General features: G+C 69.8%; 42 protein-coding genes and 1 pseudogene. 16 read left to right on the top strand and 27 right to left on the bottom strand.

The window, feature by feature from the left end; all coding sequences use genetic code 11:
- Positions 1-212: 212 nt before the first annotated feature.
- Genes AC1DTW_RS24705 through AC1DTW_RS24720 form a run of 4 tightly spaced genes read right to left on the bottom strand, consistent with a single transcriptional unit; the run spans position 213 to position 3307 of the window.
- Positions 213-1004 carry an SDR family oxidoreductase gene (locus AC1DTW_RS24705; protein ID WP_477984119.1) on the bottom strand — a complete coding sequence of 264 codons (792 nt, stop codon included), beginning with the start codon at positions 1002-1004 and terminating at the stop codon, positions 213-215.
- A 17-nt stretch (positions 1005-1021) separates the two neighbouring features.
- Positions 1022-1696 carry an LPS export ABC transporter periplasmic protein LptC gene (lptC, locus tag AC1DTW_RS24710; protein ID WP_477984055.1) on the bottom strand — a complete coding sequence of 225 codons (675 nt, stop codon included), beginning with the start codon at positions 1694-1696 and terminating at the stop codon, positions 1022-1024.
- A 10-nt stretch (positions 1697-1706) separates the two neighbouring features.
- Positions 1707-2306, bottom strand: coding sequence for a KdsC family phosphatase (locus tag AC1DTW_RS24715; RefSeq protein ID WP_477984056.1), 600 nt, complete (start codon positions 2304-2306; stop codon positions 1707-1709).
- A 2-nt stretch (positions 2307-2308) separates the two neighbouring features.
- Complete coding sequence (locus tag AC1DTW_RS24720; protein WP_477984057.1) at positions 2309-3307, bottom strand: KpsF/GutQ family sugar-phosphate isomerase; 999 nt, start codon at positions 3305-3307, stop codon at positions 2309-2311.
- Between the two features lie 108 nt (positions 3308-3415).
- Between AC1DTW_RS24720 and AC1DTW_RS24725 the strand changes: the two genes are divergently transcribed.
- Positions 3416-5419, top strand: a complete 2004-nt coding sequence (locus AC1DTW_RS24725; protein ID WP_477984058.1) for a monovalent cation:proton antiporter family protein — start codon at positions 3416-3418, stop codon at positions 5417-5419.
- A gap of 16 nt (positions 5420-5435) precedes the next feature.
- Here AC1DTW_RS24725 and AC1DTW_RS24730 read toward each other — a convergent pair whose 3' ends face one another.
- From AC1DTW_RS24730 to rpmH, 6 genes are all read right to left on the bottom strand, one after another.
- Complete coding sequence (locus AC1DTW_RS24730) at positions 5436-5903, bottom strand: cyclic nucleotide-binding domain-containing protein (RefSeq protein WP_477984059.1); 468 nt, start codon at positions 5901-5903, stop codon at positions 5436-5438.
- A 152-nt stretch (positions 5904-6055) separates the two neighbouring features.
- Positions 6056-7438, bottom strand: coding sequence for a tRNA uridine-5-carboxymethylaminomethyl(34) synthesis GTPase MnmE (gene mnmE, locus AC1DTW_RS24735; protein WP_477984060.1), 1383 nt, complete (start codon positions 7436-7438; stop codon positions 6056-6058).
- Positions 7439-7560: 122 nt separating this feature from the next.
- Positions 7561-9333, bottom strand: coding sequence for a membrane protein insertase YidC (gene yidC, locus AC1DTW_RS24740; protein WP_477984061.1), 1773 nt, complete (start codon positions 9331-9333; stop codon positions 7561-7563).
- Complete coding sequence (gene yidD / locus AC1DTW_RS24745) at positions 9330-9656, bottom strand: membrane protein insertion efficiency factor YidD (protein ID WP_477984062.1); 327 nt, start codon at positions 9654-9656, stop codon at positions 9330-9332. The genes yidC and yidD overlap by 4 nt, the downstream gene beginning before the upstream one ends.
- Positions 9657-9673: 17 nt before the next feature.
- Entirely contained in the window at positions 9674-10162 is a 489-nt protein-coding gene (locus tag AC1DTW_RS24750; RefSeq protein WP_477984063.1) for a ribonuclease P protein component, read from the bottom strand.
- 26 nt (positions 10163-10188) lie between these two features.
- Complete coding sequence (gene rpmH, locus AC1DTW_RS24755) at positions 10189-10323, bottom strand: 50S ribosomal protein L34 (RefSeq protein WP_327490524.1); 135 nt, start codon at positions 10321-10323, stop codon at positions 10189-10191.
- A 264-nt stretch (positions 10324-10587) separates the two neighbouring features.
- Between rpmH and dnaA the strand changes: the two genes are divergently transcribed.
- The 4 genes from dnaA to AC1DTW_RS24775 all read left to right on the top strand — a co-directional run bounded on the left by dnaA (position 10588) and on the right by AC1DTW_RS24775 (position 16859).
- Positions 10588-11997 (top strand): chromosomal replication initiator protein DnaA, encoded by a 1410-nt coding sequence (dnaA, locus tag AC1DTW_RS24760; RefSeq protein WP_477984064.1) that lies wholly within the window; start codon positions 10588-10590, stop codon positions 11995-11997.
- Positions 11998-12226: 229 nt separating this feature from the next.
- A complete protein-coding gene (gene dnaN, locus AC1DTW_RS24765) occupies positions 12227-13357 on the top strand; it encodes a DNA polymerase III subunit beta (protein WP_477984065.1) in 1131 nt (376 codons plus the stop codon).
- Between the two features lie 107 nt (positions 13358-13464).
- A complete protein-coding gene (gene gyrB / locus AC1DTW_RS24770) occupies positions 13465-16032 on the top strand; it encodes a DNA topoisomerase (ATP-hydrolyzing) subunit B (protein WP_477984066.1) in 2568 nt (855 codons plus the stop codon).
- 2 nt (positions 16033-16034) lie between these two features.
- Positions 16035-16859 carry an IclR family transcriptional regulator gene (locus AC1DTW_RS24775; RefSeq protein ID WP_477984067.1) on the top strand — a complete coding sequence of 275 codons (825 nt, stop codon included), beginning with the start codon at positions 16035-16037 and terminating at the stop codon, positions 16857-16859.
- A gap of 22 nt (positions 16860-16881) precedes the next feature.
- Here AC1DTW_RS24775 and AC1DTW_RS24780 read toward each other — a convergent pair whose 3' ends face one another.
- From AC1DTW_RS24780 to AC1DTW_RS24805, 6 genes are read right to left on the bottom strand one after another with little or no spacing between them, the layout of a single operon-like run.
- Positions 16882-18042, bottom strand: a complete 1161-nt coding sequence (locus tag AC1DTW_RS24780; RefSeq protein ID WP_477984068.1) for an alpha-hydroxy acid oxidase — start codon at positions 18040-18042, stop codon at positions 16882-16884.
- An 8-nt stretch (positions 18043-18050) separates the two neighbouring features.
- Positions 18051-18953 carry a 4-hydroxy-tetrahydrodipicolinate synthase gene (dapA, locus tag AC1DTW_RS24785; RefSeq protein ID WP_477984069.1) on the bottom strand — a complete coding sequence of 301 codons (903 nt, stop codon included), beginning with the start codon at positions 18951-18953 and terminating at the stop codon, positions 18051-18053.
- A 44-nt stretch (positions 18954-18997) separates the two neighbouring features.
- Complete coding sequence (locus AC1DTW_RS24790; RefSeq protein WP_477984070.1) at positions 18998-20764, bottom strand: ABC transporter permease subunit; 1767 nt, start codon at positions 20762-20764, stop codon at positions 18998-19000.
- 4 nt (positions 20765-20768) lie between these two features.
- Positions 20769-21863, bottom strand: a complete 1095-nt coding sequence (locus AC1DTW_RS24795; protein WP_477984071.1) for an ABC transporter ATP-binding protein — start codon at positions 21861-21863, stop codon at positions 20769-20771.
- 45 nt (positions 21864-21908) lie between these two features.
- Positions 21909-22994 carry an ABC transporter substrate-binding protein gene (locus AC1DTW_RS24800; RefSeq protein ID WP_477984073.1) on the bottom strand — a complete coding sequence of 362 codons (1086 nt, stop codon included), beginning with the start codon at positions 22992-22994 and terminating at the stop codon, positions 21909-21911.
- A 49-nt stretch (positions 22995-23043) separates the two neighbouring features.
- Complete coding sequence (locus AC1DTW_RS24805; protein WP_477984075.1) at positions 23044-24495, bottom strand: FAD-binding oxidoreductase; 1452 nt, start codon at positions 24493-24495, stop codon at positions 23044-23046.
- A gap of 238 nt (positions 24496-24733) precedes the next feature.
- On the opposite strand from AC1DTW_RS24805, the gene AC1DTW_RS24810 reads away from it, so the two are divergent.
- The 4 genes from AC1DTW_RS24810 to AC1DTW_RS24825 are packed head-to-tail and all read left to right on the top strand — an operon-like array spanning position 24734 to position 28494.
- Positions 24734-25525 carry a paraquat-inducible protein A gene (locus AC1DTW_RS24810; protein WP_477984077.1) on the top strand — a complete coding sequence of 264 codons (792 nt, stop codon included), beginning with the start codon at positions 24734-24736 and terminating at the stop codon, positions 25523-25525.
- Complete coding sequence (locus AC1DTW_RS24815; RefSeq protein ID WP_477984079.1) at positions 25522-26163, top strand: paraquat-inducible protein A; 642 nt, start codon at positions 25522-25524, stop codon at positions 26161-26163. Before AC1DTW_RS24810 ends, AC1DTW_RS24815 begins: the two co-directional genes overlap by 4 nt.
- Positions 26156-27853 (top strand): PqiB family protein, encoded by a 1698-nt coding sequence (locus tag AC1DTW_RS24820; protein ID WP_477984081.1) that lies wholly within the window; start codon positions 26156-26158, stop codon positions 27851-27853. The genes AC1DTW_RS24815 and AC1DTW_RS24820 overlap by 8 nt, the downstream gene beginning before the upstream one ends.
- A complete protein-coding gene (locus AC1DTW_RS24825) occupies positions 27850-28494 on the top strand; it encodes a PqiC family protein (RefSeq protein WP_477984083.1) in 645 nt (214 codons plus the stop codon). Before AC1DTW_RS24820 ends, AC1DTW_RS24825 begins: the two co-directional genes overlap by 4 nt.
- 38 nt (positions 28495-28532) lie before the next feature.
- Here AC1DTW_RS24825 and AC1DTW_RS24830 read toward each other — a convergent pair whose 3' ends face one another.
- Positions 28533-29600, bottom strand: coding sequence for a hypothetical protein (locus AC1DTW_RS24830; protein WP_477984085.1), 1068 nt, complete (start codon positions 29598-29600; stop codon positions 28533-28535).
- Between the two features lie 95 nt (positions 29601-29695).
- On the opposite strand from AC1DTW_RS24830, the gene AC1DTW_RS24835 reads away from it, so the two are divergent.
- A complete protein-coding gene (locus AC1DTW_RS24835; RefSeq protein ID WP_477984087.1) occupies positions 29696-30484 on the top strand; it encodes a pentapeptide repeat-containing protein in 789 nt (262 codons plus the stop codon).
- Between the two features lie 26 nt (positions 30485-30510).
- On the opposite strand, the gene AC1DTW_RS24840 is transcribed toward AC1DTW_RS24835, so the two are convergent.
- The gene (locus tag AC1DTW_RS24840) at positions 30511-31359 is read right to left on the bottom strand and encodes a tetratricopeptide repeat protein (RefSeq protein ID WP_477984089.1); all 849 of its coding nucleotides are present in this window, start codon (positions 31357-31359) and stop codon (positions 30511-30513) included.
- A 25-nt stretch (positions 31360-31384) separates the two neighbouring features.
- Positions 31385-32302 (bottom strand): non-homologous end joining protein Ku, encoded by a 918-nt coding sequence (gene ku / locus AC1DTW_RS24845; protein ID WP_477984091.1) that lies wholly within the window; start codon positions 32300-32302, stop codon positions 31385-31387.
- Positions 32303-32409: 107 nt separating this feature from the next.
- Here ku and ligD point away from each other — a divergent pair, with 107 nt between their 5' ends.
- Positions 32410-34971: a DNA ligase D gene (ligD, locus tag AC1DTW_RS24850; RefSeq protein WP_477984093.1), complete on the top strand. Its 2562-nt coding sequence runs from the start codon at positions 32410-32412 to the stop codon at positions 34969-34971.
- A 12-nt stretch (positions 34972-34983) separates the two neighbouring features.
- Here the strand turns inward: ligD and AC1DTW_RS24855 are convergent, their stop codons facing one another.
- Positions 34984-37923 (bottom strand): adenosylcobalamin-dependent ribonucleoside-diphosphate reductase, encoded by a 2940-nt coding sequence (locus AC1DTW_RS24855; protein WP_477984095.1) that lies wholly within the window; start codon positions 37921-37923, stop codon positions 34984-34986.
- A 326-nt stretch (positions 37924-38249) separates the two neighbouring features.
- On the opposite strand from AC1DTW_RS24855, the pseudogene nirK reads away from it, so the two are divergent.
- The 3 genes and pseudogenes from nirK to AC1DTW_RS24870 form a co-directional block, all read left to right on the top strand.
- Positions 38250-39641, top strand: a pseudogene (nirK, locus tag AC1DTW_RS24860) (copper-containing nitrite reductase); the annotation flags it as partial.
- A 1-nt stretch (position 39642) separates the two neighbouring features.
- Positions 39643-40425 (top strand): formylglycine-generating enzyme family protein, encoded by a 783-nt coding sequence (locus AC1DTW_RS24865; protein WP_477984097.1) that lies wholly within the window; start codon positions 39643-39645, stop codon positions 40423-40425.
- Positions 40422-41027: an SCO family protein gene (locus AC1DTW_RS24870; RefSeq protein WP_477984099.1), complete on the top strand. Its 606-nt coding sequence runs from the start codon at positions 40422-40424 to the stop codon at positions 41025-41027. The genes AC1DTW_RS24865 and AC1DTW_RS24870 overlap by 4 nt, the downstream gene beginning before the upstream one ends.
- 48 nt (positions 41028-41075) lie before the next feature.
- Here AC1DTW_RS24870 and AC1DTW_RS24875 read toward each other — a convergent pair whose 3' ends face one another.
- Genes AC1DTW_RS24875 through AC1DTW_RS24900 form a run of 6 tightly spaced genes read right to left on the bottom strand, consistent with a single transcriptional unit; the run spans position 41076 to position 46870 of the window.
- Positions 41076-41465: a SirB2 family protein gene (locus tag AC1DTW_RS24875; protein ID WP_477984101.1), complete on the bottom strand. Its 390-nt coding sequence runs from the start codon at positions 41463-41465 to the stop codon at positions 41076-41078.
- A 7-nt stretch (positions 41466-41472) separates the two neighbouring features.
- On the bottom strand, positions 41473-42663 hold the full coding sequence (locus AC1DTW_RS24880; RefSeq protein WP_477984103.1) for an NnrS family protein: 1191 nt from the start codon (positions 42661-42663) through the stop codon (positions 41473-41475).
- Complete coding sequence (locus AC1DTW_RS24885) at positions 42660-43757, bottom strand: DUF8744 domain-containing protein (protein WP_477984105.1); 1098 nt, start codon at positions 43755-43757, stop codon at positions 42660-42662. Before AC1DTW_RS24885 ends, AC1DTW_RS24880 begins: the two co-directional genes overlap by 4 nt.
- Positions 43751-44080, bottom strand: a complete 330-nt coding sequence (locus AC1DTW_RS24890; protein ID WP_477984107.1) for a metal-sulfur cluster assembly factor — start codon at positions 44078-44080, stop codon at positions 43751-43753. The genes AC1DTW_RS24885 and AC1DTW_RS24890 overlap by 7 nt, the downstream gene beginning before the upstream one ends.
- A complete protein-coding gene (locus AC1DTW_RS24895; protein WP_477984109.1) occupies positions 44077-44550 on the bottom strand; it encodes an Rrf2 family transcriptional regulator in 474 nt (157 codons plus the stop codon). Before AC1DTW_RS24895 ends, AC1DTW_RS24890 begins: the two co-directional genes overlap by 4 nt.
- 46 nt (positions 44551-44596) lie before the next feature.
- Positions 44597-46870 (bottom strand): nitric-oxide reductase large subunit, encoded by a 2274-nt coding sequence (locus tag AC1DTW_RS24900; protein ID WP_477984111.1) that lies wholly within the window; start codon positions 46868-46870, stop codon positions 44597-44599.
- A 287-nt stretch (positions 46871-47157) separates the two neighbouring features.
- Here AC1DTW_RS24900 and AC1DTW_RS24905 point away from each other — a divergent pair, with 287 nt between their 5' ends.
- Together AC1DTW_RS24905 and AC1DTW_RS24910 are read left to right on the top strand one after the other, a co-directional pair.
- Complete coding sequence (locus tag AC1DTW_RS24905) at positions 47158-47295, top strand: hypothetical protein (RefSeq protein ID WP_477984113.1); 138 nt, start codon at positions 47158-47160, stop codon at positions 47293-47295.
- A gap of 84 nt (positions 47296-47379) precedes the next feature.
- Complete coding sequence (locus AC1DTW_RS24910; protein ID WP_477984115.1) at positions 47380-48054, top strand: LuxR C-terminal-related transcriptional regulator; 675 nt, start codon at positions 47380-47382, stop codon at positions 48052-48054.
- A gap of 3 nt (positions 48055-48057) precedes the next feature.
- Here AC1DTW_RS24910 and AC1DTW_RS24915 read toward each other — a convergent pair.
- A partial coding sequence (locus AC1DTW_RS24915; protein WP_477984117.1) for a response regulator occupies positions 48058-48492 on the bottom strand: 435 nt, incomplete at its 5' end.

A 48492-nucleotide genomic window follows, 5' to 3' on the forward strand; every position in this document is an offset into this window, starting at 1 on the left:
GCGGCGGCTTTGGCGGCGGCGGTGGTGGCGGCTACGGCGGCGGTGGCGGTGGCCGCTCCGGCGGTGGCGGCGGCTACGGCGGCGGTGGCGGCGGCCGCTCCGGTGGCGGCGGTGGCGGTGGCCGCGGCGGCTACTGAGCACCTCACGAGCACTGAGCCGGCTGCGGCCGGCTCGGGCGAATGAAGCGGTGGCGCGAAAGCCCACCGCTTTTTCTATTCCGGCGACCCGGCGGCCTTCTGGCGCGGCTTGCGCCCGCGGCCCGCGACCAGCTTATCGAACAGCGCGTTCGGCAGCAGGCGCATCAGCTTCGCGACCACGCCCATCTGCCACGGGATCACGCGGTAGCTGACGCCAGCGACGATCGCATCGAAGGCGCGGTCGGCGAACGCGTCGGCCGGCATCAGGAACGGCATGCTGTACGGGTTGCCGCTCGTCAATGGCGTATCGACATAGCCCGGGACGATCGTCACGACCTTGACGCCGCCGGCACGCAGCTCGCCGCGCAGGCTCTCGCAGTAGCCGATCACCCCGGCCTTGCTCGCGCAATAGGCGCCGTGCCCCGGCAGCCCGCGGATGCCGGCGACGCTGCCGATGCCGACCAGCGCGCCGGCGCGGCGCGCGCTCATCGCGGCGACGAACGGGTGGAAGGTCGCGGCCAGCCCGAGGTTGTTGGTCTCGAAGGTCGCGCGCATCACCTCGAGGTCGTCGAACTCGGCCGTGTCGATGCCGACGCTGATGCCGGCGTTCGCGATCACGACATCCGGCAACCCTTGTGCGGCGATGCAGGCGTGGCCCGCATCGACGATCGCCTGCACGTTGCGCACGTCGGCGGCGTAGACCGCGACGCGGTCCGCGTCGAAGCCCTGCGCCCGCGTCCAGGCCTGCACCTCGGCCGCGCGCCGGGCAACCAGCGCGAGCCGGTAGCCGGCGCGATGAAAGCGCGCCGCGAGCGCCTGGCCGATGCCGCTCGAAGCGCCGGTGATGAAGACCAGCGGCGCGGGCATCGGCGGCCGGGCGGTGCTCATGGCTTGGCGCCGGGGGCCGAATCGAGCGTGCCGCGCACGTGGCCCTTCAGGTCGAGCACGCGGGCGAGGTTGTCGTAGGCCATCGCGTCGGCGTGGATCTCGGTGCCGCCCTGCGTCACGACCACCGGCAGGTGCGAGCGCAGGCGTTCGGAGTACTGGAAGTAGTGCAGGAAGTTGCCGCGGAAATCGATCGCCGCTTCGCTGGCCGTCGCCTCGCGCACGATGTGCGCGCCGCCGGTCAGCTGCACCTCGCTGCCATCGCGATTCGACAGCGCCTGGCGCGCCGTCGCGGTCGTGAGCCGGCCGTCGTCGCCGATCGCGCGGATGCGCGGGTTGTCGATCTCGAAGCTGTCGTTGTCGGGGTAGTGGCGCATCAGGTCGCCTTCGATCTGCACCCGCATCGCACCATTGGCGCCGAAGCGCTGCACGAGGAACTGCGTCATCGTGTAGTCGGGCTCGTGACGCGGCGGCGCGGTCACCCGATCGGTCTCGAACAGCGGCGTGTTCTTCACGAGCCACCAGGTGCCGAGCGCGAGCACCGCCATCAGCAGCAGCGGCAGGTAGGTCGAGACCGTGTCGAGCACCCGCAGGTACCAGGGCGCCGGCCGATGCCATGGCGCGCGCGGCGGGCCGCCCGACTCGGCCGGCGCATCGGTCGCCAGCCCGTTCACGCGGCGTTCCTCACCCGGTGCCGCCATCCAGCGTGACGAGGTGGCCGTGCAGCGCGCTCGCGTAGCGGCCGGCGGCGCACAGCAGCAGGTCGCAGCACTCGCGCGCCGCGCCGTGGCCGCCGCGCGCCGCGGTGACGTGATGCGCAACCGCCTTGACTTCGATGTGCGCGTTCGCCGGCGCGCAGGCGAACGCGGCGCGCGCGAGCAGCGGCAGGTCGGGCCAGTCGTCGCCCATTGCGGCGAGCGTGCCCCAGCTCGCGCCGATATCGGCGAGCGATGCCATCAGCGCCGTCGCTGCGGCGAGCTTGTCGCTCGCGCCGTAGACCGCGTGCGCCAGGCCGAGGTCGGCAACGCGCCGGCGCACCGCCGGCGAATCGCGCCCGGTGATCACGACCGGCGTGATGCCGTGCTGCGCGAGCAGCTTCAGGCCGTGGCCGTCGAGCGTCGAGAAGGCCTTGAATTCCTCGCCGCGCTCGCTGAGGTAGATGCGGCCGTCGGTCAGCACGCCGTCGACATCGAAGATCGCCCAGCGGATGCCCTGCGCCTTCAGCAGCAGCTCGGGCGGATGCCGCAACACGGGTTCGGGCACCGGATCACCTTGGCTCGTCATCGTCAGATGACCTTCGCTCGCATCAGGTCGTTCGAGTTCAGCGCGCCGGTCAGCAGCCCGTGCGCATCGACGACGAGCACGCTGGTGATGCGGTGCGTTTCCATCACGTCGGCGGCATCAACCGCGAGCGCGTCGGCGCTGACGAGCTTCGGCTGCGGGTGCATCACGTCGGCCGCGCGCAGCGCGCGCAGGTCGGCACCGCGTTCGATCAGGCGGCGCAGGTCACCGTCGGTGAAGATGCCGAGCACGCGGCCCTCGGCATCGGCGATCGCGGTGAAGCCCAGGCCCTTGCCGGTCATCTCGCGCAGCATCTCGGTGAACGCCGTGTCGGGCGCGACGCGCGGCACGTCGGCGCCGCTGCGCATCAGGTCGCGCACATGCATCAGCAGCTTGCGGCCGAGGCTGCCGCCGGGGTGCGAACGCGCGAAGTCTTCCTCGCGGAAGCCGCGTGCGTCGAGCAGCGCGACCGCCAGCGCATCGCCCAGCACCATCTGCGCGGTCGTGCTCGTCGTCGGCGCGAGGTTCAGCGGGCAGGCCTCCTGATCGACCGCGCTGCTGATCGCGATGTCGGCATGCTGCGCGAGCGTCGACTCGGCGCGCCCGGTCATCGCGACCAGCGTGACGCCCAGGCGCTTCAGCGCCGGGATGATCGCGCCGAGCTCTTCGCTCTCGCCGGAGTTGGAGATCGCGAGCACGACATCGCCGGGCGCGACCATGCCGAGGTCGCCATGGCTCGCCTCGGCCGGGTGCACGAACAACGCCGGGGTGCCGGTCGACGCCAGCGTCGCGGCGATCTTGCGCCCGACGTGGCCGCTCTTGCCCATGCCCATCACGACGACGCGGCCGCGGCACTCGAGCATCGCGCGGCAGGTGTGCGTGAAGCCGTCGCCCTGGCGCGCCTTCAGCGCGATCAGCGCCTGGGCCGCGATGTCGAAGGTCTCGCGCCCGAGGCGCAGCGCGCGCTCGGCGTCGAAGTCGGGAAATGAGGGTTTTGCAGGCACTGTGTGGCGCAACGCGTCCAGTAGGATCGGTCGATTCTATGAGCCCGGCCCCGATGCCCGTCGTCGGCGTCGCCCGGCCCGCGGCACAGTGCTTGCAATTCCAATCTGATGATCTCGTCCCCGCTCGGTCTGGTGCTGCTCTACCTCGTCGCCGCGGTGGCCGGGGTGGTGATCTGCCGCATGGCCAAGTTGCCGCCGATGCTGGGCTACCTCGCGGTGGGTGTGCTGATCGGCCCGAACGCGACCGCGCTCGCGAAGGACACCGCGCAGGTCAGTCACCTGGCCGAGTTCGGCGTCGTGTTCCTGATGTTCGTGATCGGGCTCGAGTTCAACCTGCCGAAGCTGAAGAGCATGCGCAAGCTGGTGTTCGGGCTCGGGCTGAGCCAGGTCGCACTGACGATCCTGATGGCGGTCGCCGGCAACCTCGCACTCGCGTGGGGCGTCTCGCTGGCCGGCCGGTCGTGGGGGCTGACCTGGCAGAGCTCGGTCGCGCTCGGCGGCGCACTCGCGATGAGCAGCACCGCGATCGTCGTGAAGCTGATGGCCGAGCGGCTCGAGCTCGAGAGCGAGCACGGCCGGCGCGTGATGGGGGTGCTGCTGTTCCAGGATCTGGCGGTGGTGCCGCTGCTGGTGCTGATCCCGGCGCTCGGCTCGCCGCCGGCCGAACTGATCGGGGCGCTCGCGATCGCCGCGCTGAAGGCGGCGGCGCTGCTGACGGTGCTGCTGGTCGGCGGGCAGCGCGTGATGCGCTGGTGGCTGACGATCGTCGCGCGGCTGAAGAGCGAAGAGCTGTTCGTGCTGAACCTGCTGCTCGTGACGCTGGCGCTGGCCTACCTGACCGAACGCGCCGGGCTGTCGCTCGCGCTCGGCGCGTTCGTCGCCGGGATGCTGATCGCCGAGACCGAATACAAGCACCAGGTCGAGACCGACATCCGCCCGTTCCACGACGTGCTGCTCGGCCTGTTCTTCATCACGATCGGCATGAAGCTCGACGCCGAGGCGGTGTGGCTGCAGTGGCCGCTCGTGCTCGGGCTGACGATCGCGCCGGTGTTGTTCAAGTTCATCGTCGTGACGCTGCTCGCGCGCATCTTCGGCGCCGCGCCGGGCGTGGCGCTGCGCACCGGGTTGTACCTCGCGCAGGCGGGCGAATTCGGCTTCGTGCTGCTCGCGCTCGCGACCGACGGCGGCCTGCTGCCGGCCGAGCTGCAAAGCCCGGTGCTCGCGAGCATGGTGCTGTCGATGCTCGCGACGCCGTTCCTGATCCTCTACAGCAACCGCATCGTGATGCGGCTGAGCTCGAGCGACTGGCTGATGCAGTCGGTCGCGATGACGACGATCGCGAAGCGCGCGATCAATACCGAGGCCCACATCATCATCGCCGGCTACGGCCGCAGCGGCCAGAACCTGGCGCGGCTGCTCGACGGCGAGAAGATCCCGTACATGGCGCTCGACCTCGACCCGGACCGCGTGCGCCAGGCCGCGGCGGCCGGGCAGAGCGTCGTGTTCGGCGACGCCGCACGGCTGCAGAGCCTGATGGCGGCGGGCCTGGCGCGGGCCAGTGCGGTCGTCGTAAGTTACCACGACACGCCGTCGGCGCTGAAGATCCTGCGCCTGGTGCAGGAGCACGCGCCGCGGGTCCCGGTGATCGTGCGCACGATCGACGACAGCGACATCGAGCGTCTGCAGGCCGCCGGCGCGACCGAAGTCGTGCCCGAGGCGATCGAGGGTTCGCTGATGCTCGCGAGCCACGCGCTCGCCCTCGTCGGCGTGCCGATGCGGCGCGTGATCCGCGTCGTGCAGGACCAGCGCGACGCGCGTTATGGCCTGCTGCGCGGGTACTTCCACGGTGCCGACGACGACACCGCCGACGAGCGGCAGACCGCGCGGCTGCTGAGTGTCACGCTGCCGGCCGCCGGCAGCCACCTCGGCCAGACGCTCGCGGCCCAGGCGCTGCATGCGGTCGGCGTCGCGGTGGTCTCGGTGCGGCGCGCGAACGGCGCGGTCATCAAGCCCGATGAATCGCTGGTGCTCGCGGCCGGCGACACGCTGGTGCTGGCCGGCAAGCCCGAGCCGCTCGCGCTCGCCGAAGGGCGGCTGCTGGGGAAGAAGTGAGGGAGGGTGTCCGGGCTTAGCTGAACGGCGTCTGTTTGGCCAGGTTCGCACGCATGCGCGTCGCCATCACGCCGCCGGCAGCGCGCAGCAGTTCGAGTGCGAGCGCCGGAAGGCGCTGCGCCAGCTCTTCGATGCGCGGGCCGCGCAGCGCGAAGACGATGCACGGCGTCATCGCCTCGACGTTGGCCATGCGCGGGCTGTCGCCGAACAGACCCGGCTCGCCGACCACCGAGCCGGTGCGCAGGATCGCGATGCGGTTGCTGCCCGGCGGCCCGCCGGTCACGAAGATCTGCAGGCTGCCCTGGGCGAGAAAGTACATCGTGCGATCGGTGTCGCCCTGCTTGATCAGCAGGTCGCCGGCGCGGATCTCGTGGCGCGTCAGGTAGGGCGCGATGCTGCGCCACTGCTCGAGGCTCAGCCGGGCGCGAAACGCATCCTCGGCATTGAGGGTCTGAATCGCCTGCACCAGATCGTCGATTTCCATCTTCCTGCTCCGCGGAGCGCTCCATGCAGGGCGCCCGAGCGCCGATTATCGGCGCGGCCCGCGTCAGCCCACAACAGGTGGCGTTCCCGCAACGCGCCCTTCGTCGCCGCCACGCGGCCGCTCGTCGCCCTGCGAACGCGCCGGGCACCGCGTCACTTGCCGATGCAGAAGCGGCTGAAGATCTCGCCGAGCAGGTCGTCGGAGCTGAATGCGCCGGTGATCGCACCGAGCGCATCGTGCGCGAGGCGCAGTTCCTCGGCGAGGAGGTCGAGCGCGGTGTCGGCGCGCGCGGCCAGCGCGAGCGCAGTGGCCAGGTGCCCGCGGGTCTCGCGCAGCGCCTGCACATGGCGCGTGCGGGCGATGAACAGGCCCTCGGGCTGCGCATGCCAGCCGGCCAGCGCGAGCAGCTTCGAGCGCAGCGCGGCGATGCCCGCGCCGGTGCGCGCCGACAGGGCGATACCCGGCGCGTGCTGCACCGCCGGCGCCGCGTCGGCCTTGTTGAAGACCTGCAGCAGCCGCTCGGCATCGGGCAGCGCGGCGCGCAGGCGCGCTTCGATCTGCGCCTCGCCGGCGTCGTAGGCAGGTTCGCCGAGGCGCGTCAGATCGTGCATGAACAGCACCGCGTCGGCGCGCTCGATCTCGCTCCAGCTGCGCGCGACGCCGATGCGTTCGACCTCGTCGGTCGAGTCGCGCAGGCCGGCGGTGTCGATCACGTGGACCGGCACGCCCTCGATCTGGATCGTGCCGCTGACCTTGTCGCGCGTCGTGCCAGCGATCGGCGTGACGATCGCGAGCTCGGCGCCGGCGAGCGCGTTCAGCAGCGAGCTCTTGCCGACGTTCGGCTGCCCCGCGAGCACGACCGTGATCCCCTCGCGCAGCAGTGCGCCCTGGCGCGCGCGGTCCAGCACCGCGTCAAGCTGCTGGGCGATCGCCTGCAACCGGCCGCGCGCGTTGGCCTTCTCGAGAAAATCGATTTCTTCCTCGGGGAAGTCGAGCGTCGCCTCGACCAGCATGCGCAACTCGATCAGCCGGTCGCGCAGCGCGTTGACCTCGCCGGAGAACGCGCCGGTCAGCGAGCGACTCGCCGAGCGCGCCGCGGCCTCGGTGCTGGCCTCGATCAGGTCGCTGACGGCCTCGGCTTGCGCGAGGTCGAGCTTGTCGTTCAGGAACGCGCGCTCGGTGAACTCGCCCGGCTGCGCGAGCCGCAGCCCGGGCAGGTGCGGGTCGGCGAGTTCGATGCAGCGCGCGAGCAGCAGCTGCAGCACGACCGGGCCACCATGCGCCTGCAGTTCGAGCACGTCTTCGCCGGTGTACGAATGGGGTGCCGGGAAGTGGATCGCCAGACCGCGGTCGATCGGCGCGCCGGCCGCGTCAGCGAACGGCAGGTAGGTCGCGACGCGCGGCTGCAGCGTCCGGCCCAGCAGCGCAGCGACGAACGGCGCCAGGTTCGCGCCCGAGAGCCGCACGATCCCGACCGCGCCACGCCCGCTCGCCGTCGCGACGGCGACGATCGGCTCGTGGTGGCGCGGCAGCATCGCTGGCCCTCAAGCGAGCGCCGGGCCGCCATGGGCCACGAAGAGGCCCACCCCGTGGCCCTCGGCCGCTTGAGCTCCCCTCGGGGGATCGTGCCGAAGGCGCGCAGGGGCTGTCATCTCTGTTACTTGTTCAGCACGCCCAGGCGCTTGTTGATCACGTACTGCTGCGCGATCGACAGGATGTTGTTGGTCAGCCAGTACAGCACCAGGCCGGACGGGAACACGAAGAACATCACCGAGAAGATCAGCGGCATGAACCACATCATCTTCGCCTGGACCGGATCCGGCGGCGTCGGGTTCAGCCAGGTCTGCAGCAGGCTGGTCAGCGTCATCAGGATCGGCAGGATGAAGTACGGGTCCTTCGCCGACAGGTCGGTGATCCAGCCGAGCCACGGCGCGCCGCGCATCTCGACGGTCGACAGCAGCACCCAGTACAGCGAGATGAAGAACGGCATCTGCACGAAGATCGGCAGGCAGCCGCCGAGCGGGTTGATCTTCTCCTCGCGGTAGATGCGCATCATCTCCTGCTGCATCTGCTGCGGCTTGTCTTTCAGGCGCTCGCGCATCTCGGTGATCTTCGGGTTGATCGCCTTCATCTTCGCCATCGAGCCGTAGGCCTTGGCGTTGAGCCAGTAGAACGCGATCTTCAGCAGCACGACCAGCCCGACGATCGACCAGCCCCAGTTGCCGAGAATCTTGTGCAGCTGCGTCAGCAGCCAGAACAGCGGCTCGGCGAGGATCTTGAAGATGCCGTAGTCCTTGACGAGCTCGAGGCGCGGCGCGAGCTTCGCGAGCTTCTCTTCTTCCTGCGGGCCGACGAACAGCTTCGCGTCGAAGGCCTTGGTCGCGCCGGGCGCGAGCTCGCCCAGCGGCACGAACATGCCGACCGAGTAGACATGCGCCAGTTGGCCGGTAGCCGGGTTCGTGACCTCGGACTTGCCGGTGAAGTACTCGCGCGGCAGCTTGCTGGCGTCGCCTTTGTCGACCAGCCAGGCGGAGGCGAAATAGTGCTGCACCATCGCGACCCAGCCGCTGTCGGCGTCGATCGTGTGGCTGGGCTTGTCGGACGGGCCGCGCTTGTCGATGTCCTTGAAATCGACCTTCTGGAACTTGTTGCCGTCGTCGATCGCCGGCCCAGTGAAGGTCGAGTAGACACTCGACCCGCCCGGCGGCGGCACGCCGTCGCGCACCAGCTGCAGGTACAGCCGCGGCGAGACCGGCACGCCCGATTCGTTGACGACCTCGTTCTTCACGTCGATCACGTAGTCGCCGCGCTTGAAGGTGTAGGTCTTCACGAGCTTCACGCCGCCGACGGCTGGCGACTCGAACTTCACCTGCAGCGCGCTCTGGCCGGTGGCCAGCGTGCGCTCGCCGGGGACGAGCGTCATCACCGTGTGGTGGTTCGGCAGGCCGGAGCCGCCGGCCGCGGGGATCAGCCCGGATTCGGCGACATACAGGCGGCCAGACGTCTCGTCCATCAGCACGACGTCTTGCGGCGCCGTCGCGGCGGCCTTGCGACCGAACAGCTCGAGGAGCGGCTCGTACCACTCCTGCAGCACCGGGTCGGGGTACTTCAGCAGCTGCAGGCGAACCAGCGTTCCGCCGGCGCCGCTGAGCGTCGCCTTGACCACGTCGGTCGTGATCGTCGTCTGTTCGGCGACCGGCGGCGCGACGGCGCCGGGCGCCGCGCTCGGCGCCGCGCCCGCGACCGTGGCCGTACCGTTGTTGGCCGGCTTCGGCAAGCCACTCGCCGCCGACGCGGCCGGTGCAGCGACCTTGGTCGGCGCCGGAGCGAAGAACGAAGGCTGACCGTTGTGCTTGTTCCACGCGTCGTAGATCAAGAACAGGGACATCGAAAACACCACCCACAGCAGGGTGCGACGCATATCGGTCATGGATTGGGCTCGGGCTTCGAGGAGGGAGACGGTTCGCCGGCAGCGCGTGGCGCATCGGCAAGAAAATGGCGGAACAGCGCCGGCGCCTGCCGGGGCACCGGATCGTGGCCACCGCGGCAGAAGGGCTGGCAACGTGCCAGCCGACTCAGTGTCAAGTAAGTGCCCGCTGCGGCGCCGTGCTGCTCGAGCGCTTGGATCGCGTAGGCCGAGCAGGTGGGTTCAAAGCGGCAGGCGCTGCCCAGCCACGGGCTCAGCAGCAGCCGGTAGCCGCGCACGAGTGCCAGCAGCGCGCGCTGCGGCAGCGTGAACAGGAGGTGAGCCATCGCCTGCGACCGGCCGCTCAGGCGCCGGCCGAGACCACGCGCAGCGCAACGCTGCCGAACAGGCCTTCGAGCTCTTCGCGTGCGGCGCACTTGAGCTCATCCGATGCCGCGCTGACGAAGCGTGCGCGATCGAACGGCGCACGCAGCCGGACGACCCACAGGCCCTGCGCGAGCGACGCCGCATGGCCGGTCACAACCGCGCGGATCTGGCGCTTCAGCAAGGTTCGGGTCACCGAGCGGCGGGCATGCCGCTTCGGCACGACCGCTCCGAGCCAGACCGCGCCGGGCGCCGGCCGGGGCGAGTCATCCACAGGGCCAGCCTGCATCGGGAGCTCCCCTGTTGACAACTCGCCGGCGACGGCGCTGATGGCCGCCTTCGCGGGCGGCTTGGCGGGCGCGCTCGGGCGATCCGCCAGATGGTGCAGCGCAAAGTGCACGCTGCTGACCCGGGTGCGCGTGCGCAGCACGCGTTCGAAATCTGCGGACCGCAGCAGGCGCGCGATCACGGTGCAAACGCCGTGGGCGCCGTACCTCAGACGGCCAGGCGCTTGCGGCCCTTGGCGCGGCGCGCATTGATCACGGCGCGGCCGCCGCGGCTCTTCATGCGGACGAGGAAGCCGTGGGTGCGGGCGCGGCGAACTTTGGAGGCTTGGTAGGTGCGTTTCATGATCTGTCCAGCTGGCGTGTGCCAAAGGAGGCGGCGGCCAAGATAGAGGCAGTTGCCAAATAAGGCGATGCCAAAGAAGTGCCCGCGCCAAGTCGGCTTCGGGAAACCCACTATTACACCAAAAACACCCTGCCCGGTCAATGACTTACACCGCCAGCCCTGCGCGGGCGGGGCTATTGACCTGGCTATCGGAACTGTGGATAACCGTCGCTTCGCATGCCGCACGCCGTACAATTCGCCCGCTCCCGAGAACAGTTTTCCACAATGAGCGCTGACCTATGGCAACGCGGCTGCGAGCGACTCGCGGTCGAGCTGCCCGAACAACAATTCAACACCTGGATCCGCCCGCTGGCGGCCGCCGAGGTCACCGACCAGGGTGAGGCCGGCGCCGTCGTGACGCTGCGCGTGCCGAACCGGTTCAAGCTCGACTGGATTCGCAATCAGTACGCCGGGCGGATCGAGGCCGTGCTCGCCGAACTGGCCGGCAAGCCGGTGCGGCTCGACATCGCGCTGGCCGCGCGCGATACCGCGACGGCTCGCGCGCCCGGCCCCGCGATGAACGGTTCGGCGGCTCCGACATCGGCCTCGTTCGCGATCGTGCAGGCGCTGAGCCTGCAGCGCACGACAGGCCCGGCCGCGCCGCCGGTGCCTTCGCGCAGCCGGCTGAACCCGGCACTGACCTTCGACACGCTGGTGCCGGGCCGCGCGAACCAGATGGCGCGCACCGCGGCGCTGCATGTCGCCGGCGCGCCGGGCGCGATGTACAACCCGCTGTTCATCTACGGCGGCGTCGGCCTGGGCAAGACGCACCTGATTCACGCGGTCGGCAACGCGCTGCTCGCCGACAAGCCGGACGCGCGCATCCTGTACCTGCACGCCGAGCAGTTCATCACCGACGTCGTCAAGAACTACCAGCGCAAGACCTTCGACGAGCTGAAGGCCAAATACCACCAGCTCGACCTGCTGCTCATCGACGACGTGCAGTTCTTCGCCGGCAAGGAGCGCACCCAGGAGGAGTTCTTCAACGCGTTCGAAGCGCTGCTCGCGAAACGCGCGCACATCATCATGACCAGCGACACCTACCCGAAAGGGCTGGTCGACATCGACGAGCGCTTGACCTCGCGCTTCGATGCCGGGCTGACAGTCGCGATCGAACCGCCCGAACTCGAGATGCGCGTCGCGATCCTGATGCGCAAGGCCGAGCTGGAGGCGACGCCGATGCCGGAAGACGTCGCGTTCTTCGTCGCGAAGAACGTGCGCGCCAACGTGCGCGAGCTCGAGGGCGCGCTGCGCAAGATCCTTGCTTACTCCAGGTTTTCACACAAGGAGATCAACATCGGTCTCGCGCGCGAGGCGCTGAAAGACCTGCTGTCGATCCAGAACCGCCAGGTCGGCGTCGAGAACATCCAGAAGACCGTGGCCGACTTCTACAAGATCAAGGTCGCCGACATGTACAGCAAGAAGCGCCCGGCCTCGATCGCCCGGCCGCGCCAGATCGCGATGTACCTGGCCAAGGACATGACGCAGAAGAGCCTCCCCGAGATCGGCGAGCTCTTCGGCGGGCGCGACCACACGACCGTGCTGCACGCGGTGCGCAAGATCGCCGCCGAGCGCCAGAAGAACACCGAACTGAACCAGCAGCTGCACGTGCTCGAGCAGACGCTGAAAGGCTGACGAAGTCCGACGATGTCAAGCAACAAGCCTGGGGACAAGTTTCGGACAAGCACCCACCTGTCCACAGGCATGGGCCGATCGGCGAAGTTGTTGTGTTCGGTGCAGACCGCAACCGGCGCGTCCGACCCCAAGCTTTGCGGTGCTCTAAGTGCTTGATGGAACAGGCGAAAATGGCGTTGTCCACAGAATCCGACGTTCTCTACTATTACGACCAGTTTGAGAGGTTCAAATGATTGTCTTGAAGACAGCACAAGAAAAAGTTTTGAGCGCACTGCAGGCGGTGGCCGGCATCGTCGAGCGCCGCCACACGCTGCCGATCCTCGCGAACGTGCTGATCCGCAAGACCGGTGCGAACCTCGAACTGACGACGAGCGATCTCGAGATCCAGGTGCGCACGAACGCCGAGCTCGGCGGTGATGGTGGCAACTTCGCGACGACCGTCGGCGCACGCAAGCTGATCGACATCCTGCGTTCGATGCCGGCCGACCAGATCGTCACGCTGAGCGCAAACCAGAACAAGCTGACCTTGCAGGGCGGCAAGAGCCGCTTCACGCTGCAGACCCTGCCGAGCGACGACTTCCCGCTGGTCCAGGAAGCAGCCGATTTCGGGCCGTCGTTCAGCGTGCCGCAGAAGGCGCTGAAGGGCTTGATCAACCAGGTCCACTTCGCGATGGCGGTGCACGACATCCGCTACTACCTGAACGGCATCCTGTTCGTCGCCGAGGGCAAGAACCTGACGCTGGTCGCGACCGACGGCCACCGCCTGGCGCTGGCGCAGGCGACGCTCGACGTCGACATCCCGAAGCAGGAGGTGATCCTGCCGCGCAAGACCGTGCTCGAACTGCAGCGCCTTTTGAAAGACGAAAAGGACGGCAAGGAAGGCGAAGAAGGCGGCCTGATCGAGATGCGCTTCGCCGGCAACCAGGCCAAGTTCAGCTTCAGCGGCATGGAGTTCGTCACCAAGCTCGTCGAAGGCAAGTTCCCCGACTACAACCGCGTGATCCCGAAGAACCACAAGAACTCCGTCACGCTGGGCCGTGCGCCGTTCCTCGCGAGCCTGCAGCGCGCGGCGATCCTGACGAGCGAGAAGTTCAAGGGCGTGCGCGTCAACATCGAACCCGGCACCTTGCGCATCGCATCGAGCAACGCCGAGCAGGAAGAGGCCAAGGAAGAGCTCGAGATCGACTACGGCGGCGATGCGATCGAGATCGGCTTCAACGTCACCTACCTGATCGACGCGCTGTCGAACATGAGCGTCGAGATGATCAAGATGGAGCTGCAGGACACCAATTCGAGTGCGCTGATCACGGTGCCCGAGCAGGCCGGCTTCAAGTACGTCGTCATGCCGATGCGAATCTAGCGCCGCGTCGCGACGACCCTATCCAAGCGGGCTTCGGCCCGCTTGAGTACTTTTCAAGCGGCTGGCATTCGACGATTGCGGCCCCAGATGCGAGTGTGAAATCCCCGATGAGCGACATCCAGAACCTCCCCGAAGACGACGCCGCGAGCCGCAAGGCCGCGAAGGACGCGACGGCCTCCGTGCACGCTGCCGACAGCGCGGCCTATGGCGAAGGCAGCATCCAGATCCTCGAGGGACTGGAGGCGGTGCGCAAGCGCCCCGGCATGTACATCGGCGACACCTCCGACGGCACCGGGCTGCACCACCTCGTGTTCGAGGTCGTCGACAACTCGATCGACGAATCGCTCGCCGGCTACTGCGACGACATCGTCGTGACGATCCACTCCGACAACTCGATCAGCGTGACCGACAACGGCCGCGGCATCCCGACCGGCGTGAAGATGGACGACAAGCACGAGCCCAAGCGCTCGGCTGCCGAGATCGCGCTGACCGAGCTGCACGCCGGCGGCAAGTTCAACCAGAACAGCTACAAGGTCTCGGGCGGGCTGCACGGCGTCGGCGTCAGCTGCGTCAACGGCCTGTCGAAGTGGCTGCGCCTGACGGTACGCCGCGACGGCGAAGCGCACTTCATGGAGTTCAAGCAGGGCATCCCGCAGGACCGCCTGATCGAGCGCCGCAACGGTGTCGACGTGTCGCCGATGAAGATCATCGCCGAGACCGAACTGCGCGGCACCGAGGTGCACTTCCTGCCCGACCTCGAGATCTTCTCGAACATCGATTTTCACTACGACATCATCGCGAAGAAGCTGCGCGAGCTGAGCTTCCTGAACAACGGCGTGAAGATCCGCCTGAAGGACGAGCGCAACAACAAGGAAGACACCTTCGCGTTCGCCGGCGGCGTCAAGGGCTTCGTCGAGTTCATCAACACCGGCAAGAAGGTGCTGCACCCGACCGTGTTCGGCGCGACCGGCGAGAAGCTCAGCGAACAGGGCACGACGATCACGACCGACGTCGCGATGCAGTGGAACGACGGCTACAGCGAGAACGTTCTCTGCTTCACGAACAACATCCCGCAGCGCGACGGCGGCACGCACCTGACCGGCCTGCGCGCGGCGATGACGCGCGTGATCAACAAGTACATCGAAGACAACGAGCTCGCGAAGAAGGCCAAGGTCGAGGTCACCGGCGACGACATGCGCGAGGGCCTGTGCTGCGTGCTGTCGGTCAAGGTGCCCGAGCCGAAGTTCAGCAGCCAGACGAAGGACAAGCTCGTCAGCAGCGAGGTGCGCGCGCCGGTCGAAGACGTGGTGAGCCGCGCGCTTGCCGACTACCTGCAAGAAAACCCGAACGACGCGAAGATCATCTGCAGCAAGATCGTCGATGCCGCGCGCGCCCGCGAGGCCGCTCGCAAGGCGCGCGAGATGACGCGCCGCAAGGGTGTGCTCGATGGCATGGGCCTGCCGGGCAAGCTGGCCGACTGCCAGGAGAAGGACCCGGCGCTGTGCGAGATCTACATCGTCGAGGGCGACTCGGCGGGCGGCTCGGCCAAGCAGGGCCGCGATCGCAAGTTCCAGGCGATCCTGCCGCTGCGCGGCAAGATCCTCAACGTCGAGAAGGCGCGCTACGAGAAGCTCCTGACCAGCAATGAAATCCTGACGCTGATCACCGCGTTGGGCACCGGCATCGGCAAGGGCATGGGCGGCGACGACTTCAACCCCGACAAGCTGCGCTACCACCGCATCATCATCATGACCGACGCGGACGTCGACGGCGCGCACATCCGCACGCTGCTGCTGACCTTCCTGTTCCGCCAGATGCCCGAGCTGGTCGAGCGCGGCCACATCTACATCGCACAGCCACCTCTGTACAAGGTCAAGCTGGGCAAGGAAGAGCAGTACCTGAAGGACGGCCACGAGCTCGACGCCTACCTGCTCAAGGTCGCGCTGAAGGACGCGAAGCTCGATACCGCGCGCTCGTTGGAAAGCGGCGGCGCGGGGGTGCTGCAGGGCGAAGCCCTCGAGGCGCTGGCGCGCCAGTACGTGCTGGCGAAGAACGTCGTCGAGCGGCTGTCGAACTGGATGGACATCGAGGCGCTGCGCGCGATGGCCAACGGCCTCGCGCTCGATGTCGACACGCTCGAAGCGGCCGAAGCGTCGGCCGCGGCATTGAAGGCCGCGCTGCACGACGCCGAGGTCACGGCCGAGTTCGACGCGCGCACCGACAAGCACATCCTGCGCATCAGCCGCATGCACCACGGCAACGTCAAGAGCAGCGTGATCACCGCCGACTTCGTCCACGGCGCCGACTACGAGGCCCTGAGCACCGCCGGCAAGACCTTCCGCGGCCTCGTCGGCGAAGACGCGGTGGTCAAGCGCGGCGACGGCGACAAGCAGAAGGAAATGCGCGTCGGCGACTTCCGCGAAGCGATGGCCTGGCTCATCGGCCAGGCCGAGAACGCGGTCGCACGCCAGCGCTACAAGGGCCTGGGCGAAATGAACCCGGCGCAGCTCTGGGAAACAACGATGGACCCGACCGTGCGCCGCCTGCTGCGCGTGCAGATCGACGACGCGATCGAGGCCGACCGCGTCTTCACGATGCTGATGGGCGACGAGGTCGAACCGCGCCGCAACTTCATCGAGAGCAACGCGCTGCGAGCGGCAAACATCGACGTGTGAGCATGATGCCCGCCAAGCATCCTCGCAGCGAACCCCCGCTCGAGACGACGTCGCGCTCTTCCCTGTTCGTGGCCTCGACCGAAAAGGCCTTCCAGGTCCTGGCCGCGTTCAACGGCCCCGACCGCCACATGACGCTGGCCGACATCGCGCGCGCCGCGCAACTCGACCGCAGCGCGACGCAGCGGCTCGTGCACACGCTCGAGGCCCTGGGCTACCTGCGCCGCATCCCGGACAGCCGCAACTACGCGCTCACGGCCAAGGTGTTGCAGCTTTCGTACAACTACCTGCGCGCCAACGAGCTGATCGACAAGGCCTCGCCGTACCTGCTGGACATCAGCCGCACGCTGGGCGAGACCACCAACCTGCAGGAGCTCGAGGGTTCGAACATCGTGTTCGTGGCCCGGTTTCACGGCCGTCATCTGGTGAATGTCGACTTCACCGTGGGCGCGCGGCTGCCCGCGTTCTTCACGGCCTCGGGCAACGCGATCCTGTCGCGCCTTTCGCTGGCGCAACGTGTCGAGATCCTGAACGCGACGCGGCTCGTGCCGATCACGCCGCTGACCGAAATCAACCCGGAACGCTTGCTGGCGCGGGTTCAGGCCGTGGCCGACCGGGGCTACGCGATCGTCGCGAACGAAACCGTGCTGGGCGACATCTCGGTGGCGGCGCCGATCATCGACCAGCGCGGCATGGCGGTCGCGGCGATCAACATCTCGGTGCCGACGACGCGCTGGACGGTCGAGCGGGCCGAGAAGGAACTCGTCCCGCACGTGCAGGTGGCGGCGACCTCGATCTCCAAGGCGAAGTTCGCCGACTACCCGGGCTGACGCGTTCGCGCCCCGGGGCGCTTCAAAGCCGCGCCAGGCGCTGGCGGTGATCGTCCGACAGCGCGGCCGCGCCGAGCTGCTCGGCCGCCGGCGTGCCGAGCAGGCGCAGCGCGATCTCGAACTCCTCGCGAAGCAGCGTCAGCACCTCGGTCACGCCCTGGCCGCCGGCCGCCGCCAGCCCGTACAGCGGCGCCCGCCCGAGCAGCACGGCCTTCGCGCCCAGCGCGCGTGCCTTGGCGATGTCGCTGCCGCGCCGCACGCCGCTGTCGACCAGGACGTGCAGGTCCGCGCCGACCGCGTCGACGACCTCGGGCAGCAGCTCGAGCGGGCTCGGCGCGCTGCCCAGCTGGCGCCCGCCATGGTTGGACAGCACGATGCCATCCGCGCCGTGTGCGCGCGCCAGCCGCGCATCCTCGACCGACAGCAGGCCCTTGATGACGACCGGGCCGCGCCAGTGCGACCGCAGCCACGCGATCGCGTTCCAGTCCAGGCCCATGTCCATCTGGCGGCTGATCGTGGCGGCCTGCACGTTGATGTCGGCGCGCGTGCCGGCGCTCCGGGCCAGGTTGACGAGTTGCGGCGAGCCGCCCTGGCGCAGCATGCGCGCGCACCAGCGCGGGTGGGCGGCCAGGTCCAGCAGCAGCCTCGGCGTGACGCGCAACGGCATCTTGAAGCGATTGCGCAGGTCGTGATCGCGCTTGCCGTGGACCGTGGTGTCCACCGTCAGCATCAAGGTGCTGAAGTCCAGGGCCTGGGCCCGGCGCATCGTCTCCTGGGCGATGCGCCGGTCCTGCTGGACGTAGAGCTGCAACCAGAGATCGCCCGGACTGGCCGCGCGCACGTCCTCGAACAGCGAGGTCGACGCGGTCGACATCGCGAACGGCAGGCCCGCCGCGTGGGCCGCGCGCGCCAGCACCTCTTCGGCGCGCGGCCAGTACAGGCCGTTCAGGCCCGTCGGACCGACGACCGCCGGCAGGTTCTGCTGGCGCCCGAACAGCGTGACCCGGCTGTCGACGCGCGTGACATCGCGCAGGATGCGCGGCTGGAACAGCAGCTGATCGAAGGCGCGGCGGTTGCGCGCCAGCGCCTGGCCGTCTTCGGCGCCGCCTTCGAGGTAGTCGAAGGCGAAGCGGGACAGCCTGCGTCGGGCCAGCTCGCGGTAGTCCTTGACGGCGGGCAGCACGATGCCGGTCAGCCCAGGGCTTCGGACGCGGCGAGCTGAATCTCGACCTCCGCGCGCAGCCGCGCCTGCAGCTCGGCCGCCGGTGCCACGAGCGGGGCGAGCATCGCCGGGGCGTCGACGCCGATCAGGTCCATCACCGACTTCATCGGACCGGGATTGGTCTCGGCGAAGGCCATGTCCATCAGCGGCATCAGCCGGCGATGGGCCAGCAGCGCCTGGGTCGTGTGGCCGCCGGCCGCGAGTTCGTAGATGCGCTGCCACGCCCGCGGCAGCAGGCTCGCCGTGACGACGATGCCGCCGCGCGCCCCCGCGGCCAGGTGCAGCGGGAACAGCGTGTCCTCGCCGCTCAGCACCGCGAACGACGGGTCCACGCCCGCGACCGTGCGCAGGAAGTGGTACATGTCGGTGTTGCAGGCCTTCATGCCGATGATGCGCTCGTGGCGCGACAGTTCGTGCAGCAGCTCGGGCGCAATCGCGACGCGCGTGCGGTACGGGATCTCGTAGATCAGGATCGGCAGCGGCGACGCGTCGGCGTAGCGCAGGAAGTAGTCGCGCACGCCCGCCTGGGTCGGGTTGGTGTAGTACGGCGTGACGACCATCAGCGCATCGACGCCGACATCGGCGAAGGCCTGGCCCGCCTGCAGCGCATCGTGAAAGCCCGGGTCGAGCACGCCCGGAATGACCGGCACGCGGCCGGCGACGGCCTCGACGCACACGCCCGCCATCTTCACCCGTTCGGCGCGCGGCAGCGCGCCGTACTCACCGGTGCCGCCGAGCGGCACGATGCCGTTCACGCCGCGCGCGAGCAGATAGGAGAGCAGGGTCTGCGTGGCGGCCACGTCGATGCAATCGTCGGCAGTCACGGGCGTCGGGATCGCGGGCAGGATGCCGCGCAGACGGGTTGCGTCCATGGGAGAAGTCCTTCGGAAAGAGGTGGTGGGAACGGGGCGCATCGTCAGCCCGGCGCGACGCTTCGACGCAGGCGGTCGGCGGTCCAGATGAGCGCGGCGATGAACACGAACAGGCAGGTCGAAACGGCGGCGATGACGGGCGAGATCTGCAGCACGACCTCGTCCCAGAACTGCTTGGGCAAGGTGGCGTTCAGGCCGCCCGAGGCGAACAGCGCGATCGTCAACTCGTCGAACGAGGTCGCGAACGCGAACAGGAACGACGACATCAGGCCCGCCTTCAGGATCGGCAGGGTCACGTAGCGCAAGGTCTGCCACGGGCGTGCGCCGAGGCTCTGCGCGGCGAGGTCGAGGCGCGTGTCGTAGTTGCGCAGCACGGCCATCATCGTCATCACCACATACGGCACGGTGATCAGCGTGTGGCCGAGGATCAGGCCGAGCGAGGTGCCGACGAGATTCACGCGCGCGAACAGGTAGAACAGCCCGACCGCGATGATCATGCGCGGCACGATGATCGGCGACAGCACGAACCCGAGCATCAGCGACTTGCCGCGCATCTGCGTGCGCGCCAGCAGGAAGGCCGCCGGGGTTCCGATCAGCATCGCGAGCGTCGATGCGCCGAGCCCGACGACCAGCGAGCGCGTCAGCGCCTGCATCCACAGCGGCGAGTCGAACATCTGCTGGTACCACTGCAGCGAGACGCCGCGCGGCGGCCAGTTGAGGCCCGAACTGCCGGCGAACGACAGCGGGATCATCAGCAGCGTCGGCACGCTGAGGAAGGCCAGCAGCAGCAGCACGACGGCGTGCATCGCGGGCGACTGGCCGGCCTCGCGCTGACCGCCGCGCCGGCGCCGGCGCGGCAGCCATGCGGCCAGGCGGTCGGACGCATTGGCCAGAGTCGCCAGGACCGCCTCGCCGAGCGCCTTGATGCGGCCGGAATGGGCCGCCGGCCGCGCGCGATCGGAGGCCGCGCCGGTCATCGTCGACAGCCCGAGCAGCCGGTCGTAGAGCGCGAACACCGCCAGCACGACCACCAGCAGCAGCACCGAGATCGCGCCGGCGAAGCCCCAGTTCAGCGTCTGCTGCACCTGGTCGATGATGATCTGCGTGATCATCGTTTCGCGCCGCCCGCCGAGCAGCGCCGGAAAGATGAAGAAGCCGATCGCGGTGACGAACACCATGATCGCGGCGGCCGCGACGCCGGGCAGCGAGAGCGGGAAATACACGCGCCAGAACGCGCTGCCCGGACGCGCACCCAGCGTGAGCGCCGCGCGCGGCAGGTTGCGGTCGATGTTGTCCATCACCGAGAGCATCGTCAGCACCGCCAGCGGCATCAGCGCATGCACCATCCCGACCAGCGTGCTGCCGAAGGTGTAGAGCAGGTTCACCGGCGTGTCGACGATGCCGAGCGCGACCAGCAACTGGTTCACGACGCCATGGCGTCCGAGCATCACGATCCACGCAAAGGCCCGCACCAGGAAGCTGCTCCAGAACGACAGCAGCACCCAGAACAGCAGCGAGCCCTTCTTCTTCTGCGGCAGCGACGAGATCAGGTACGCGATCGGGTAGCCGGCCAGAACCGAGAACAGCGTGGTCCACAGCGAGATCTTCAACGTGATCCAGAGCACGTTGACGTACACCGACGAGACGAACAGCTGGCGGTAGGACGCGCTCGTGAATGCGCCATCCTTGTAGAGGCTCAGCAGAAGCAGCTGCGCGACCGGATACACCAGCAGCGCCAGCAGCAGCAGCAACAACGGCGCACCGAGCCACAGCGGGCGGCCGCGGCGAGCGATGGCGCGAGGGGTCGGCATGGTGCTACAGGGCCGTGTCGATGGCCACCGCGTCGGCGGCCCGCCAGGCGAGCGCCAGGGTTTCGCCGCGCCGGTAGTCGATGCTGTCCAGCGAGGTCGGGAACGCGACCGTGATCGGCGCGTCGCCGGCGAAGGGCGCCGTGAGAAAGAGCTTGGTCAGGCTGCCGGTGATCGTCAGATCGAGCACCTGGGCCGAGAGGTGCGGCGACGCGGGCCGTTCGCGCGCGACGCTCAGGTTCTGCGGGCGCACCAGCAGGCGCACGGCCTGGCCGGGCCGAAGCGGCGCGCCGCCCGTCACTGCCGCGGCCTGCACGCGCGCCTGGTCGAGCGCGACGGTCGCGCTTTCCCCCGTGGCCGAGACGACGGTCGCGTCGAAGAGGTTGGATTCGCCGAGGAAGTCGGCGACGAACGCGGTGCGCGGCCGAAAGTACAGGTCGGCCGGCGAGCCCAGCTGCTCGATGCGGCCGCCGTTCATCAGGCAGATGCGATCGGACAGGGTCATCGCCTCTTCCTGGTCGTGGGTCACGTAGACGAAGGTCGTTCCGAGTTCGCGATGGATGCGCTTGATCTCGAGCTGCATGTGCTCGCGCAGCTTCTTGTCGAGCGCGCCGAGCGGCTCGTCCATCAGGATGATCGACGGGCGATACACCAGGCAGCGCGCGAGCGCGATGCGTTGCTGCTGACCCCCCGAGAGTTCCTTGGGCAGGCGCTGCGCGACCTGCGGCAGGCGCACCATCTCGAGCGCCTCCTTCGCCTTCGCGCGCGCGGCGGCGGGTGCGACCTTGCGCATCGTCAACGGGAACGCGATGTTCTCTTCGACCGTCATGTGCGGGAACAGCGCGTAGTTCTGGAACACCATGCCGATGTCGCGCTCGTACGGCGGGCTGAAGGTCACGTCGGCGCCATTGATGCGCAGCGTTCCGCCATCGGGCTGCGACAAGCCGGCGATCAGGCTCAGCAGCGTGGTCTTGCCCGAGCCCGAGGGCCCGAGCAGGGTCAGGAACTCGCCGTCGGCGACCTCCAGGTCGGTGGGCGCCAGTGCGGTGAAGTCACCGTAGTGCTTGCACAGCCCGGAGATGCTCAGGTGACTGGCGGCCATCTCGTCAGCGCCGGCGACGGCGATCTGCGCGCGTCGGCGCGGGCATCAGGCGAGCACCCAGCCGTTGAAGCGCTCGATCACCGCGGCCTGGTTGTCGAGCCAGTAGCGGGCATTGATCTGCAGGCCGCTCTTCATGTTCTCCGGGTTCGTCGGGCTCAGCTTCGCGACCGCTGGTTTGACGTAGTTCAGCGCCGCCGGTTGCGTGAAGCCGGCGGGGAAGAATTCCGCCTGCACGGCCTGGCGCTTCGGGTCCGACGCAAAGCGGATGAACTCCCGGCAGGCGTCGGCATTCGGCGTGCCGGCGAGGATCGACCAGTTGTCGACGCCCCAGAGATTCTGGTTCCAGACGATCGACACGTCGGCGCCCTTGCCGATCGCCTGCTGCGGGCGGGAGACCCAGGTCGCGACCAGGTCGACCTCGCCCGACATCAGCATCTGCTCGACCTGTGCGCCCGAGTTCCACCAGACGTCGATCTTGGGCTTGATCTTGTCGAGACTCGCGAACGAGCGATCGAGATGGGCCGGATAGACCTGGCCCGGCGCGACGCCGTCGGCCATCAAGGCCTCCTCGATCGTGTCGAACGGGTGCTTGCGCAGCGAGCGCCGACCGGGAAAGTCCTTGACGTTCCAGAAGTCGGCCCAGGAGTTCGGCGCCTTGCGGCCCTTGAACGCTTCGTTGCGGTACGCGAGCACCGTCGTGTAGACGTTCGTGCCGACGCCGTACGGCGACATGTATTGCGCCGGAATCGTCGCGACGTTCGGGTCGCTTTCGAGGCCGTGCTTCTCCAGATAGAGTTTGCCGCCGCCGGTGAGGATCAGGATCGCGGGCTGGCTGATCTTGGCCATGTCCCAGGTGTAGTTGCCGGTGTCGACCATGCTCTTGATCTGGGCGATCGGCTCGGCGTTCGCCTGCACCGGCACGACCTGGATGCCGGTCTTCTCGGTGAAGGGCTTGTAGAACGCGGCGGCGTAGGCCTGGCTGTAGATGCCGCCGTCGTCGCGGATCACGATGCGCTTGGAGGCGGCGCGTGCCGGCGTCCAGATGACGGGCGCCGCGAGCGCAGCCGCGCCGGCGGCGGCGGCCTTCAGAGCGGTGCGGCGAGACGGATGGCGGATGGCTTGTTGCTTCATGAGGACTCCTGCAATGAGCGAAGCGTGGAAGGGCGAACCGGCGCGCCGGTCAGGACGGTGAAGCCGTGTCGGCCGGGGCCGGCACGCCGGGCAGCAGTCGCCCGGGATTGAACAGGTTGTGCGGGTCGAAGCTGCGCTTGAGCAGACGCATCATCGCGAGCTCGACCGGCGACTTGTAGTGCGCCATCTCCGCGACGAGCGTCCGGCCCACGCCGTGCTCGGCGCTGAAGCTGCCGTGCAGGGCATGCGCGACCTCGTTGACGGCATGCCGGATGCGCCGCGCCATCGCGTCCTGATCGGGCACGGCTCGCCATGCCTCGAAGCTGAAGAACGGGATGAAGTGCACGTTGCCATCGCCCAGATGCGCGACGATCGCGATCGGCAGGCCGGGCACGATCTCGTGCACCGCGACGCTGGCGCGCGCGATGAACTCCGGTACCGCCGACACCGGCACGGCGCTGTCGGTCGTCAGCCCGACGCCGGCCTTCTTGTTGCCCTCGGACACGCTGTGGCGAATCTCCCAGAACGCGGCGCGCTGCGCGCCGCTGGTGGCGAGCGCGGCGTCGAGCAGCAGGCCTTGCTCCGAAGCCTGCAGCAGCACCTGCTGCAGCCGCTGCGCCAGGGCCTCTTCGTTGCCGGTGTCCGACAACTCCACGAGCACATGCCACGGGTGCAGCTCCGACAGCGGATTGCGCCGGTTCGGCATCTGTTCGATGACGATGCGCAGCTGGTTCGCGTCGAGCATCTCGAACGCCGACAGCGCGGAGCCGCAGGCGCTCTGCAGCAGACTCAGGATCTGCAGCGCCGCGGCCGGGTTCGGCGGCGCGAGCCATCCCACCGCATGCGCGGTCGGCAACGGATGCAGCTTGAGCGTCGCCGCGGTCACGATGCCCATCGTGCCTTCGGAGCCGATGAACAGGTGCTTCAGGTCCAGCCCGGTGTTGTTCTTGCGCAGCGTGTACAGACCGTTCCACACCGATCCGTCGGGCAGCACGGCTTCGAGACCCAGCACGTTGTCGCGCGTGTTGCCGTAGCGCAGCACGCTCGTGCCGCCGGCGTTGGTGGCGATCGTGCCGCCGATCTGGCACGAGCCTTCGGCGCCGAGGCTGACGGGATACAGGCGGCCAGCGTCGCTCGCTGCCTGCTGCACGCTGGCCAGCACGCAACCGGCTTCGACCTCGATCGAGTTGTTGGCCGCGTCCACGTTGCGCACCTTGCGCATGCGCGCCAGGTTCACGATCACCGGCAACGGGCCCGAATCCCCGGGGACGGCGCCGCCGCACAGGCTCGTGTTGCCGCCTTGGGGCAGCACCGGCGCGCGGTGCACCACGCAGGCGCGCACCACGCCGGCCACCTGCTCGGCCGTGGCGGGCAACACCACGCACAGCGCCTCGCCCCGATAGCGGCCACGCCAGTCTTCGACGAAGGCCGCCGTGTCCTGCGGCGAGGTCAGCACCGCACCGGCGCCGAGCAGGGATGTCAGTTCATCGACCAGCGTCATGCGGACCCCTCACGCAAATCAGTTGCCAGTAATCGGCTATAGCATACTGTAATTACATTGCGATTAAGTGATCGTTTGTACCGACGAGCGTCGAGATGCGTTCCGGTGCCGCGCGTGCGTGCCTCGTTCCGGCTCCGAACGCGTGCGCCCGGCCGTGTCGCTGGATCGAATGCGCACCTTCCATCGGGCGGATCAGTAAAATTTCGCAAGAAGCCGGAGCCGCGCAAGCGTTTCTGTCGTGCAAGATCGGCGCTCCCGGCGCGGCCATCATCGAGCACGGGCCCGGCAACAAACCATCTGGAGGCCACCGGCCCATGCGCATGTCATCTGTCGACGCCTCAAGGGCGGCTGTCTAGTCGTGCAGGCAGCCGCGCGGCGTGTGCTGGCCGGGTTGGGCCTGGTCGATCGCCGGCCCGCCGTGCAGGCGCATCCGGAACTGGTGGCGTGCGAAGAATGTGACGCGCTCTACAGACGACCTGCGCTGTCGCCCGGCGAGGTTGCGCGTTGCGCACGCTGCGGCACGGTGCTCGGGCGCGGCCCTCTGCTGGCGGTCGACGGGCAACTCGCGCTGGCGTCCGGCGCGCTGGTGGTGTTCGTGCTGGCGAATGTGTCCGACATCGTTTCGCTCGACCTTCGTGGCGTGCGTTCAGAAGTGACGCTGTGGGAGTCCATCTGGTTCACCTGGCTCTCGGGCCAGGAAATCGTCGCACTGCTGGCCGGCGCCACGGCCTTTGCGTTCCCGCTCGCGGTGATCCTGCTGCGCCTCTATGTCCTGGCGCCGCTGGCCGCCGGCAAGCGCGTGCGCGGGTTCGTGCCGGCGATGCGCGCATTGCGCTGGGTGACGCGCTGGAGCATGGTCGAGGTGTTCCTGTTCGGCACGTTGGTGGCGATCGTGAAGATCGCCGGCCTGGCCAGCGTCGTTCCGGGTGTCGGCGTCTTTTCGTTCGGGATGCTGACCCTGCTGCTGGCCGCGAATCAGGCGGCCGGGCTGCATGGCATCTGGCAGCAGGCTTCGGATCTGCCGACATGAGCACGGCCTCTTCCACCGCCGGCGTGCCGACCGCGGCTTCGCGCGGCCTGCTGGGCTGCGAGTGCTGCGGGTTGGTCAGCGAGGTCGTCGCCGCCGGCGGCGCGGCCGGCTGCCCGCGTTGCGGGTTCGCGCTGCACGCACGCAAGCCGCAGTCGCTGCAGCGCACGGCGGCCTACCTGCTGGCCGCCGCGGTGCTCTACCTGCCGGCGAACACGCTGCCGATCATGGCCACGGCCAGCACCATCGCGGGTCGCGAGAGCCACACCATCCTCGGCGGCATCATCGAGCTGTGGCACACCGGCTCGTGGGACCTGGCATTGATCGTGTTCATCGCCAGCATCGCGGTGCCGATCCTGAAGATCGCCGCGCTCACGCTGCTGGCCGTCACCGCGCGGCGCCAATCGCGCTGGCGGCAAGCGGAGCGGGCGCGGCTGTACCGCTTGCTCGAGACCGTCGGCCACTGGTCCATGCTCGACGTGTTCGTCGTCGTGCTGCTGGTGGGCATGGTGCGCTTCGGAGCCTTCGCCAATGTCGAGCCGGGCCCGGGCCTGCTGGCCTTCGGAGGCGTCGTCGTGCTGACCATGCTGGCCTCGGCCAGCTTCGATCCCCGCCTGATCTGGCCCACCACCGATGACTGAACCACAACACCCCCCGCCGGACTATCCCGAGCCGACCGTGGCGCCGCGCAGGCGAGTGAGGCTGTCGCTGGCGTGGCTCGTGCCGATCGCCGCGCTCGTGGTCGGCGCGGTGCTGATCGTGCGCACGGTACTGCAGACCGGCCCCACCATCACGATCGGCTTTCGCACCGCCGAGGGCATGGAAGCCGCGCGCACCGAAGTGCGCTTCAAGGAAGTGGTGGTCGGCAAGGTGACCCGGGTCGCGCTGAGCCCGAACCGCGAGCAGGTGCTGGTCACGGTGAAGCTCGACAAGAGCGCCGAGGGCCTCGCGGTCGATGACACGCGCTTCTGGGCCGTGCGCCCGCGCGTCGGGGTGGCCGGTGTCAGCGGACTCGGAACGCTGTTCTCCGGCGCCTACATCGGCGTCGACGCCGGCGTCTCCAAGGAAGACCGGCACCTCTTCACCGGGCTGGAGGCGCCGCCGGCGCAACTGCGCGGCGAACCCGGGCGCAGCTTCGTGCTGGCGGCGCAAGATCTCGGCTCGCTCGACGTGGGCTCGCCGGTCTACTACCGGCGCACGCAGGTCGGCCGGGTGGTCGGCTACACGCTGGACCCGGAGCGCGACACGCTCGCAGTGCAGGTCGTGATCGCGGCACCGAACGATCGGCTCGTGACGCCGCAGAGCCGGTTCTGGAATGCCAGCGGAGTCGACCTGACCGTCAACGCCAGCGGCTTGTCGCTCGACACCCAGTCGCTCGTGTCGGTCATCGTGGGCGGCGTGGCGTTCGCCAACCCGGCCGACGCCGCCTCGGCGCCGGCGGCCGCAGATGGCCAGCGCTTCGAGCTCTTCGCGAACCGCAAGGCCGCGCTGGCGCCGCCCGACGGGCCGCCGCTGCGCGTGCGCATGGTGTTCGATCAGGCGCAGCGCGGGCTCGTGGCCGGCGCGCCGGTGGACATGCTCGGCGTCGAGATCGGCATCGTGCGCAGCGTCGCGCTGATCGACGCGCCGAAGAACGACCAGTTCCCGGTCGAGGTGATCGCCGACATCTATCCGCTGCGGCTCGGCAGCGTGCGGCGCAACTTCGTCGCGCCTGCCGACGGCGCCGGCCATGCCGATGCGCTGTTCATGAAGCGCGCGGTCGACCACGGTCTGCGGGCGCAGGTGCGCAACGGCAACCTGCTGACCGGCCAGCTCTACGTGGCGCTGGATTTCATCCCCAAGGCGCCCCAGGCCACGCTCGATGCGCACGCCGAACCGCCGACGATCCCGACCGTGCGCGGCACGCTGAGCGACCTGCAGCCGCAGGTCGCCGACATCGTCGCACGCCTCAGCAAGGTGAAGTTCGACGAGATCGGCGGCGACCTGCAGCAAACGCTGCGCAACGCCACTGCAGCGGGCAACGGCCTGCAGGAAACACTGGCGAGTGCGACCGTTGCGATTCGCCAGCTGACGCCCGAGGCGCAACACGCGCTCGCCGAGGTGCAGAAGACGCTGATCTCGACACAGGCGACGCTGGCCAACCTGGACCGCAACGTCACGCACGGCGATGCACCCCTGCAGCGAAACTTCGGTCAGGCGCTGGTCGAGATGCAGCGCGCGGCGCAGGCCTTGCGCGTGCTGAGCGACTACCTGCAACTGCACCCCGAATCGCTGCTGCGCGGCAAGCCGACCGACGCGGATCCGAGCAAACCCTCCGAGGGCGGACGATGACAAGACCTCTGCGTGTCCCTGCTGGACGACGCCGCGGCGCCGCGATCGGCGTCGCCGTGCTCGCGCTGCTCGCGGGATGCGGTTCGGCGCAGCCGCCGCGCTATCACACCTTGATGCCGGCACCCGCGTCGGCCGCGCGGCCACCGGTGCCCGCCGGCTTGCTCGCGTGGGAAGTGCTGCCCGTCGCCGTGCCGGCCGGCGTCGACCAGCCGCAGTGGGTGGTGCGAACCGTCGACGGCGGGCTGGCCGTGCTCGAGCAGGAACGCTGGATCGGCCCGCTGGGCGAAGAGATCCGCGGGGCCGTCGCGGACCGGCTCACGCAGGCGCTCGGCGCGCCGGCGGTCTCGGCCGAGGCGGGCAAGCGTTGGCGCATCCGGATCGACGTGCAGCGCTTCGACTCGGCACCCGGACGCGAAGCACGGCTCGAGGCGACCTGGACCGTGAGTTCCGACGCCGAAGCGGCGACGCCGCTGCGCTGCCGTGGCGAGTTCGTCCAGACGCTGGCAGCGAGCGGTTATCTGGCGCTGGCCAAGGGCCACCAGCAAGCCGTCAGCACGCTGGCCGATGCGATCGGCAGCGAACTCAAGGCGCTGAACGCCGGGCAGCCGGCAACCTGCGCCGGGCAGCTGCCGCAGAGCTGAGCGGCGCCGAGGACCGCTGCAACGCGACGACGGCGGCGCTACCTGGCGGCAGTCGGCGCGGCGATTGGCGCGAAGTCGCGCAGACCCTTGTCGTCATCGGAGCTGTCGTTCGCGTAGCCGATGTTCGCGGCGTCTCGGTAGGTCTGCGACCAGGCCCACAGCTGGCTGACAAACGCTTCTCGTTGGGCGTCGAGGTTCTCCCTGCGCCAGGCCCGCGCCGGCCGCGGCTCGTCGCCGAGCCAGGCGCCGGGCCAGTCCATGCGCACGATGCCGAGATACCCCCTGCGCGTTTCCGTGAAAGTGAGGGAGGACACCAGGGCCGCGCCTTCGAGCCTCGCGCCGAGCCTGGCCAGCGAACTGCGGGTTTCCGCGGTGGCCATGGAGTCGTCGGCCAACGGCTTCGACTCGAACGCAAGAGACCGACACTCCGACCGGTAGCTGCTGGCTGCAGGGCGGTAGCTCTGCAGCTTGAAATCGCCGCCGGACTCGCATCCTTCGACGCTCGACCACGAAACGGTAGCGGCCACTTTCTGCGACGAGAAATTGAACCTCAACAGGCTCGTGAGTCGGCTGCCGACGAACTTGCCGAATGCCACCGTCGTGAGCCTGACGCGAGTCGAACCCAGCGAGACGGAAGACGCAGGCAGGTAGACGGCGTCGTCGCGCGCTGCGAGGGCAATCCACCGGCCTGCGGGGAGCACCAGCTGCTTTCTTGCGCCCAGCGAACCGACGGTGAGCGCTCGGGGCCCCACGACTTCCTCGCCGAGCCGGAACGAGACTGCGCCTGTGTCCGGCTCCTCGGAAAACGGCGCCAGCCGGCTTCGAGATTCACCCGTGACGAGGGCCTGCGACCGGGTCTCGTCGTTCGCTCGCGCGCTCGGCGCAGGCGCGCCTTTGGCGATGGCCGCCAAGGCCAGCGGAGCAAAGAATCCAGACGGGTATCGGGCCAGGTAGGCGTGATAGGCTGCCGGTGTCGCGAGACGTTCAGTGGATTGCCAGAACATCGATTCCGTCGCGTCGGGGGCCGGTTCTGCAGCCAGGGCAACGGCATAGGGTGGCGGGTTCGCCACCGCGGCCCCGATGGCAGCCAGGCAGGCGAAGCTCACTGCAGCGCAACGTACTCTGCGACGTCTGTTCAAGAAGCTCTCCCGTAGGTTGGCGGCTAGCTTAACGCGCCCACCGGTGCAATCGAGGAGTCGATATGCAGCCTGATCGACGTATTGCGATGATGTGTGCGATGGTGCTGGTCACGAGCGGTGCCACGATGGCCGCGGCGGCCGATCTCTCGCGCGATCAGGTCAGCGCCGCGCTGAAGAACGCGTCGCCCTCGAAGCCGGCCGATCTTGCCGGCAAGGATCTGTCGGATCTCGACCTCTCGGGGCTCGACTTCCGAAAGGCCAACTTGGCGGGCGCCAACCTGTTCGCGAGCAAGCTGGTGCGGTCCGATTTTCGCGACGCGACCTTGGAAGGCGCCAACCTGAACGGTGCGTGGTTGATGGGCGCCGACTTCACCGGCGCCAACCTGAGCCGCGCGAGCCTGCTCTCGGTCGTGATCCTCGGCGGCGAAGTCAAGAAGATGCCGGTCTTCGCGCGCGCCAACCTGACCGGCGTCAAGATGATCGCCGACCTGCCGGGCGCCGATCTCTCCGGCGCGAACCTCAGCGGCGCGAAGGCCGGTGTCAACATCAAGAACCAGGGGATGGGGCAGATGCGGACCGATCTGTCCGGCGCCAACCTGGCGGGCGCGACGCTGGCGGGCGCCGACTTCAATCGGTCGCTGATGGCCTTCTGCAAGCTCACCGGCAGCAACTTGCGGGGCGCCAGCTTCTTCAGCGTCAAGCTCGGCGGCGCCGACCTGAGCGGCGCCGACGTGACCGGCGCCGACTTCACCGAGGCCGACTTGAACGGAACGATCTTTCGGGGCGTGACGGGCTTCGCCGAAGCCAGGGGATTCGACCGCGCCGAGAATTTCGACAAGATCGTGCGTTGACCGCCGCGCGGGTGCCCGGCCCGTGCTCACGCGTCCGCGTCGGCCAGGCTCAGGCGCCGGTAGGCGCTGTAGTGGCGCAGCGCGCCTTGCCGGTCGCCCTGCTTCTCGCACAGGCGCGCGGCGTTGTAGTGCGCGTCGGCGAAGTCGGGATCGAGCACGACGCAGCGGCGGTAGCTCGACAAGGCCTCGCGCTCGCGCTGCTGGTCTTCGAGCGCGATCGCGCGGTTGAAATGCAGGGCCGGCGCGTCGGGCGACAGCGCGATCGCCTGTTCGAGCAGCGTCAGCGCCGCGGCGGACTCGCCGGCCTCGCACAGCAGCGCGCCGAGGTTGACGGCCGCGTGCATGTGGCCCGGGGCGAGCGCGAGCGCCTCGCGGTAGGCGTGGCGCGCGGCGCTCGCGTCGTCGGCCTCGAGCTGTTCGCCGCGCTCGAACCACTCGGCAGCGTTGCGCGTCTTGCTGGCCGCCTCGGCCGTCTGCGGCGGCGCGCGCTGCAGGAACGAGACCGCACCGCCGACCGCCTGGACCTCGAAGTCGAGCAGCAGCTGGCCGGTCGGCGCTTCCCATTGCGCATCGGAGTTGCGCACCGCGATGTCGCCGCCGATCGCCTTGATGCGCAGCCCGCTGACCGGTACCTCGGCCGGCAGCTTTGCCTTCAGCTGCTGCAGCGAGCGCAGCATCCGGCGCGCCGGCACCTGCGCCGCCTTCAGGCTGTGCGCGGTGCGCAGCAGCACCACGTCATGGAAGGTGAAGCGGTATTCGTTGCGCGAGCCGCGTGTCGGCGAGACGAAGCCGGCGTCGATCAGGCCGGCGATCGTGCTGCGGCCCAGCCCGAGCATCTTCTCGATGCTGCGCAGCGTGTAGGGAGCGTCGGACACGGTCGCGCGTGCGGCTGTCAGCGCGTCACTTGCGCGCGCGCGCCGGCGCCGCGGCAGGCTCGGCGACCTTCGGCGCACGCCGCAGCGCCTTGCGTTCCTTCAGCGCACCCTCGGGAATCACGTTGTCTGCGCCCTTCGGCGCCTTCGCGGCCGCGGCCGCCTTGCCCGGCCGCTGGCCGAGGCTCGCGCGCAACGCATCGACCAGGTCGATGACCTGCGCGGTCGCGCCGGTCTCGGCGTGCGCGGAGGCGACGACCTGCTTGCCCTCGATCTTGCGATCGATCGCGGCCAGCACGCGCTGCTTCTCTTCGTCCTTGAAGCTCGACGGGTCGTAGTGATCCTCGGTGATCTGGTCGATCAGCTGCAGCGCCAGCTGCAGCTCGGCGGCCGAGACGTCGACGGGCTCGATGTTCAGGTCTTTCAGCGAGCGCACCTCCTCGGCGTAGAGCAGCTGCTGCAGCACCAGGCCGTCCTCGGCCGGGCGGATCTGCACGACGTACTGCTTGCCCTTGGACGTCCAGCGCGCGAGGGCGCAGCGGTCGCTCTTGCGCATCGCCTCGACGAGCAGCGCATACGGCTTGCCGCCGCGCTTGTCGGGCGCGAGGAAGTAGGCCTTGTCGTAGTAGATCGGGTCGACCGATTTCTCGGGCACGAACGCGACGATCTCGATCAGGTGGCTCGCGGTCTCGTCGAGCGCCTTCAGTTCCTCGGGGGTGAACAGCACGAAGCGATCCTTCTCGAACTCGTAGCCCTTGACCATCTCGGCGCGCTCGACGACCTGGCCGGTGCGGTCGGAGATGTACTGCTGCTTCAGCCGCGAGCCGTCCTTCGCGAGCAGGTTGAAGCGCACTGCCGAACTCGTTTCGGTCGCCGAGTACAGCTTGACCGGAACGTTGACGAGGCCGAAGCTGAGCGTCAGTGAAGCCAGGGATCGTGCAGCCATGGGAACTCCTGTTGAGGGGCCGAAGCGACAGAATACGAACTCGACGGCCGGCCGGCAAGCGGAATGCACCTGCGCGTCGCGGGCGCCCGACTGCGCAGGAGCCGAACATGGCCGATGACAAGCCCGACGCCCGCCCGCTGGAGCGCTACTGGGCGAAGCGCGATTTCGCGAAGACCGCCGAGCCGCGCGGCGAGCACGCGGCCCCGCGCGACGCGCTGTCGTACGTGATCCAGAAGCACGCCGCGACGCGCCTGCACTACGACTTCCGGCTCGAACTCGACGGCGTGCTGCTGTCGTGGGCCGTGCCGAAAGGGCCGAGCTTCGACCCGACCGACAAGCGCATGGCGATCCATGTCGAGGACCACCCGCTGTCGTACGGCAGCTTCGAAGGCACGATCCCGCGCGGCCAGTACGGCGCCGGCACGGTGATCGTCTGGGACCACGGGCGCTGGGAGCCGGTCGGCGATCCGCGCGAGGGCCTCGCGAAGGGCAAGCTCGTGTTCCGCCTGCACGGGCACAAGCTCGCTGGCCTGTGGGAGCTGGTCAGGATCGCGAAGGGCGGCGAGAAGCAGGAACCGTGGATCCTGTTCAAGAAGCGCGACGAGTTCGCGCGGCCGCGCGCCGACTACGACATCGTCAGCGCGCTGCCCGACAGCGTGATCGCGAAGCCGCTCGCGGCCCTCGAGACGGTCCCCGCGCCGGCAGCCGCCGCACGCCGGACGCAATCGAAGGCCGTCGTGCCGGGCGCGCGCAAGGCGGCCTTGCCCGACAAGCTCTCGCCGCAACTCGCGACGCTCGCGACCGGCGTGCCCGCGACCGGCCGCTGGCTCTACGAGATCAAGTTCGATGGCTACCGGATCATGACGCGCATCGAGCGCGGCCGCGCGACGCTGATCACGCGCGGCGGCCACGACTGGTCGGCGAAGATGCCGCGGCTCGTGACCGAGCTCGAGCAGCTCGGCCTGCGCTCGGCGTGGCTCGACGGCGAGATCGTCGTGATGGGCGCCGACGGTGCGCCCGACTTCAATGCGTTGCAGAAAGCCTTCGACGCGCGCACCGGCGCGAAGATCCTGTATTTCCTGTTCGACCTGCCGTTCTTCGAGGGCTACGACCTGCGCGACGCGGCGCTCGCGGACCGGCGCCAGCTGCTGCAGGCACTGCTCGACGAGAAGGGCGGCGAGCACCTGCGCTTCAGCGCCGCGTTCGAGTCCGACCCGGCGTCGATCCTCAGCTCGGCCGCCCGGATGAACCTCGAGGGCGTGATCGCGAAGCGCGCCGACGCGCCGTACGTCTCGCGCCGCACCGAGACCTGGTTGAAACTGAAGTGCAAGCAGCGCCAGGAGTTCGTCGTCTGCGGCTACACCGATCGCAGCGACGGCTCCGCGCAGATCGGCAGCCTGCTGCTCGGCGTGCACGACGCCGAAGGCGCGCTGGTTTCGGTCGGCAGCGTCGGCACCGGCTGGAGCGCGGAAGAGGCGCAGGCGCTGAAGGTCCGGCTGCACAAGCTCGAGACCGGCAAGCCGCCGTTCGCCGCGGCGCCGGGCAAGCCGGGTCGCTGGTCGAAGCGCGTGGCCGGCAGCGAACGCTGGGTCGAGCCGCGCGTGGTCGCGGAGGTCGAGTTCGCCGAGTGGACGCCCGATGCGCAGATCCGCCACGCGTCGTATGTCGCGCTGCGCAGCGACAAGCCGGCGAAAGCGATCGTGCGCGAGGTCGCGCAAACGCCGGCCGGAGCGGCGCCGATCAGATCGGCCGGCCGCGGGGCGACCGGCGCGATCCCGGTCACCCACGGCGAGCGCGTGATCGACCCGAGCACCGGCCTGACGAAGCTCGATCTGGTGCGCTACTACGAGTCGGTCGCCGACTGGATCCTGCCGCACCTGAAGGGCAGGCCGTGCTCGCTGGTGCGGGGCCCGAGTGGCGTGACCGGCACGCTGTTCTTCCAGAAGCACGGCGAGAAGATCGGCATCCCCGGCATCAAGGAGCTCGACGCTGCGCTGTGGCCGGGCCACGACGCGCTGCTCGAGGTCGGCACGCTGCAGGCGCTCGCGGGCGCCGCGCAGATGAACGTGATCGAGTTCCACACCTGGAACTCGAGCGCGAAAGACATCGACCGCCCGGACCGCATCGTCTTCGACCTCGACCCCGGCGAAGGCACCGCGTGGCCGCAGGTGCAGGAGGCCGCGACGCTGGTGCGCGCGCTGCTCGAGCAGATCGGCCTCGAGGCCTGGCTGAAGACCTCGGGTGGCAAGGGCCTGCACGTCGTCGTGCCGCTGCGGCCGCGCTTCGACTACGACACGGTGAAAGACTTCTCGCAGGCCGTCGTCGTGCACCTCGCGAGGGTCATCCCGTCGCGCTTCGTCGTGAAGAGCGGCGCGGCGAACCGGGTCGGCAAGCTCTTCGTCGACTACCTGCGCAACGGCTTCGGTGCGACGACCGCGGCCGCGTACTCGGCCCGCGCGCGGCCCGGGCTCGGCGTCTCGATGCCGGTCGACTGGGACGAGTTGCCGCGTCTCAAGAGCGGCGCGCAGTGGAACATTGCGACGGCGCGCGAGCACCTGTCGTTCCAGACCCGCGACCCGTGGGTCGACTACCTGAAGCGGCCGCAGTCGCTGACGCAGCCGATGGCGGCGCTCGGCTTCAAGCCGGCGAAGAAGACGAAGCAGTCCTGAGCCGGCTCGCGCTCACCCGCAGGTGCCGATGTAGCCGCACGCGGTGCAGAAGTCGCAGCCGTCCTTGTGGATCAGCGTCGCGTTGCCGCACTCCGGGCAGCGTGCGCCGGCCAGCGTCACGTCCGCGGGCCGGGGCGCGCGCGCGGTCGGCGCTTGCAGGATGCCCATGTCGCGCACCGGGTAGCCGTCTTCGTCGAGCACGCCGAGCATCGCGTAGCGGTGCATCACGAGCCGCGCGACGTACGCCACCGTCGATGGCCAGAGCTGCTGGCGCGGGAGGGCATCGGGCCGGCCGGGCAGCATCGGCACGAAGGCCATGAAGTGGCCGAGCGGCTCGGCGTAGCTCAGCAGCTTGCGCAGCTTCATGCCGATCCAGGCCGGGTCGAGCACCCGCATGTCGAGCGAGAGGATGCGCGCGAGGCCGTCCATCGCGCGCGGGTAGTTGCCCGAGAAGCCGAGCGCGCAGGGCCGCGTGATCGTGCCGCCGCGTCCGTCGGGCAGCACGACCTCCTTCAGCGTCAAGGTGAACTGCTCGTCGCTGGCCGGGTTGTGGATGTCGACCGCCCACGCGAGCGTGCCGTGCGGGCCGGTCTGCGGCTCGTCGCGGCTGAACATCGCATCCAAAACAGGTGTGGGGCCGGCAGTGCCCGCCCACACCCCGAGCCGCTCGCAGCGCCAGCGGATCACCGCCGCGGTCGCCGCGACGACGCCGGGAAAGCGCCGCGGCTCGCCGCTGGGCGGGAACGGCATGTCGAAGGCGCGCTCTTCCTGCACGGTCGCGAGCGCGTCGAGCTTCAGGCGCACCCAGGCCGGGTCTTTCGCGCGCAGGTCCATCGACAAGGTCTTCGCGAGCGCACCGAGCCCGCGCGGCTGCTCGGCGCCGTTGACCCAGACCTCGAACGGCGCCAGGCGGCCGCCCAGGTCTTCGTCGGGCAGCACGCCGATGAACAGCGCGAACTCGCCGAACGGATGCCGCACCATGAAGCTCCACGCGTCGTTGCCGGCCGGCAGGTCGGGCCGGCCCGGCCAGCGCAGCGAGGCCAGCACCGGCTGCGGCATGCGTTCCAGCGCAAGGCGCGTGTTGACGCTGTCGAGGCTCGCCGGCGAGGCCGCCGGCGTGGAGGCGGCCAGCGCCGGGGTCACGCTGAGCACCGCGCCGAGCACCGCGTTCGGGCGGTAGGTCGCGAGCCCCTTCAGCCCGGAGGTCCAGGCGCGCAGGTACAGGTCCTGGAAGTCGGCGTACGGGTAGTCCGACGGCACGTTGACGGTTTTCGAGATGCCGGTGTCGACATGCGGCGCGACCGCCGCGACCATCTCCTCGTGCGCTTGCGCGCTCATCTCGAGCGCGGTCACGAAGGCCGGCGGCAGCGGCGCATCGGCGCCCTTCAGATGCCGGTACAGGCGCCAGGCGTGATCCTCGACCGCGTACTCGGTGAAGCCGCCATCGGCGTCGCGCTTGCGGCGCGTGTAGCGCCACGCGAACGGCGGCTCGATGCCGTTGCTCGCGTTGTCGGCGAACGCGAGGCTGATCGTGCCGGTCGGTGCGATCGACAGCAGGTGCGAGTTGCGCATGCCGCTGGCGCGGATGCGCTCCTTCAGCGCCGCCGGCAGCCGCGACGCGAAGGTGCCGCGGCTCAGGTACAGGTCGGCGTTGAACAGCGGGAACGCGCCGCGCTCGGCTGCGAGGTCGCTCGAGGCACCGTAGGCCGCGTCGCGCAGCTGCTGCGCGATGCGCGCGGCCGCAGCGCGTGCGGCGGGCGTGTCGTAGCGCAGGTTCAGCATCGCCAGCGCATCGCCGAGGCCGGTGAAGCCGAGGCCGACGCGGCGCTTGCCGCTGGCCTCTTCGGCCTGGCGCGGCAGCGGCCAGCAGGTGATGTCGAGCACGTTGTCGAGCATGCGCACCGCGACCTGCGCGTGGCGCTCGAAGGCCGCTTCGTCGAAGCGCGCCTCGGGCTCGAACGGGTCGAGCACGAAGCGTGTCAGGTCGATCGAGCCGAGGCAGCAGCAGCCGTAGGCCGGCAGCGGCTGCTCGCCGCACGGGTTGGTCGCCGCGATGGTCTCGCAGTACGACAGGTTGTTGTCGAGGTTGATGCGGTCGAGGAACAGCACGCCCGGCTCGGCGTGGTCGTAGGTCGAGCGCATGACCTGGTCCCACAGCGTGCGCGCCGGCAGGCTGCGGTAGATCCACAGTCCGTCGTCGCGCTGGCGTGCACCCTCGGCGAGGCGCTGCGGGCCGGGCGCGGCGCGGTGCACGAGATCGATGCTCGCGTCGGCCTGCACCGCCTGCATGAACGCGTCGGTCAGGCCGACCGAGATGTTGAAGTTCGAGAGATCGCCCTGGTCCTTCGCGTGGATGAACTCCTCGATGTCCGGGTGGTCGCAGCGCAGCACGCCCATCTGCGCGCCGCGGCGCGAGCCGGCCGACTCGACGGTCTCGCACGAGCGGTCGAACACGCGCATGTACGAGACCGGCCCCGATGCATTCGACCGCGTGCTGCCGACCCACGCGCCGCGCGGCCGGATGCGCGAGAAGTCGTAGCCGACACCGCCGCCGCGGCGCATCGTCTCGGCCGCCTCGGTCAGCGCGATGTAGATGCCGGGGTGACCGTCGTCGTTCTCCGCGATCGAGTCGCCGACCGGCTGCACGAAGCAGTTGATCAGCGTCGCCTCGAGCTCGGTGCCGGCCGCCGAATTGATGCGGCCGGCGGGGATGAAGCCCTCGCGCAGCGTCTGCAGGAAGCGCGCCTCCCAGGCGGCGCGCTGCTCCGGCGCCTCGGCCAGCGCGATGGCATGGGCGACGCGGCGGCGCACGTCGTCGATGTCGCGCTCGTCGCCCTTCGCGTACTTCTCGAGCAGCACCTCCTTGCTGATCGCCTGGGGGGGCGGCGCGCCGCGCGCGGCGAGGGTCGTCGGGGCGCCACGGGTGGCGCGGGCGTTGGCGTCGGTGGTCATCGGCAGGCTCCTGGGAAAAGTATCGCGGCACCTTATGGAAGCGACGCCGGGAGGGTCTTGACCTGCGTCATCGAGCGTGCGCGCGCGTGCTGGCGGCGTCGGCCGGCGAATTTTTCATAAGGTTCATTTGAGATGCATCAATACGTTCGGGCTCGTGCATCGCCACAGTGACGGGCGTCCCACCGATGCCAGTCCACCCACGGAGACCTCCCATGAGCCCCCAAGAATTTCTCGGCCGCATGCGCCGCAGCAGCCGCTTTCGGATCATCGGCCTCGCCGCCGCCATCGGCCTGCCGCTCGCAGCCGTCGCCGCAAAGGACGCACCGGCGCCGGGCGACTTCGGCCCGCCGCGCGGCGCGCCGATCCACGCGGTGCTGACGAGCCCGCCGCACGTGCCGCCGCCGACCGCGCGCAACTACCCGGCCAAGGTCATCGTCGAGCTCGAGGTGGTCGAGAAGGAGATGCAGATCTCCGAGGGCGTGAACTACACGTTCTGGACCTTCGGCGGCACGGTGCCCGGCAGCTTCATCCGCGTGCGCCAGGGCGACACGGTCGAGTTCCATCTGAAGAACCACCCGGGCAGCAAGATGCCGCACAACATCGACCTGCACGGCGTGACCGGTCCGGGCGGCGGTGCGGCGTCGAGCTTCACGGCGCCGGGCCATGCATCGCAGTTCACGTTCAAGGCGCTCAACGAGGGCATCTACGTCTACCACTGCGCGACCGCGCCGGTCGGCATGCACGTCGCGAACGGCATGTACGGGCTGATCCTCGTCGAACCGCCGAAGGGCCTGCCGAAGGTCGACCGCGAGTACTACGTGATGCAGGGCGACTTCTACACGACCGGCAAGTACCGCGAGAAGGGCAACCAGCCCTTCGACATGGAAAAGGCGATCGACGAGAAGCCGACCTATGTGCTGTTCAATGGCGCCGAAGGCGCGCTGACCGGCGACAAGGCGTTGAAGGCCAACGTCAACGAGACCGTCCGCCTGTTCATCGGCAACGGCGGGCCGAACCTCGTGTCGAGCTTCCACGTCATCGGCGCGATCTTCGACAAGGTGCGCTTCGAGGGCGGCACCAACGCCCAGATGAACGTGCAGACCACATTGATCCCGGCCGGCGGCGCGGCGATCGCTGAGTTCCGCACCCGCGTGCCGGGCAGCTACGTGATCGTCGACCACTCGATCTTCCGCGCCTTCAACAAGGGCGCGCTGGCGATCATGAAGGTCAACGGCACCGAGGACAAGGCGATCTACTCCGGCAAGGAACTCGACTCGGTCTACCTCGGCGACCGCGCCGGCCCGAACCTCGACGCGGTGACCAGGGCAACCGCGTCGTCGGCCAGTGGCACGCTGACTTTGCAGGACCAGATTCACGCCGGCGAGGCGCTGTTCGCCGGGACCTGCTCGGTGTGCCACCAGGCCAGCGGCGCAGGGCTGCCCGGGGTGTTCCCGCCGCTGGCGAAGTCGGACTTCCTCGGCGTCGACACGAAGCGGGCGATGGACGTGGTGCTGCGCGGGCTGAACGGCAAGATCAAGGTCAACGGCAGCGAGTACGACTCGGTGATGCCGCCGATGAACCAGCTCAACGACGACGAGGTCGCGAACATCCTGACCTACGTCTACAACAGCTGGGGCAACCCGGGCGGCCGGATCTCGACCGACGAGGTCAAGAAGCAGCGCGCGACGGCCGCGCCCGCGGCGGCGCCGGCGCATTGACATGACCACGGCGCGGGCTTGCTGCGTCGGCCTGCTGATGGCGTGCGGGCTGGCGTTCGGTGCCGACTACCAAGCGCTGCCCGGCGGCCGCTTCGTCAGCGTGCTGCCACAGGGGCCGGTGCCGAGCGCGACGGTGCCGGTCGAGATCGCGCCGTTCGGGCTGCGCACGACGCCGGTCACGGCCGGCGAATACCTCGCGTTCGTGCGCGCGCATCCCGAGTGGCAGCGCGACCGCGTCGCCGCGGTCTTCGCCGACAAGCGCTACCTGATCGACTGGCGCGACGCCACGCGCTTCGCCGCCGACGGCGCAGCCGACCGGCCGCAGACCAACGTCAGCTGGTTTGCGGCCAAGGCCTTTTGCGAGAGCGAAGGCGCGCGCTTGCCGACCTGGCTCGAGTGGGAGTACGCGGCGGCCGCCGACGACACGCGCCTGGACGCGCGCGCCGATCCGCAATGGCGCCGCCGCATCCTGGCCTGGTACGAGCGGCCGACCGCCGCGCTGCTGCCGAACGTCGGCGGGCCGGCCAATGCCCATGGCGTGCGCGATCTGCACGGCGCGGTCTGGGAGTGGGTCGACGACTTCAATGCGCTGTTCATCGCCGGTGACAGCCGCACGCAGGGCGACCCCGACGCCCTGAAATTCTGTGGCGCCGGCGCGATCAGCGTGATCGACCGCGACAGCTACGCGGTGCTGATGCGCATCGCGCTGCTGTCGTCGCTGAGCGCCGCCGACACGACCAGCAACCTGGGCTTTCGATGTGCCCGCGATGGAGACCGCCGATGAACCTGCCGATTTGCCTGTCGCGCCGCGACGTGCTGCGCTGCCTCGCCGGCAGCGCGCTCCTGCCGATACGCCTGCCCTCGATCGCGCGTGTCGCGGGCGCGTTGCCGGGCGACTCGGTCTACAACTTCCGACCGCCGCTGACCGATCAGAACGGCCAGCCGTTCGACGTCGTTTCGCTGCGCGGCCGGCCGGTGCTGGCCAGCATGTTCTACAGCTCGTGCGAGATGGTCTGTCCGATGATCTTCGAGACGCTGCAGATGACCTTGCAGGCGTTGCCGCCCGCCGAACGCGAGCGCGTGCGGGTGCTGATGGTCAGCTTCGACCCGGCGCGCGACAGCGTCGCGGTGCTGAAGCGCAAGGCCGATGCGCACCGCGCCGATCCGCGCTGGACGGTGGCGCGCACCGACGACGCGAGCGCCCGCAAGTTCGCTGCGTTGCTCGGTGTGCAGTACCGGCGCCTGGCGAGCGGCGAGTACAACCACTCGAGCACGATCGAGCTGCTCGACGGCGAAGGCCGCATCGCCGCGCGCACCGGCACGCTGGGTGCCGTCGATCCGGCGCTGCTGAAGACCTTGCGCGCGGCGATCGCCGCGCCGCAGTAGCGGCGCCACATTGCGCCCTCTCCCGCAAACGGGAGAAGAAACCATCCTTCAGAGCAGCGCGAAGAACCCGAGCGGGTTCTTGGTCATCGCGACCGACGCGATCCAGGCGAAGGTCAGCAGCGCCGCGGCCCACGCGGCGGCGCGCACGCGCAGCGGCCAGCCGGGCTTCAGCGCCACCATGCCGAAGCCGATGTAGAGCAGCAGCCCGACGATCTTCGCCAGCAGCCACGGCGCCTGGGTTGGGTTCAGCCGCAGCATCCACGCGAGCGTCAGCGCCGACAGCAGCAGCACCGAGTCGACGACGTGCGGCGCGCGCTGCGCGAATCCGCCGCGAACCCACGCAGCGCCGTGCAGCGCGCCGACACCGCGTGCGAAGAAGCCCGCGAACGACAGCGCCACGGCGGTCTGGTGCACGGTCTTGACGACGACGTAGTCCATGGCCGGTTCAGCCCGGCCGGCCGTCGGTGCGCGCCCGCGTCAGCACCGGCCAGTACGCCACGGCGTACAGCGCGAAGCCGGCCGACCAGAGCGCCGCGGAGCCGAGCACCGCCGGCAGCGTCAGCGCCGGCGCAGCCAGCGGCAGCCCGACCCGCAGCAGCGCCGCGAGCAGCACCAGCACGTAGCAGGCGACCTCGCTGCGGCCGGCGCGCAGCGCTCGCCCGGTGTGCCCGAGTGCGGTGCGCGTCATCATGCCGATGATCAGGCCGCCGGCGGCGCCGACGGTCAGCGCGTGCGTTGCCAGCGATGGCGCGACCACGCCGAATTGCGCGAGCGCGCGCAGCGCGAGGTGCAGCGGAACCCACGCGTACGCGGCGTGCAGCACCCAGACGAGCGGCGCGAGCGCGGTCTTCCAGGGCCGCCACAGCGCCCAGCGTGCGAGATGCGCGAGCGCGCCGAAGCCGGCGACGAGCGCCAGCGCCGCACCGCCGAGGTTCAGCGCGTCGGCCGCCAGCAGCGCCAGCACCGCGCCGAGCGCGGCCCGCTCGACCCACGGCCGGCGTGTCGCGCCGGCGCCCGGCACGCCGTTGTTCGTGAACATCGGGATCACGCGGCCGCCCATCACCGCCATGATGAAGAGCAGTGCATCGAGCGCGAGCTGGATGCCGGCCCAACCCGGCAGCGCGATCACGCCGAGCTGCGACAGGTGCACCAGCAATTCGGCCGCGGCCATCAGCAGCAGCAGCCCGGCGAAGAAGTAGTTGCGCCGGTTGCGCGCCGCGATGAAGGGAACCGCGAGCGCGATCGCGGCCGCGAGCGGGAACGCGGCGTTGACGACCGCGGCGGTCCAGCCGAAGGGCGTCAGCACGAGCACGCGGCCGGCGACCCACAGCGCGGCCAGCGCCGCGAGCGGCGCGCCGGTCGGCGTCGGCCGGTTCGACCAGTTGCGCCCGGCCGTGAACAGGAAGCCGACGACGACCGCGAGCGCGAAGCCGAACAGCATCTCGTGCGCGTGCCAGATCGGCCCGCGCAGGTACGGATGCGCCAGCACGCCGGCGAACTGCAGCGCCCACAGGCCGATCGACAGCGCCGTGAACACGCTCGCGAGCAGATAGAACGGCCGAAAGCCGAGTTGCCACAGCGCGAACCCGGTGCGGCGGATCGGGCGTTCTTCGATCGGCAGCAAGCTTGTCGTCATGCGGGCGTCTCGCGCGTGCGCGGCGGTGTGCGATGCGCGTGACGCCAGGCGAGCGCGGCGCCGACGAGCGTCGCGGCGAACAGCGCGATCGCCGCGGCGTTGCCGATCGCCCCGAGGGTGCGCCAGCCGAAGTCCGCCAGGCCCGGGCCGAGCCGCAGCGCGAGCGTGCCGTGCAGGGCAGCCAGCGGCAGGTAGAACCAGGCGCCGAAGCGCAGCTTGACGCGCGCGATCGCCGGCAGGATCACCGGCGCATGGCCCATCATCATGCTGACGACGAAGCCCAGGCCGAGCGCATGCAGTGCGGCGTCGCGCAGCGTCAGCCCGCAGGCGGTGCCGATCCACGCGAGGCCGGCGACCGCGAGCCAGGCGTAGCCGCCGAGCAGCGCGAGCGCCATGTAGCGGCTCAGGCCTCGCGCACGCACGGTGCGGCGCGCGATGTCGAAGGCGCCGAACCACGCGGCGAGCGCGGTCAGCGCGAGGCCGAACAGCACGCCGCCGGTCGCCGGTGCCGCGATCGACACGGTAGCGCCGACCAGCAGCAGTGCCAGCACCGCCGCCAGCGTGCGGCCGACCGCGCGGCCGCGCCGCATCAGGCGCGTCATTTCGAGGCGTTCGGCCGCGATCGTCATCACGAGGAAGGCGAACCACCATGGCAGCGCCGTCGCCGTGCCGATGCCGGCCGCGACCAACAGGTTGCCGACCGCCCATGCCGCGGCGCCGAGCAGCAGCAGCGCGGTGTGCGCGGCCGATTGCCGGCGCACGACGACGAGGTTGACGCCGACGAACGCGAGCGCGCCCGCGACGCCGAGCCATGCCCCGAGCGCCGCCGCGCCGAGCAGCCACGCGAGCCCGCCGAGCCCCGAGGCCAGCGGCGCGATGAACGCAAGGCGGTGCCGCAGCGCGACCGCCCGCTCGATGCCGATCACGGTGCCCAGAAAGGCGCCGATCATCAGTGCCGCATGGGACGCGGCCGCATGCACCGGCCAGGCCGCCGCGCCGGCGCCCGGCAGCGAGACACCCACGCGCAGCAGCCCGCCGGCGATGCCGCCGACGAGCGCCAGCGCGGCCAGCGCGAGCAGCAAGGGCTTCACCATCCCATGAAGCGCTTCGCGCGCTCGCTCATCCGATCGGAGGTCCACGGCGGCTCCCAGCCCAGGTCGACCTCGACCCGGAGCTCGGATGGCACGACCCGGTCGAGCTCGGTCCCGATGTCGTCGACGATCACATCGGCCACCGGGCAGGCCGGCGAGGTCATCGTGAGCCGCACCTGCACCGTCGCGTCATCGACGGTCACGCCGTAGATCAGGCCGACATCGACGATGCTCAGCGCGAGCTCCGGGTCGACGACGCGCTGCAGTGCAGCGCCGATCGGCGCGCGCAACGCTTCGGGGCCGCTGTACGGGAACGCGGCGGTCATGACATCGCGCGCCGCGCCGGCCGCGCGGGATCGGGCATCTCGGCAAACAGGATGCCGGCGAGTGCGCGCTGGTTGCGCGCGACATCGGCCAGCGTGTGGCGGTCGAGCACGGCGTAGAAGGCCTGGACCGCTTCGCCGAGCACGCCGCGCAGCCGGCACACCGGCGTGATCGCGCAGTGGCCGCCGTCGACGGCGAAGCACTCGGCCGGCAACGCCTGGCCCTCGGTCTGCCGCACGACATCGCCGATGACGATCGTGTCGGCAGCGACGGCCAGCGTCAGGCCGCCACCCCTGCCGCGCAGGTTCGCAAGCCAGCCGCACTTGCCCAGAAAGTGCACGACCTTGGTCAGGTGGTGCTCGGAAACCTCGAATGCGGTGGCGACCTCGGCGATCGTCGCGCGCCGCTCGGGCCGCGTCGCGAGGAAGATCAGCGTGCGCAGCGCGTAGTCGGTGAAGGCAGTGAGTTTCATGGGGCGTCGAGCGGAAGCGGGGCCGGCGGGCCGGCCCACGATGCGATCAGTGTGCTGCGCTTGCCGCCGCGGCGCGCGCCAAGCCGACCTTCGCGAGCGGGTGGCGCAGCAGGCGCAGCGCGTAGAGCGCGAGCAGCAACGCGCCGGCCGCGAAGACGATGTCGCCCGGCACGCGCAGCCAGACCAGCGTCTCCATGATCTTCGAGTGCACGATCTCGGGCGAGCGCGCGTACCACATGCCCTTGCCGATGCTGGCCCAGGCCTGGTAAATGCCGGCCGGCAGCAGCGACATGAAGACCATCATCGCCAGGCCGATGTTCATGCCCCAGAACGCGGGTGCGAGCAGGCGATCGGTGTGCAGCCGGGTTGCGAACAGGCCGCGCAGGCAGAACAGCATCAGGCCGATGCCGAGCATGCCGTAGACCCCGAACAGCGCCGCGTGACCGTGTGCGGCCGTCATGTTCAGGCCCTGCACGTAGTACAGCGATGCCGGCGGGTTGATCGCGAAGCCGAGCAGGCCGGCGCCGACGGTGTTCCAGAAGCCGACCGCGACGAAGCACATCACCGGCCACTTGTAGGTCGCGAGCCACGGTGCTGCCTTCGAGCGCTGGTAGGTCTGCAGCGCCTCCAGGCCGATCATCGTCAGCGGCACGACCTCGAGGGCCGAGAACACCGCGCCGACCGCGATCACCGAAGTCGGCGTGCCGGTGAAGTACAGGTGGTGCAGCGTGCCCAGGATGCCGCCGAACAGGAACACGATGGTCTCGGCGATGATCGCGCGGTTCGCACTCGCGCTGCGCACCAGGCCCAGCCGCGTGAAGATCAGCGCGACGACCGCGGTGGCGAAGACCTCGAAGAAGCCCTCGACCCACAGGTGCACGAGCCACCAGCGCCAGTACTCGATCATCGAGTAGTGGGTATGCTGGCCCCACGCGAGCGAGCTCGCGTAGAAGCCGCCGATGCAGGTCGCCGACAGGAACACCATCGCGATCAGGCCACGCGATTCCGAGGGCTTCAGCAATGCCGGCCACAGCGCGCGGCCGAGCAGGAAGACCCAGAACAGCAGGCCGACGAACAGCAGCAGCTGCCAGACCCGGCCCATGCTCGTGTACTCGAGGCCCTGGTTGCCGATCCAGAAGCTGTAGTCGACGCCCATGTGCTGCAGGGTGCCGAGCCAGCCGGTGATCGTCGAGCCGACGACGATCGCGACCAGCGCATAGAACAGCAGGTCGACGCCGAGCTTCTGGAACTTCGGCTCGCGCCCCGACAGCAGCGGCGCGACGTACAGGCCGGTGGCGAGCCACGCGGTGGCGATCCAGAAGATGCCGACCTGCGTGTGCACGGTGCGGCTCACGACATACGGCAGCACCTGCGCGAGCGGGATGCCGAAGAAGGCCTGGCCCTCGACCGCGTAGTGCGCGGTGATCGCGCCCATCGCGATCTGCAGCAGCATCAGGCCGACGACGACGAAGAAGTACTTGCGCGTCGCGCGCATCGACGGCGTCGCGACCGCGCCGAGCAGCGGGTCGTTCGGCAGCGGCTGCGCGGCGACCTCGTGACCGGTGCTGCCGTGCACCCACAGCATCGCGGCGATCGCGCCGAGCAGCAGCACGATGCTGACCATCGTCCAGATCGCGGCCGAGTCCGACATCGTGTTGCCGACCATCGGCTCGTGCGGCCAGTTGCTGGTGTACGAGAGCTGCGTCTCGCCGGGGCGGTCGGTGCTCGCGGCCCACGAGGTCCAGAAGAAGAACGCGGCCAGGGCCTGGCGGTCGCTGCGCGCGGGCAGCGCGCCGTCGCCCATCGCGTACTGCTCGCGCAGCGCCGCGAGCGACGGCTCGGTGCCGAACAGGTCGTCGAAGTGCTGCGCGACCGCGCGAATGGCGCGCGCCCGTTCCGGCGACACGGTGACCGTGCCGCTCGCCTCGTCGTAGGTGTTGCGGCGCATCTCGTCCTTCAGCGTCGCCGCGATCGCGGCGCGGTCGGCGCTCGTCAGCGTCGCCGCGGCGCGGTGCTGCTGCGTGCGGATCGCCTCGAGCGCGGTCGCCTCGCGGTGCAGCCAGTCGGCCGACCAGTCGGGCGCGACGTAGCTGCCGTGGCCCCAGACCGTGCCGAGCTGCTGGCCGCCGGCCGACATCCAGGCCTGCTGGCCGAGCTGGATCTGCGCGCCGGTGAAGAGCACTTCGCCGTCGGTCGTGACGACGGCCTTCGGGATCGGCGGCGCGGTCAGGTAGATCTGCACGCCGAGGTAGCCGAGCACCCCGAACGACAGCACGAAGATCAGGCCGAGCCAGCGCCACAGCCGGTTGTTGGATTTCATCGCAGGTTCCTCGCAATGGATGGTCGATCAGGCCCCGACGGCGCCGGCAGCGCGCCGGCGTCAGAAGGTGTATTTCGCATGCACCTATGCTAGGAACCGAGGCGTCACGCGACCTTGATGCAGATCAAGGTCGATCGCGGTCGTGCGCGCCGGGCCTCGCCCGAGGCGCGCCCTTGATGCAGCGCAAGCCGCGCCCGCGAGGCCTCGCTACATTGACCGGACCGCGTGCTGCAGCGCACTCCGATGCTGCCGAGCGCGTGGATGGCGACCAGCGAGGAGACACCGTCATGCGCACCGAACCGAGCCGTATCCTGGGACTGCTGGCGTTCGCACTCGCGACCCTGATGGCCACCGGCGCGCTGGTCGCCGCCGGGCTGAACGACGAGATGCGGCCGGTCGCGCAGCAGCACCTGCCGGCGCGCTGAGCGCAGGCCGCACCGGCGCGGCCATCAAGGGGGTGGCAATGCGGCCCCGATAATGCGCCGCATTGCCGGCTCCGCATTCGAACCATGAAGGTACTTCTTGTCGACGACCATGCGCTGCTGCGCGATGGCGTCGCGCTGCTCATGGACCGCGAGTTCGCCGACCTGCAGTTGCTGCAGGCCGGCACGCTCGCCGAGGCCCGCGCCGCGATCGCGCGCGATGCCGATGTCCAGCTCGTGCTGCTCGACCTGACGCTGCCCGACGGCGACGGCATCGCCGCGCTGCCGTGGCTGCGCGAGGCGGCGCCCGGTGCGCGCCTGGTCGCGCTGTCGGCCGATGAATCGATCGCCACCGTGATGGCCGCGATCAACGCCGGCGCGGCCGGCTTCATCCCGAAGAGCATCGAGTCCGGCGCGATGCTGGGCGCGCTGCGCACCGTGCTCGGCGGCGGCATCTACCTGCCGAGCGCGGCGATCGAACGGCGCGCCACGCCACGCACGACCGACCCCGCCGGCTGGACGCCGCGCCCGACGACCCCGGAGGCCATCGGCTTCTCGCCGCGCCAGGCCGACGTGCTGCGCCTGCTCGTCGACGGCAAGGCGAACAAGGTCATCGGGCGCGAGCTCGAGATGTCCGAGTCGACCGTCAAGACGCACCTGGCTGCGATCTTCCGCAAGCTCGACGCCGCCTCGCGCACGCAGGCGGTGGTCGCGGCGGCGCGGCTCGGGCTGTGGCTCGGTCCCGCCGAAGTCGCGGGCTGACGTTCAGAGCGCGCGTTCCGGGTCGCGCGTCTCGGCGCGGCGTACGTGCAGCAGCTGCGCGAGCAAGGCCTCGGCACTGAAGGGCTTGTGCAGCACCGGCAGCGTGCTGGCCGCGAGCAGCGCCAGCGCCGCCGGCGCGGTGTCGCCGGTGACGATCAGCGCGGGGACGGCGCGCGCCGCGCGCGCGCGGATCGACGCGATGCAGTCGAGGCCGCTGCCGTCGGGCAGGCGCTGGTCGCTGACGATCAGTTCGGGCAGCGCGTCTCCATCGTCGAGGCGGCGCGCCACCTCGGCCCGGTTCGCAAGCACGGTGACCCGCGCGCCCCAGTGCTGCAGCTGCGCGTGCAGCGCGTCGCGGACCGCGGCGTCGTCCTCGATCAGCCAGACCGCGACGCCGCGCAGCGGCAGCGCCGCGCGCGCCGCCGTTGCGGCCGCGGG

This window comes from Rhizobacter sp. P5_A1, assembly GCF_056400745.1.

What these genes read in the sequence shown, in the direction of transcription:
- AC1DTW_RS24705 (WP_477984119.1), bottom strand. Translation starts at nt 1,004, where the DNA reads ATGCCCGCGCCGCTGGTCTTCATCACCGGCGCTTCGAGCGGCATCGGC.
- AC1DTW_RS24715 (WP_477984056.1), bottom strand. Translation starts at nt 2,306, where the DNA reads ATGACGAGCCAAGGTGATCCGGTGCCCGAACCCGTGTTGCGGCATCCG.
- AC1DTW_RS24725 (WP_477984058.1), top strand. Translation starts at nt 3,416, where the DNA reads ATGATCTCGTCCCCGCTCGGTCTGGTGCTGCTCTACCTCGTCGCCGCG.
- AC1DTW_RS24730 (WP_477984059.1), bottom strand. Translation starts at nt 5,903, where the DNA reads ATGGAAATCGACGATCTGGTGCAGGCGATTCAGACCCTCAATGCCGAG.
- mnmE (WP_477984060.1), bottom strand. Translation starts at nt 7,438, where the DNA reads ATGCTGCCGCGCCACCACGAGCCGATCGTCGCCGTCGCGACGGCGAGC.
- yidC (WP_477984061.1), bottom strand. Translation starts at nt 9,333, where the DNA reads ATGACCGATATGCGTCGCACCCTGCTGTGGGTGGTGTTTTCGATGTCC.
- yidD (WP_477984062.1), bottom strand. Translation starts at nt 9,656, where the DNA reads ATGGCTCACCTCCTGTTCACGCTGCCGCAGCGCGCGCTGCTGGCACTC.
- rpmH (WP_327490524.1), bottom strand. Translation starts at nt 10,323, where the DNA reads ATGAAACGCACCTACCAAGCCTCCAAAGTTCGCCGCGCCCGCACCCAC.
- dnaA (WP_477984064.1), top strand. Translation starts at nt 10,588, where the DNA reads ATGAGCGCTGACCTATGGCAACGCGGCTGCGAGCGACTCGCGGTCGAG.
- dnaN (WP_477984065.1), top strand. Translation starts at nt 12,227, where the DNA reads ATGATTGTCTTGAAGACAGCACAAGAAAAAGTTTTGAGCGCACTGCAG.
- gyrB (WP_477984066.1), top strand. Translation starts at nt 13,465, where the DNA reads ATGAGCGACATCCAGAACCTCCCCGAAGACGACGCCGCGAGCCGCAAG.
- AC1DTW_RS24775 (WP_477984067.1), top strand. Translation starts at nt 16,035, where the DNA reads ATGATGCCCGCCAAGCATCCTCGCAGCGAACCCCCGCTCGAGACGACG.
- dapA (WP_477984069.1), bottom strand. Translation starts at nt 18,953, where the DNA reads ATGGACGCAACCCGTCTGCGCGGCATCCTGCCCGCGATCCCGACGCCC.
- AC1DTW_RS24790 (WP_477984070.1), bottom strand. Translation starts at nt 20,764, where the DNA reads ATGCCGACCCCTCGCGCCATCGCTCGCCGCGGCCGCCCGCTGTGGCTC.
- AC1DTW_RS24795 (WP_477984071.1), bottom strand. Translation starts at nt 21,863, where the DNA reads ATGGCCGCCAGTCACCTGAGCATCTCCGGGCTGTGCAAGCACTACGGT.
- AC1DTW_RS24800 (WP_477984073.1), bottom strand. Translation starts at nt 22,994, where the DNA reads ATGAAGCAACAAGCCATCCGCCATCCGTCTCGCCGCACCGCTCTGAAG.
- AC1DTW_RS24805 (WP_477984075.1), bottom strand. Translation starts at nt 24,495, where the DNA reads ATGACGCTGGTCGATGAACTGACATCCCTGCTCGGCGCCGGTGCGGTG.
- AC1DTW_RS24815 (WP_477984079.1), top strand. Translation starts at nt 25,522, where the DNA reads ATGAGCACGGCCTCTTCCACCGCCGGCGTGCCGACCGCGGCTTCGCGC.
- AC1DTW_RS24820 (WP_477984081.1), top strand. Translation starts at nt 26,156, where the DNA reads ATGACTGAACCACAACACCCCCCGCCGGACTATCCCGAGCCGACCGTG.
- AC1DTW_RS24825 (WP_477984083.1), top strand. Translation starts at nt 27,850, where the DNA reads ATGACAAGACCTCTGCGTGTCCCTGCTGGACGACGCCGCGGCGCCGCG.
- AC1DTW_RS24835 (WP_477984087.1), top strand. Translation starts at nt 29,696, where the DNA reads ATGCAGCCTGATCGACGTATTGCGATGATGTGTGCGATGGTGCTGGTC.
- ku (WP_477984091.1), bottom strand. Translation starts at nt 32,302, where the DNA reads ATGGCTGCACGATCCCTGGCTTCACTGACGCTCAGCTTCGGCCTCGTC.
- ligD (WP_477984093.1), top strand. Translation starts at nt 32,410, where the DNA reads ATGGCCGATGACAAGCCCGACGCCCGCCCGCTGGAGCGCTACTGGGCG.
- AC1DTW_RS24855 (WP_477984095.1), bottom strand. Translation starts at nt 37,923, where the DNA reads ATGACCACCGACGCCAACGCCCGCGCCACCCGTGGCGCCCCGACGACC.
- AC1DTW_RS24865 (WP_477984097.1), top strand. Translation starts at nt 39,643, where the DNA reads ATGACCACGGCGCGGGCTTGCTGCGTCGGCCTGCTGATGGCGTGCGGG.
- AC1DTW_RS24870 (WP_477984099.1), top strand. Translation starts at nt 40,422, where the DNA reads ATGAACCTGCCGATTTGCCTGTCGCGCCGCGACGTGCTGCGCTGCCTC.
- AC1DTW_RS24875 (WP_477984101.1), bottom strand. Translation starts at nt 41,465, where the DNA reads ATGGACTACGTCGTCGTCAAGACCGTGCACCAGACCGCCGTGGCGCTG.
- AC1DTW_RS24880 (WP_477984103.1), bottom strand. Translation starts at nt 42,663, where the DNA reads ATGACGACAAGCTTGCTGCCGATCGAAGAACGCCCGATCCGCCGCACC.
- AC1DTW_RS24885 (WP_477984105.1), bottom strand. Translation starts at nt 43,757, where the DNA reads ATGGTGAAGCCCTTGCTGCTCGCGCTGGCCGCGCTGGCGCTCGTCGGC.
- AC1DTW_RS24890 (WP_477984107.1), bottom strand. Translation starts at nt 44,080, where the DNA reads ATGACCGCCGCGTTCCCGTACAGCGGCCCCGAAGCGTTGCGCGCGCCG.
- AC1DTW_RS24895 (WP_477984109.1), bottom strand. Translation starts at nt 44,550, where the DNA reads ATGAAACTCACTGCCTTCACCGACTACGCGCTGCGCACGCTGATCTTC.
- AC1DTW_RS24900 (WP_477984111.1), bottom strand. Translation starts at nt 46,870, where the DNA reads ATGAAATCCAACAACCGGCTGTGGCGCTGGCTCGGCCTGATCTTCGTG.
- AC1DTW_RS24905 (WP_477984113.1), top strand. Translation starts at nt 47,158, where the DNA reads ATGCGCACCGAACCGAGCCGTATCCTGGGACTGCTGGCGTTCGCACTC.
- AC1DTW_RS24910 (WP_477984115.1), top strand. Translation starts at nt 47,380, where the DNA reads ATGAAGGTACTTCTTGTCGACGACCATGCGCTGCTGCGCGATGGCGTC.